Source organism: Marinomonas rhizomae (assembly GCF_003315485.1).
Lineage (GTDB): Bacteria > Pseudomonadota > Gammaproteobacteria > Pseudomonadales > Marinomonadaceae > Marinomonas > Marinomonas rhizomae.
This window is the reverse complement of the sequence record NZ_QNSE01000019.1, coordinates 1-54,384: the sequence shown is the minus strand read 5'-3', so window position 1 is coordinate 54,384 and position 54,384 is coordinate 1. Positions and strand designations below refer to the sequence as shown.

At 42.0% G+C, this 54,384-nt stretch carries 49 protein-coding genes, 1 rRNA gene and 1 other RNA gene; 33 read left to right on the top strand and 18 right to left on the bottom strand.

Annotated elements, in window-relative coordinates:
- Together DFP80_RS19290 and DFP80_RS19285 are read left to right on the top strand one after the other, a co-directional pair.
- Nucleotides 1-152: IS3 family transposase (locus DFP80_RS19290; protein WP_147243845.1), on the top strand; the 152-nt coding region annotated here is incomplete at its 5' end.
- A gap of 105 nt (nt 153-257) precedes the next feature.
- Nucleotides 258-1,028, top strand: coding sequence for a TSUP family transporter (locus tag DFP80_RS19285; RefSeq protein WP_113918420.1), 771 nt, complete (start codon nt 258-260; stop codon nt 1,026-1,028).
- Between the two features lie 16 nt (nt 1,029-1,044).
- Here DFP80_RS19285 and gcvA read toward each other — a convergent pair whose 3' ends face one another.
- The 4 genes from gcvA to DFP80_RS19265 all read right to left on the bottom strand — a co-directional run bounded on the left by gcvA (nt 1,045) and on the right by DFP80_RS19265 (nt 5,056).
- The gene (gcvA, locus tag DFP80_RS19280) at nt 1,045-1,974 is read right to left on the bottom strand and encodes a transcriptional regulator GcvA (protein ID WP_113918419.1); all 930 of its coding nucleotides are present in this window, start codon (nt 1,972-1,974) and stop codon (nt 1,045-1,047) included.
- Between the two features lie 522 nt (nt 1,975-2,496).
- Nucleotides 2,497-3,870: a glyceraldehyde-3-phosphate dehydrogenase gene (locus tag DFP80_RS19275; protein WP_113918418.1), complete on the bottom strand. Its 1,374-nt coding sequence runs from the start codon at nt 3,868-3,870 to the stop codon at nt 2,497-2,499.
- 262 nt (nt 3,871-4,132) lie between these two features.
- Nucleotides 4,133-4,462, bottom strand: a complete 330-nt coding sequence (locus DFP80_RS19270) for a DUF3392 domain-containing protein (RefSeq protein ID WP_113918417.1) — start codon at nt 4,460-4,462, stop codon at nt 4,133-4,135.
- A gap of 36 nt (nt 4,463-4,498) precedes the next feature.
- The gene (locus DFP80_RS19265) at nt 4,499-5,056 is read right to left on the bottom strand and encodes a uridine kinase (RefSeq protein WP_113918416.1); all 558 of its coding nucleotides are present in this window, start codon (nt 5,054-5,056) and stop codon (nt 4,499-4,501) included.
- 127 nt (nt 5,057-5,183) lie between these two features.
- Between DFP80_RS19265 and DFP80_RS19260 the strand changes: the two genes are divergently transcribed.
- On the top strand, nt 5,184-5,795 hold the full coding sequence (locus DFP80_RS19260; protein WP_113918415.1) for a uridine kinase family protein: 612 nt from the start codon (nt 5,184-5,186) through the stop codon (nt 5,793-5,795).
- A gap of 37 nt (nt 5,796-5,832) precedes the next feature.
- On the opposite strand, the gene dnaJ is transcribed toward DFP80_RS19260, so the two are convergent.
- The 3 genes from dnaJ to grpE all read right to left on the bottom strand — a co-directional run bounded on the left by dnaJ (nt 5,833) and on the right by grpE (nt 9,747).
- A complete protein-coding gene (gene dnaJ / locus DFP80_RS19255; protein ID WP_113918414.1) occupies nt 5,833-6,960 on the bottom strand; it encodes a molecular chaperone DnaJ in 1,128 nt (375 codons plus the stop codon).
- A 192-nt stretch (nt 6,961-7,152) separates the two neighbouring features.
- Complete coding sequence (dnaK, locus tag DFP80_RS19250) at nt 7,153-9,066, bottom strand: molecular chaperone DnaK (RefSeq protein ID WP_113918413.1); 1,914 nt, start codon at nt 9,064-9,066, stop codon at nt 7,153-7,155.
- A 102-nt stretch (nt 9,067-9,168) separates the two neighbouring features.
- Nucleotides 9,169-9,747 carry a nucleotide exchange factor GrpE gene (gene grpE, locus DFP80_RS19245; RefSeq protein ID WP_113918412.1) on the bottom strand — a complete coding sequence of 193 codons (579 nt, stop codon included), beginning with the start codon at nt 9,745-9,747 and terminating at the stop codon, nt 9,169-9,171.
- 303 nt (nt 9,748-10,050) lie between these two features.
- Between grpE and DFP80_RS19240 the strand changes: the two genes are divergently transcribed.
- The 8 genes from DFP80_RS19240 to recN all read left to right on the top strand — a co-directional run bounded on the left by DFP80_RS19240 (nt 10,051) and on the right by recN (nt 18,229).
- On the top strand, nt 10,051-10,737 hold the full coding sequence (locus DFP80_RS19240; RefSeq protein ID WP_113918411.1) for a flavin reductase family protein: 687 nt from the start codon (nt 10,051-10,053) through the stop codon (nt 10,735-10,737).
- 173 nt (nt 10,738-10,910) lie between these two features.
- Nucleotides 10,911-12,041: an ABC transporter substrate-binding protein gene (locus tag DFP80_RS19235; protein WP_206610627.1), complete on the top strand. Its 1,131-nt coding sequence runs from the start codon at nt 10,911-10,913 to the stop codon at nt 12,039-12,041.
- A gap of 14 nt (nt 12,042-12,055) precedes the next feature.
- On the top strand, nt 12,056-12,958 hold the full coding sequence (locus tag DFP80_RS19230; RefSeq protein WP_113918409.1) for an ABC transporter permease: 903 nt from the start codon (nt 12,056-12,058) through the stop codon (nt 12,956-12,958).
- Nucleotides 12,958-13,746: an ABC transporter permease gene (locus tag DFP80_RS19225; RefSeq protein WP_113918408.1), complete on the top strand. Its 789-nt coding sequence runs from the start codon at nt 12,958-12,960 to the stop codon at nt 13,744-13,746. Before DFP80_RS19230 ends, DFP80_RS19225 begins: the two co-directional genes overlap by 1 nt.
- A 24-nt stretch (nt 13,747-13,770) precedes the next feature.
- On the top strand, nt 13,771-14,841 hold the full coding sequence (locus DFP80_RS19220) for an ABC transporter ATP-binding protein (RefSeq protein WP_113918407.1): 1,071 nt from the start codon (nt 13,771-13,773) through the stop codon (nt 14,839-14,841).
- Between the two features lie 21 nt (nt 14,842-14,862).
- Nucleotides 14,863-15,366, top strand: coding sequence for a nucleoside deaminase (locus DFP80_RS19215; protein WP_113918406.1), 504 nt, complete (start codon nt 14,863-14,865; stop codon nt 15,364-15,366).
- Nucleotides 15,367-15,448: 82 nt separating this feature from the next.
- A complete protein-coding gene (locus tag DFP80_RS19210; protein ID WP_113918405.1) occupies nt 15,449-16,114 on the top strand; it encodes a GntR family transcriptional regulator in 666 nt (221 codons plus the stop codon).
- Nucleotides 16,115-16,558: 444 nt separating this feature from the next.
- Nucleotides 16,559-18,229 (top strand): DNA repair protein RecN, encoded by a 1,671-nt coding sequence (gene recN / locus DFP80_RS19205; RefSeq protein WP_113918404.1) that lies wholly within the window; start codon nt 16,559-16,561, stop codon nt 18,227-18,229.
- A gap of 121 nt (nt 18,230-18,350) precedes the next feature.
- On the opposite strand, the gene fur is transcribed toward recN, so the two are convergent.
- Nucleotides 18,351-18,761: a ferric iron uptake transcriptional regulator gene (gene fur, locus DFP80_RS19200; RefSeq protein ID WP_113918403.1), complete on the bottom strand. Its 411-nt coding sequence runs from the start codon at nt 18,759-18,761 to the stop codon at nt 18,351-18,353.
- A gap of 69 nt (nt 18,762-18,830) precedes the next feature.
- On the opposite strand from fur, the gene DFP80_RS19195 reads away from it, so the two are divergent.
- A complete protein-coding gene (locus DFP80_RS19195; protein ID WP_113918402.1) occupies nt 18,831-19,148 on the top strand; it encodes an outer membrane protein assembly factor BamE in 318 nt (105 codons plus the stop codon).
- On the opposite strand, the gene DFP80_RS19190 is transcribed toward DFP80_RS19195, so the two are convergent.
- The 3 genes from DFP80_RS19190 to DFP80_RS19180 are packed head-to-tail and all read right to left on the bottom strand — an operon-like array spanning nt 19,145 to nt 21,222.
- Entirely contained in the window at nt 19,145-19,429 is a 285-nt protein-coding gene (locus DFP80_RS19190; protein ID WP_113918401.1) for an RnfH family protein, read from the bottom strand. The two genes, DFP80_RS19195 and DFP80_RS19190, sit on opposite strands and share 4 nt — an antisense overlap.
- Before the next feature lies 1 nt (nt 19,430).
- Entirely contained in the window at nt 19,431-19,862 is a 432-nt protein-coding gene (locus DFP80_RS19185; protein ID WP_113918400.1) for a type II toxin-antitoxin system RatA family toxin, read from the bottom strand.
- Nucleotide 19,863: 1 nt separating this feature from the next.
- Nucleotides 19,864-21,222 carry a sodium-dependent transporter gene (locus tag DFP80_RS19180; protein WP_113918399.1) on the bottom strand — a complete coding sequence of 453 codons (1,359 nt, stop codon included), beginning with the start codon at nt 21,220-21,222 and terminating at the stop codon, nt 19,864-19,866.
- Nucleotides 21,223-21,403: 181 nt separating this feature from the next.
- Here DFP80_RS19180 and smpB point away from each other — a divergent pair, with 181 nt between their 5' ends.
- The 14 genes from smpB (at nt 21,404) to DFP80_RS19105 (ending at nt 33,806) form a co-directional block, all read left to right on the top strand.
- Complete coding sequence (gene smpB / locus DFP80_RS19175) at nt 21,404-21,883, top strand: SsrA-binding protein SmpB (protein WP_113918398.1); 480 nt, start codon at nt 21,404-21,406, stop codon at nt 21,881-21,883.
- A 113-nt stretch (nt 21,884-21,996) separates the two neighbouring features.
- Nucleotides 21,997-22,358: a transfer-messenger RNA gene (gene ssrA, locus DFP80_RS19170) on the top strand.
- Between the two features lie 388 nt (nt 22,359-22,746).
- Complete coding sequence (locus DFP80_RS19165; protein ID WP_113918397.1) at nt 22,747-23,427, top strand: hypothetical protein; 681 nt, start codon at nt 22,747-22,749, stop codon at nt 23,425-23,427.
- Between the two features lie 24 nt (nt 23,428-23,451).
- The gene (locus DFP80_RS19160) at nt 23,452-23,706 is read left to right on the top strand and encodes a hypothetical protein (RefSeq protein WP_113918396.1); all 255 of its coding nucleotides are present in this window, start codon (nt 23,452-23,454) and stop codon (nt 23,704-23,706) included.
- A 117-nt stretch (nt 23,707-23,823) separates the two neighbouring features.
- On the top strand, nt 23,824-24,333 hold the full coding sequence (locus DFP80_RS20830) for a PBECR2 nuclease fold domain-containing protein (protein ID WP_206610626.1): 510 nt from the start codon (nt 23,824-23,826) through the stop codon (nt 24,331-24,333).
- Between the two features lie 406 nt (nt 24,334-24,739).
- Nucleotides 24,740-25,387, top strand: coding sequence for a hypothetical protein (locus DFP80_RS19145; RefSeq protein ID WP_113918394.1), 648 nt, complete (start codon nt 24,740-24,742; stop codon nt 25,385-25,387).
- 290 nt (nt 25,388-25,677) lie between these two features.
- Entirely contained in the window at nt 25,678-26,289 is a 612-nt protein-coding gene (locus tag DFP80_RS19140; protein ID WP_113918393.1) for a Yip1 family protein, read from the top strand.
- A 226-nt stretch (nt 26,290-26,515) separates the two neighbouring features.
- The gene (locus DFP80_RS21020) at nt 26,516-27,604 is read left to right on the top strand and encodes a methyl-accepting chemotaxis protein (RefSeq protein WP_113918392.1); all 1,089 of its coding nucleotides are present in this window, start codon (nt 26,516-26,518) and stop codon (nt 27,602-27,604) included.
- A gap of 400 nt (nt 27,605-28,004) precedes the next feature.
- Nucleotides 28,005-30,803 carry a monovalent cation/H+ antiporter subunit A gene (locus DFP80_RS19130; protein WP_113918391.1) on the top strand — a complete coding sequence of 933 codons (2,799 nt, stop codon included), beginning with the start codon at nt 28,005-28,007 and terminating at the stop codon, nt 30,801-30,803.
- Entirely contained in the window at nt 30,803-31,168 is a 366-nt protein-coding gene (locus DFP80_RS19125) for a Na+/H+ antiporter subunit C (RefSeq protein WP_113918390.1), read from the top strand. The genes DFP80_RS19130 and DFP80_RS19125 overlap by 1 nt, the downstream gene beginning before the upstream one ends.
- Nucleotides 31,169-32,680, top strand: coding sequence for a monovalent cation/H+ antiporter subunit D (locus DFP80_RS19120; protein ID WP_113918389.1), 1,512 nt, complete (start codon nt 31,169-31,171; stop codon nt 32,678-32,680).
- A complete protein-coding gene (locus DFP80_RS19115) occupies nt 32,677-33,162 on the top strand; it encodes a Na+/H+ antiporter subunit E (protein ID WP_113918388.1) in 486 nt (161 codons plus the stop codon). Before DFP80_RS19120 ends, DFP80_RS19115 begins: the two co-directional genes overlap by 4 nt.
- Complete coding sequence (locus tag DFP80_RS19110) at nt 33,156-33,425, top strand: K+/H+ antiporter subunit F (RefSeq protein WP_113918387.1); 270 nt, start codon at nt 33,156-33,158, stop codon at nt 33,423-33,425. The genes DFP80_RS19115 and DFP80_RS19110 overlap by 7 nt, the downstream gene beginning before the upstream one ends.
- Before the next feature lie 9 nt (nt 33,426-33,434).
- Nucleotides 33,435-33,806, top strand: a complete 372-nt coding sequence (locus DFP80_RS19105) for a Na+/H+ antiporter subunit G (RefSeq protein WP_113918386.1) — start codon at nt 33,435-33,437, stop codon at nt 33,804-33,806.
- On the opposite strand, the gene amt is transcribed toward DFP80_RS19105, so the two are convergent.
- Nucleotides 33,787-36,849, bottom strand: a complete 3,063-nt coding sequence (gene amt, locus DFP80_RS19100; protein WP_113918385.1) for an ammonium transporter — start codon at nt 36,847-36,849, stop codon at nt 33,787-33,789. The genes DFP80_RS19105 and amt overlap by 20 nt on opposite strands.
- 246 nt (nt 36,850-37,095) lie before the next feature.
- Nucleotides 37,096-39,123: a hypothetical protein gene (locus tag DFP80_RS19095; RefSeq protein WP_113918384.1), complete on the bottom strand. Its 2,028-nt coding sequence runs from the start codon at nt 39,121-39,123 to the stop codon at nt 37,096-37,098.
- 294 nt (nt 39,124-39,417) lie between these two features.
- Between DFP80_RS19095 and DFP80_RS20595 the strand changes: the two genes are divergently transcribed.
- The gene (locus tag DFP80_RS20595; protein ID WP_147243858.1) at nt 39,418-39,711 is read left to right on the top strand and encodes a hypothetical protein; all 294 of its coding nucleotides are present in this window, start codon (nt 39,418-39,420) and stop codon (nt 39,709-39,711) included.
- Nucleotides 39,712-39,747: 36 nt separating this feature from the next.
- Here the strand turns inward: DFP80_RS20595 and ppx are convergent, their stop codons facing one another.
- Complete coding sequence (gene ppx / locus DFP80_RS19085; protein ID WP_113918382.1) at nt 39,748-41,265, bottom strand: exopolyphosphatase; 1,518 nt, start codon at nt 41,263-41,265, stop codon at nt 39,748-39,750.
- 529 nt (nt 41,266-41,794) lie between these two features.
- Here ppx and rho point away from each other — a divergent pair.
- Both rho and DFP80_RS19075 read left to right on the top strand, forming a co-directional pair.
- Complete coding sequence (gene rho, locus DFP80_RS19080) at nt 41,795-43,060, top strand: transcription termination factor Rho (RefSeq protein WP_113918381.1); 1,266 nt, start codon at nt 41,795-41,797, stop codon at nt 43,058-43,060.
- A 133-nt stretch (nt 43,061-43,193) separates the two neighbouring features.
- Nucleotides 43,194-43,922: an NAD(P)H-flavin reductase gene (locus DFP80_RS19075; protein ID WP_113918380.1), complete on the top strand. Its 729-nt coding sequence runs from the start codon at nt 43,194-43,196 to the stop codon at nt 43,920-43,922.
- Between the two features lie 111 nt (nt 43,923-44,033).
- Here the strand turns inward: DFP80_RS19075 and DFP80_RS19070 are convergent, their stop codons facing one another.
- Both DFP80_RS19070 and mqo read right to left on the bottom strand, forming a co-directional pair.
- Nucleotides 44,034-44,303 (bottom strand): YfcL family protein, encoded by a 270-nt coding sequence (locus DFP80_RS19070; protein ID WP_113918379.1) that lies wholly within the window; start codon nt 44,301-44,303, stop codon nt 44,034-44,036.
- Nucleotides 44,304-44,389: 86 nt separating this feature from the next.
- Nucleotides 44,390-45,934 carry a malate dehydrogenase (quinone) gene (gene mqo / locus DFP80_RS19065; RefSeq protein WP_373962367.1) on the bottom strand — a complete coding sequence of 515 codons (1,545 nt, stop codon included), beginning with the start codon at nt 45,932-45,934 and terminating at the stop codon, nt 44,390-44,392.
- A 347-nt stretch (nt 45,935-46,281) separates the two neighbouring features.
- Here mqo and DFP80_RS19060 point away from each other — a divergent pair, with 347 nt between their 5' ends.
- Complete coding sequence (locus DFP80_RS19060) at nt 46,282-46,683, top strand: CBS domain-containing protein (protein ID WP_113918378.1); 402 nt, start codon at nt 46,282-46,284, stop codon at nt 46,681-46,683.
- A 17-nt stretch (nt 46,684-46,700) separates the two neighbouring features.
- Here the strand turns inward: DFP80_RS19060 and hslO are convergent, their stop codons facing one another.
- Entirely contained in the window at nt 46,701-47,576 is an 876-nt protein-coding gene (gene hslO, locus DFP80_RS19055; protein WP_113918377.1) for an Hsp33 family molecular chaperone HslO, read from the bottom strand.
- Nucleotides 47,577-47,822: 246 nt separating this feature from the next.
- On the opposite strand from hslO, the gene DFP80_RS19050 reads away from it, so the two are divergent.
- The 3 genes from DFP80_RS19050 (at nt 47,823) to ppk1 (ending at nt 53,257) form a co-directional block, all read left to right on the top strand.
- Nucleotides 47,823-49,748, top strand: coding sequence for an ABC-F family ATP-binding cassette domain-containing protein (locus DFP80_RS19050; protein WP_113918376.1), 1,926 nt, complete (start codon nt 47,823-47,825; stop codon nt 49,746-49,748).
- Between the two features lie 149 nt (nt 49,749-49,897).
- Complete coding sequence (gene hemB / locus DFP80_RS19045; RefSeq protein WP_113918375.1) at nt 49,898-50,893, top strand: porphobilinogen synthase; 996 nt, start codon at nt 49,898-49,900, stop codon at nt 50,891-50,893.
- Between the two features lie 144 nt (nt 50,894-51,037).
- Nucleotides 51,038-53,257, top strand: a complete 2,220-nt coding sequence (gene ppk1 / locus DFP80_RS19040; protein ID WP_113918374.1) for a polyphosphate kinase 1 — start codon at nt 51,038-51,040, stop codon at nt 53,255-53,257.
- A gap of 1,036 nt (nt 53,258-54,293) precedes the next feature.
- Here ppk1 and rrf read toward each other — a convergent pair.
- Nucleotides 54,294-54,384 (bottom strand): 5S ribosomal RNA (gene rrf / locus DFP80_RS19035); the annotation flags it as partial.

Genomic DNA, 54,384 nt, shown 5'->3' with positions numbered 1-54,384 from the left:
AAATGTTCCATGGCGAAACCTTCGAGGACGAAGATGATCTGATCCAAGAACTTGAAGAGTATATTGATTACTACAATACGAAACGAATAAAAATGGGGTTAAATGGCCTGACTCCGGTAGAGTACCGAAATCAGGCATTGTTAGCCGGTTAATAAAGAGTCCAACTTTATGGGGTCACTTCATAAATTATTGTCTAGGTGGGCTTTTTTTGCTCTACTAAAAGCATCAACCCCCTCTTTAACAGGAATAAACATACAATGGACTTTGTCTTTTTCGATATATCTATTTGGGTCTATCTTGCTCTCTTTGGCGCTGCGTTTTTTGCAGGCGTTATCGATGCTATTGCAGGGGGAGGCGGTCTAATCACTGTACCGGTTTTATTAGCGGCAGGCCTTTCACCTGCAGAAGCTCTAGCAACCAATAAACTACAAGGCTGTGCAGGCACGGTATCTGCGTCTTACCACTTCATTAAAAAGGGCCAAGTAAAACTATCTGATATGTGGCTCCCTATTCTAATGACTGCCATCGGGGCGATATGCGGAACATTACTAGTATCCTACTTGGACAGCAGTCTACTGCTTAAGGCCGTTCCGCTTATTCTTATTGCTGTGGCTATTTTCTTTTTCTTCTTACCTAAGGTTCAACCTTATATCGCCAGTAAATTCTCTCTTACTCATGTCCAGTTTGCGCTCATTATAGGCACCAGCATCGGCTTTTATGATGGTTTGATTGGCCCTGGAACAGGCGCTTTCTTTTCTACCGCTTATTTATGCTTAATGGGGCTGACCGTGGTTTCAGCCACCGCCCACACAAAAGTACTCAATGCAACCAGCAACCTAGCCTCCTTAGCCATGTTCGCTTTTAGCGGCCATCTAATTTGGGCATTAGGTATCGTGATGGGAATTGGGCAATGGTTTGGAGCGCAAATTGGCTCAAGACTGGTTATTACCAAAGGCGCGAAGCTGATTCGCCCCATGGTAATTATTATGTGTTTAGCCATTTCAATTAAATTATTATTAGACAACTAGTAAGGCTTAGCTCAACTTACTCAGGCGCTGTCAAAGCATCCTCTGATGAATATTCGTAGCATTGCGCTACCAGCCAACTGAGTAACTGCTGGACAGGCTCTCGCTGACGCTGCATTTCAGGACAGACAAACAGGTAAGCATAACCTTCATCCAACGTTTCTGAAAATGGCATAACCAACCTTCCTTGCTGAATGTCATCCATAACCAAAGGTGTCCTACCCAAAGCAACGCCCTGCCCAGCAATAGCAGCTTGCACAGCAAGGTCACCACGATTAAAACTGATACCGCGAGATGGCTTAATACCTTTTGCGTTAGCCAATAGCAGCCACTTCTCCCATTCCGCATAAGGGCTGGAAAAACGCCATTCAGAATCATCATTTAATAAAGGCACTTGCGCTAATTGGCTCGCTTCCGTTAAAGCCCGCTGTTGTACAAACGCCGGACTACAAACCGGAAACACCTTATCCTTCATCAAGGGAACAATATGCCCTTTGGAGCTATGAACATGACTATGAACTATCGCCACATCAATTCTGTCACGCTGAAAGTTCACCTCTCTGTCATTAGCCTGAATACGAAGCTGTAAATCGGGGTAAGCTTCCTGCAAGTTACCCAATCGGGGGATCAACCATTTGGTTGCAAAAGATGGCATGACAGAAACCGTCAAAATATTAGACGTTTCTTCTTCTTGCAGCTCTAGCACCAAATCATTAATTTCAGTAAAACTATGGTTGAGCTGCACAGCCAAGCGCACCCCTGCCACAGTCAACTCTAAACGCCGATGGTAGCGAACAAATAAAGTCAGCTTCAAACGCTCTTCTAATTGGCGAATTTGCTGACTAACCGCTCCTTGCGTTAAATGCATTTCTTGCGCAGCTTTTGTAAAACTCAAATGACGAGCCGCGATAGCAAATGTGGCCAATCCTGCCAAAGGAATAGATTTCATAAAAACCCTCATTAGATGACTTCAGCTACTGCAAAATAAAAACGCCACCAAACTCAAAAGCCAATATAAAAAGCAGCAAAATAATTTAAATTTAACTTTATAATCAACAACTTAATTCTGTATTTTTGTTTTTCTTTAAATATTAAAACATAAAATAAAAAATAATTAATGTATTTTGCATTAATTTAACTAATCCAACAAATCAATTTATATCGTTTGTAAGACTTATTTAAATAGATAAAATTATTAGATCTCTTAGGTTGAACAGCGACCTAATATTTATCGATACAGCCCTAACTGTATTACTTCTAAAACGTGTCCCACAGTCATGTTTTAGATGAATATCACCATTCCCCACAGGATGATGCTATTCGCAACTGCTAGTTACTTTTGTTGAAGCCGGACCTTGTCCGGCTTTTTTTTTGCTTTAACTTTAACCTTACACTTAACGCTTGAAGCAAAAAAAACGGCAACCCGAAGGTTGCCGTTAAATAACACACATTAAATGTGTCCGGTCATTTCTTAAGCTGCTTTCTCTTCGAGTAATTCAGCTTTGGTAAAATTTGCCTGAGCTAACTTCTCCATTAAGCGCACAACCTGACAGCTGTAACCGTATTCGTTATCGTACCAAACATATAAAGTTGCTTGGTTACCACGAACTTTTGTCGACAAAGAGTCCAGAATACCCGCTTGCTGAGAACCGATAAAGTCAGAGCTTACTGCATCACATTCTTCACTGTAACCAATTTGGCCTGTCAATTCAGCACTGCTGGATGCCGCTTTCAAAAGCTGGTTAATCCCTTCAACAGACGTTGCAGATTTCAAGTTCAGACTTAACACAGCAATAGAAACATTGATAACAGGAACTCGTATCGCACTGCCACTCAGCTTACCTTCTAAAGAAGGGATCGCTTTTGATACCGCTTTTGCCGCACCGGTTTCAGTCATCACCATATTCATACCCGCAGCACGACCACGACGATCGCCTTTGTGGATATTATCAATTAAGTTCTGGTCATTCGTATAAGCATGAACTGTTTCTACATGACCGGACTCAATACCGTATTCTTTTTCCAATACAGACAAGATAGGCGTAATCGCATTTGTTGTGCAGGATGCAGCAGAAACAATACGGTCAGCGTCCGTTACATCGCTATCGTTTACACCGAAAACGATGTTTTTCATTTCTTTTCCTGGAGCGGTAAGCACAACGCGCTCAATACCTGGACGATTCAAGTGAACACTCAAACCATCATGATCACGCCAGCGACCTGTATTATCAACAAGTAAAGCGTTGTTAATACCATGGGCTTGGTAATCAACCTCCGCTGGATCAGAAGCATAAATAATTTTGACAGGCGAACCATTGATGATCAGAGCTTGATTCTCTTCATCCACTTTTACCAACCCATCATATACGCCATGAACAGAATCGTATTTAAGCAAACTGGCACGCTTAGAAAGGTCATTGTCACACGCTTTGCGTACAACAATCGCCGCTAATGCCATACCTGGTGTTGTATGACCAAGAGTACACATACGTCGAGCAAGCAAACGACCAATACGACCAAACCCATACAAAACAACAGGCGTTTCAGCTCCATCATTTGTTTGAGCGGCTAACACAGATTCCACATCTGCCTCAGCGATCAATGTCTCTAGCTCCACCACGCTGTTAGCGGTGTCACTTGCCAACACTTGCTCTAACACTTGATAAACTTGAGCAAGATCTAATTCAGGATGCTGATCAAACGCAGCCATCAAGCTCGTAACAGAATCAGCCATTAAGGTGTTTCCTGCCAACTGAACTTTTACCGCTTTCTCACGACCAAGTTTACCTAAAAGAGGAATCATAGATTCTGCTTGTGAAAGTGCTTGTAACCAAGTGCTTGTCATTTTCTGCCCCCGAAAAAAGACTCTGTTGTATCAATATGGGCGCAGTCTAACGGCAGATCAGGACAAAAACAAATTGTAAGAAGACAACAAAAAACCTTTAAAAACGGGTGTTTAGCGTGTTTTTTTATAGAAATAACGAAATAACAGAGAAGGTCTAGAAACTTTACTACATAATCGCGTTATTACACGGAAGATACCTGCTATTGGCACGATTATGTTGTAATTTGGCAACAAAGACTGACAGGAAATTTCATAAATTATTTTACAAATGACGCTTTCTTTCAGCCAAAACACCCAAAAGACAGAAACAAAATAGAATTAAAGCCGGACGATACATCAAATCGACACGTGTAATTCCCCAATAAACCAAGGGCTGACTCCATAAAGTGAGAAGCCCATACCCAAAAGTACACATCAAAATAAACGCCACTACCCGAGCAAAAAACACCCAAGAAGACACCAAGCTTTTGATAAATCCATTTACCTTGTCGCCGTAAACGACCAAACAAGTAGCAACCAACGCTAAAGAGATATCCTGAAGATAAGGCTGAAGAAAGTGTGCAAAACGAAGATTTAGATCAAGAATAAACATAGATAATTAACTACACGATAAACAAACTAAGGGTTATTAATTTTTACGAGACAAGGCTTCAACATCAATTTTCCCAGAACGAGTGGCAACTTTTGGACTTTCATCAACATACATAAGGGATACATCATAAGTCGTATTATGAAGTTCAATCATGGTGCCATCATTAAAAAACCACTTTGAGCGCCCAATACCATCATTAAGGACACCTTCATTAGGATCTCCGTACTTACGAATAAGCAATTCACCCAACGCCTTACGCTTCTCTTTACTTTCCACCACACCAGACAACAGAGCCTGACGAATATAACCCGATCTATTTGAATAAATCGTCACGCTAGTCACTCCCAAGATACCTTCAGGCCCTAAGCTATAACTCACCACACCATCTTTATAAGACGGATAACTACGCAGTCCCATGCTATTCAGCTGATTGTCTAATCGAGAAACGCTTAGGTCGTTTAATGGTAAACCAAACAGTTTAGCCTCGCTAAAAGGAGGAGAAACACCACTCACTTCAGCTTTGGCTAACGCAGAGAAGCCCATAAAAAAAGCAAATACAACCATAATAAACACTGGAGTGACTTTAGCTGGCATTAATTTTTCCTTTGAGGCGACGCACATCAGTTTGACTGGGCACAAAACATCAAACCTGATATATAATACAACACTATAAACTCCTTCAACTCAAGGAGCATCAAAACTTTATTTTCTGAGGTAAAAAATGGCTCTTGTTATTGGCATCACCGGTGTCTCTGGAAGCGGAAAAAGCCGACTTTGTTCTTTATTAGCGGAAGGTCAGGGTGACAAAATCACCGTCCTATGCCAGGACAGTTTCTATAATGGATGCGGTAGTATCGATCCGGACGTTTATAACTTTGATGATCTAAGCTCACTAGACCTTGAAAGCATCACTCTGGCGATTCATAACTGTAAAAACCGCCAGCAGCCAAATGAAATTCCAGTGTACGATCATTCTCAACACAAACGTACTGGCTATCGTAATCTAGACCCAACACACGTTGTTCTCGTGGAAGGTCACATGATGTTCCAAGACCCAGGTATTCGTGATGCTGTTGATTACCTTTTATATGTCGACACAGATATGGACATCGCCATTGTGCGACGTTTGAAACGAGATATTGCAGAACGCGGACGTGATGTAAACGAAGTAACAAGCCGCTACATGCGCCATGTACGTCAAGCCTCACTCAAGACCATCGACATTCGCAGTAAAGCGGATTTCATTATCCCAAACAACAAAAGCTTCACCAACGCCGCGAGTTTACTGCGAAATCACATAGACTACTTACTAAAAGAGAAAGGCGCCAAATAGGCGCCCTTCTTTTTTATATTACCGAAGCAGCAAAGCTTTATTTCTTTATGTCGTCAAAGAAACGTTTCACACCATCAAACCAGCTTTTTTGCTTAGGTGAATGGTCCGTCCCTTCACCCATACTTTCAGCCAATTCTGTAAACAGCTCTTTTTGACGAGCCGTTAAATTCACTGGTGTTTCCACAACAACCTTACAGATCAAATCACCCACTGGGCCGCCACGAACTGGCTTCACACCTTTATTGCGCAGGCGGAATAACTTGCCAGACTGACATTCAGCTGTGACTTTCAAACGCACACGACCATCTAATGTCGGCACATCAATTTCACCACCCAATGCCGCCGTTGTGAAGCTGATAGGCACTTCACAGTATAAGTTCGCACCATCACGCTCGAAAATGCTATGCGGTTTAACAGAGACCTGTACAAATAAATCACCCGCTGGACCACCATGAGTTCCCGCTTCGCCTTCACCAGACAAACGAATACGATCCCCCGTATCTACACCAGCAGGAATCTTAACATTAAGCGTTTTGTATTCTTGAACACGGCCTTGACCATGACAATCGTTACAAGGATCACTGATCACCTGACCGGCACCATGGCATTCTGGACAAGCTTGCTGAACAGAGAAGAAACCTTGTGACATGCGTACTTGACCAGCACCACCACAAGTTCCACAGGTCTTAGGCGTCGAACCTTTTTTAGCACCGGAACCATCACAAGTTTTACAATTCACTAAGGTCGGTATACGGATTTTTTCTTCACATCCCCAAACCGCCTGTTCAAGATCAAGCTCTAAGGTGTAACGTAAATCTGAGCCACGGCGAGTTCGGCTTTGACCGCCACCACCGCCGCCAAAAATATCACCGAACACATCACCAAAAATGTCACTAAAACCACCAGCTCCAGCGCCGCCGCCATAACCACCAGCCTGACCGTTTACGCCATCATGACCAAATCGGTCGTAAGCGGCACGCTTATCATCAGAAGATAATATTTCATAGGCTTCCGCCAGCTCTTTGAATTTATCGAGCGCTTCTGGGTTGTCTGGATTCTTATCTGGGTGGTACTTATTCGCTAAAGAACGATAAGCTTTTTTAATATCTTTCTTATCCGCGTCTTTGGCCACCCCAAGAACGTCGTAATAGTCTCTTTTGCTCATCGCAGGCATTCCTGAATTAAAAGTCTGAATGGAAAAATCTGAATTGAAAACTGGAATCGAAAAATTTAAGAATTTAAAAAAATTCAATTTTTAAAATCACCAACCTCATATTTTGCAAATAGCAAAGCACGGTCTAAAACCGTGCTCGCTATAAACAGCCCTATTAGTCAGGGCAACATAAGTGCTTAGCGCTTATTTTTTATCTTCTTTCACTTCTTCGAATTCCGCGTCAACCGCATCATCCTGAGACTTAGCCTGCTCGCCTTCAGCTGGCTGCTCACCAGCTTCTGCTTCTGCATACATCTTCTGCGCCAAAGTGCCAGATGCCTGAGTCAACGCGTTGGTTTTCTCTTCGATCTTCTCTTTGTCGTTAGACGTTAACGCTTCTTCAAGTTCAGTAATCGCGGTTTCAATCGCTTCTTTCTCTTCCGCTGTTGCTTTATCGCCAGCGTCAGTCAATGTTTTACGAGTAGCGTGAATCATACCGTCTGCTGTATTGCGAACTTGTACAAGCTCTTCGAACTTACGGTCTTCTTCAGCATTCGCTTCAGCATCTTGAACCATTTTTTCTACTTCTTCATCGCTCAAACCAGAAGACGATTTGATAACGATAGACTGTTCTTTACCAGTCGCTTTATCTTTCGCAGAAACACTCAAGATACCGTTAGCATCGATATCGAAGCTTACTTCGATTTGTGGCACACCACGTGGAGCAGGTGGGATGTCAGCCAAGTCGAAACGACCTAGAGATTTGTTCTGAGATGCTTGCTTGCGCTCACCTTGTAATGCGTGGATTGTTACCGCATTTTGGTTATCTTCTGCTGTAGAGAAAGTCTGAGATTTCTTAGTCGGAATCGTCGTGTTTTTCTCGATCAACGCCGTCATTACACCACCCATTGTCTCGATACCTAGAGACAGCGGCGTAACGTCTAGAAGAAGAACGTCTTTAACATCACCAGAAAGTACAGCACCTTGGATAGACGCACCAATTGCTACGGCTTCGTCTGGGTTCACATCTTTACGTGGCTCTTTACCAAAGAACTCAGTTACTTTCGCTTGCACTAGTGGCATACGAGTTTGACCACCAACCAAGATAACTTCATCGATATCAGAAGCAGAAAGGTCTGCGTCTTTCAATGCTTGGCGGCAAGGCTCAAGAGACTTCATTACAAGCTCTTCAACCAAAGACTCCAACTTAGAGCGTGTCAATTTCACGTTCAAGTGCTTAGGTCCTGTCGCGTCTGCTGTGATGTAAGGCAAGTTAACTTCAGTTTGAGAAGAAGAAGAAAGCTCAACTTTGGCTTTTTCACCCGCTTCTTTTAAACGTTGTAGTGCTAGTGGATCATTGTGTAGATCGATGCCTGTGTCTTTCTTGAATTCAGCCGCTAGGAATTCGATAACGCGCATATCGAAATCTTCACCACCTAGGAAAGTATCACCGTTTGTAGACAATACTTCGAATTGCTTCTCACCATCAACATCAGCAATCTCGATAATAGAGATATCAAATGTACCACCACCAAGGTCATAAACCGCGATAGTAGAGTCGCCGCTGCTCTTATCTAGGCCGTAAGCCAATGCCGCTGCAGTTGGCTCGTTAATAATACGCTTCACTTCTAGACCAGCAATTTTACCTGCGTCTTTCGTGGCTTGACGCTGAGAATCGTTGAAGTAAGCAGGCACAGTGATAACCGCTTCAGTTACTTTCTCGCCTAGATAGTCTTCTGCTGTCTTCTTCATTTTTTTAAGAACTTCAGCTGAGATTTGTGGTGGCGCTTTCTTATCGCCTTTCACTTCTACCCAAGCGTCGCCGTTATCGGCAGAAATAATTTTGTAAGGCACCATAGAGATGTCTTTTTGAACCACGTCGTCTTTAAATTTACGACCAATCAAACGCTTAACTGCGAACAATGTATTTGTTGGGTTTGTTACCGCTTGACGCTTAGCAGATTGACCTACTAGCACTTCACCGTCTTCAGCAAATGCGACGATGGAAGGTGTGGTACGATCGCCTTCTGCGTTTTCAATAACGCGAGCTTTTTCGCCGTCCAACACAGCAACACAAGAGTTCGTTGTACCTAAGTCAATACCAATGATTCTACCCATGGTTTGTATCTCCAATAAATTCGTTTATGACGATGATAATTCTGTATTTGGGTACGCTTAAAAGTATTTCAAGCGTCCAGTGTCAAAAAAATGACAGTATTTTTAAGCCGCGCTTGAAACCACTACCATTGCTGGACGCAATAAGCGGCCATTAATGGTGTAACCCTTCTGCACTACATCCATAACGGTGTTCGCATCTAGTTCAGGGTTTGGCACCATAGTGATAGCTTGATGCAGCTCAGGGTTAAACGGTTCGCCATGTGGATCAACCACTTTGACCTCAAAGCGAGCCAAAGTCTCAAGCAAATCTTTCAACGTCAATTCCACACCTTCACGAACAGGGTCAGACTCACCTGTATCTGGCGCAGAAGCCAAGGCTCGCTCAAGATTGTCTGCTACGTTCACAATGGATTTAGCAAACTTTTCTAAACCAAATTTGTGCGCTTTCTCGACATCTTGTTCAGCACGGCGACGTACGTTTTGTGCATCTGCATGAGCGCGAAGTGCCGCTTCTTTATACTGAGCGACTTCTTCTAATGCTTTTGCAAGCTCATCATTTACAGTAACTTCTTCTAAAGTCTCTACTTCAGGCTCTAAAAGCTCTTCTACTGTTTCGTTTTGCGTTTCGCTTTTCAAATCATGCTCCGCGTCTAGATTAGGATTTTTTTGCTGCTCACTCATTTTCAACTCCAAATAACAGAAACATTACTTTCTATGTGCAGGGTATATGGGGTCAGCTTTTAACCTTTCAACACTAAAGCCGCATTAATTTTATGGGAATTTTTAAGACTATTACTTCATAGAGAAAGTTCGTCTACTGACCATATACCACAGGCAATTTTTTACTCTTTTTAGAGAGAAGAAATAAAAATGGAAGCAAGACTAAATTCGTCCAACTGGACTTCCCAAACTATTACGAAAACCTAGAAAAAGAAAAGTTGGCACAAATATGGCTAGAAATTACATACAATAAAAGGAGAAATCATGAACACATCAACCCATTCTATTGACTTCAAAACAATTACAACAAAAGAAAGGTATAAAATTTTAGCCGGCAGTGTCGTCCCTAGACCTATAGCTCTAGTTACAAGCATCAATAACAAAGGCGAACTAAATGCTGCCCCTTTTAGTTTTTTCAACGCTCTCTCCGCAAACCCTCCACTAGTAGGGTTCGGAATACAGCGCATGCCAGATGGCCAACTAAAAGATACTTATAAAAACATTATTGAGAATCAAGAGTTCACCGTGAACATTGTATCTGACGCACTTGTAGAGGCTATGAATATTTGCGCAATTCAATTTGAAAGCAATGTTGATGAAGCATCTATGGCGGGCCTTTCAGCCATCCCAGGGACATTGATTAACACACCAAGGATAAAGGAGTCCATGATTTCTCTTGAATGCAAACTGTTTAGCAACATCTCAACAAGTGAATATGGAGACTTATTACTAGGTGAGGTGGTTATGGCTCATATAAATGAATCAATTATAGATACTAACAACCTTTATATTGACCAAATTGGCCTTGATGCAGTAGGTCGTATGGGCGGGCAGGGATACGTAAGAACAAGGGAATACTTTGATTTAAAGGCAATAAAAAAAGAAGAGTTTGACAGCATTAATCAATTACGTATTTGGGGAAAAAAATCCAAAAACAAAGAACAGTTATAGTGCAAAATAAAATTGTATGCACTTTTTTGGTGTTTTTGCATACGATTTTTCTCATAAAAAAAGCCTTATTAACCGAACTTAACTATATCTACCTGTTTAAAAAGGAGTTTTAAACATTGGCATGCATTATGCTCCAATAAAAAAGTCCTAAACTGTATACAATGGTGTTCACAATGAAAAATTCAAAGATGAATGGCTGGTCCCGTAGAGACTTTATTAAAGCAGGTGCAGCAATGGGGGCAACAGCTGCTGTCGCACCTTACTCAAATTTTGCTTATTCCGATTCACCTAGAGTTCTGAACTATTTAGCTTGGCCAGGTAATGCAGACCCCTACCTAATAGCCGAGTTTGAAAAAGCTCACAATGTAAAGGTTAGAATAAAAGAATACGTTGGTGGTGATCAGATGCTGGCACTATTACATCAAGCACCGCCTGGTTCTTTTGATGTCGTTATGGCAGATGCAGAATATATGCATCTACTAAAAGAAGCAGACTTCCTTCAAAAACTTAATCCAGATGATTATCCGCTAGATGATTACTGGCCTGAATTCCAAGAGTTCCCACTACATTGGTTTGATGGTGACTTATATTCTGTCATGACCGATTTTGGCTACCTAGGGCTCTCTTATAACACCGAAGTGTTCCGCCCTGAAGAGGTTGAATCCTATGATGTTATGTTGAGTGATAAAGCAAAAGGCAAAGTTGGCTTCTTCGACTTTTACTTACCTTCAATGGGGTGTGTCAGCCTAGCAGCAGGAAACAAAACACCATTCGACTTATCCTTAGCAGAGTTTGACTTGCTGTCTAATAAATTAATGTCTTTAAGAGGACAGGCTTCTGGTTTCTACACTATTGCAGACATTTTTTCTTCCTTCTCTAACCGCCAAGCGACTTTAATACCTGGCATTGGTGAATGGATTACTTTAGGACTAAGAGAAAGCGGTGTCCCCGTTGATACCATAATTCCAAATGAAGGTGGCTTACAGTGGACTGAGTCCATGTCCATTTTAAAGTCCTCGCCTAAGCAAGATCTTGCTCGTAAGTTTATTCAATGGACAACATCACCTAAAGGGCAAGCGTTGATGGCTACGAAGCCTGACAACAAGAAAAGCATACCAAGCAAAGCTGGCTGGGAGTTATTAAATAAGACCATGCCAGATGAAGCAGAACTACTTCGTATGCAGCTCAACGCGCCTAATGTGATCGATGAGTTTAGAACGAAAAAAATTGCATACCGACAGTTACCTTCTAATCAGTCTATAGAAACATGGAATGATTTATGGACTGACTTTAAAAGCGCGTAACAAATGAGGGGATTATGAATAATTATTCGGATAATTTAGTCCTATCAAAAAACATATCAACAAAACCCTCAATTAAAGTTAGGAAAGGCCGCTGGTTTCCAGCGGCCTTAGCCCTTCCTCCTTTATTGTGGCAATTTATGTTTTTTGTGTTGCCTATGTTTTTTCTACTGGCTTTAACCTTTTGGGAAGTAAAATCCTACAAACCAGTTCCAGCTTTTGTGATGGATAATTGGATAAGAATTTTAGGGTCTAGTTCCTTCCAGAAAGCATTGGCCTACACAATTCAGATGTCTACCCTCAGCTCGATCATTACAATTATTATCGCGTTGCCGGCCGCATGCATCTTGGCATTTAGAATAAACAAGAAACACCAACCCATTTTAATCGCTTTATTAGTGGTACCTGTTTTTACTAGCTATGTATTACGTACCTATGCCTGGCAAGTAGTATTGAGTCCTCAAGGGTTAATTAATTGGGTATTTAGTCATTTAGGTGTTACTTCTATCGATATGCTAGGAGGCGCTTTTGCCTTGCAAATAGGCTACTTAACTCTATGTTTGCCTGTCGTTGTGTTGATTCTGACTTTTTCATTACTTGGCGTTGATCGAAGCCAGCTAGAAGCCGCTTCAAATTTAGGCTGTCGCCCACACCAAGTATTTTGGCATGTGCTACTTCCTTCAATTCGAAATGGCATTTTATTGGCGGTAACAACCGTATTTATGCTGACTTTCTCGGACTACATAGCTCCTTTATTATTGTCCGGCAGCAATCCTCCAACATTGAGTATCTTGATCGTCGATACGATTAAATCTGGCGCTCAATGGCCAAGGGCTGCGGTAATTGGCATTGTAATGATGCTTTTTATTGGTCTCGTATTATGGCTATCTCAATTGTTATCAAGCAAGGAGAAAAGATAATGCAGGCACGCTGTATCTATTTTTTAGAACGATTATATCTTCTTATAATATTTGGATTTATCGCGACTCCAATTACGATGATTGTATTATTCTCATTTAACAAAGACCGCTTCCCTGGCTTTCCTTGGTCAGGTTTTAGCCTTCGTTGGTATGAAGCTATTTTAAACGAACCCATGGTTATTGAGAGCGCTATAAACAGCATAACTGTTGGACTCTCAACCGCACTTGGGGCCACTATCATCGGCTTCTTAGCAGCTTATGTTGACTATCGTTATAAGTTTCGAGGTAAGACAGCTCTTAACCTAATCGTTGCCATACCACCCGCTATACCTCCAACGGTTATGGGCATCGCCCTACTCGCTTTCTTTGCTCGTATTGGTCTATTCGGCGAATTAAAGGCCATTGCCATTGCACACATTGCTATTGCGTCATCCTTTGCTATGGCTTTAATCAGCTTACGCTTAAAAGAGCTAGACACCTCAATAGAGTCTGCAGCTTGGAATTTAGGCGCTAGTCGACTACAAGGAATCGTTTTTGTTATTCTGCCCCACTGTCGTACTGCAATACTTGCAGCCTTCTTTTTGTCTTTTGCTGTCTCCTTTGACGAGTTCATGATCGCATGGTTTGTCGGCGGACTGAATGAAACGCTTCCTGTGCGAATCTTGAACTTATTGCAAGGACAAGTCAGTCCCCGAATCAATGCAATTGGAACCTTAGTGTTCGCACTTACTTTTAGCTTAGTAGCCAGCACACTCTGGCTGATGAAAAAGAAACAACCAACCACATAAACTCATTCTACATTGGAGCCAGGCATGAACGCTGCATTATTAAGTTTGAAAAATATTTCTATGGAATACTCGAATTTTATTGCTGTAGACGACTTAAATTTAGACATTAAAAAAGGGGAGTTTATCTCTTTAATGGGACCCAGTGGATGTGGTAAATCTACAACACTAAGAATGATGGCAGGGTTGGACAACCCAACATCTGGGGCGCTTTATTTAGATGGTGAATCCCAATTAGAAGTCCCGACAGAAAAGCGGGGAATGCCTATGGTTTGGCAAAACTTCGCATTGTTTCCGTTTCTCAATGTACAAAAAAACATTGAATTCCCACTAAAAATGCAAGGAGTGCCAAGCGAAGCTCGTTCAAAAAAAGCAGCGGAATGGATTGAACGTATGGGCCTAACCGAATTTGCCAAACGGAATATATCTCAACTATCTGGAGGCCAACGACAGCGAGTTGCCCTTGCTCGCGCACTTGTCACAGAGCCCAGAATATTACTACTAGATGAGCCATTAAGTGCATTAGACTCACACCTTAGAATCAAGATGCAAACGGAGCTAGTGCGTTTGCATAAGGAGCTAGGCATTACTTTCATATATGTCACTCATTCACAGTCAGAAGCCTTTACTATGTCTGATCGTGTTGTGATCATGAACCAAGGCAAGGTTCAGCAGATAGGAACGCCAAAACAAATTTATCGTGCGCCTAATAATGCTTTTGTCGCGGAATTCATAGGTATGAACAACCTAATACCTGGTGCGGTTCTTCGACTCGAAGATAAAACAGCTGAAATCAGAACTGATCTGGGTATATTTAAAGCTAGGTCTTTTGTCGGGGCTCAAAAAGACACTCCATCAAAACTAGTCATTGCAGCAGACTGTATCCACCTAGATGGCAGTGGAGAACAAAAGATCAGTGGCAAAATTAGTGGCGAAGAGTTTGTTGGTTCAGTAATTACCCTCTTTATTGAACTCAAAAATGGTCAAGAATTTAAAGTTCAAAAGCAGCAACACGAAGTTGAATCATTAAATTTAAAATACGGCGCAGATCTCACATTATCATGGAATGCAGAAAACGCATTTCTTTTAGCTTCTTGAGCCTAGGAGGAGAACCTACTTATGTATAAACAAGAATTCATGCTTAAAGCATTAGCATTATCCCAAGAAAGTGTGCATCACAAGCATGGTCAGCCTTTTGGGGCCGTAGTGGTAAAAGAAGGAAAAGTTGTGGGGGAAGGATACAACCAGGTTATCAGTAAACTGGATCCTACAGCTCATGGAGAAATTGAAGCAATAAGAGACGCTTGCCAAAAGTTGGATACTGTCAATCTGTCTGGGTGTCAGCTTTATACTTCATGTGAACCCTGCTCTATCTGTGTCGCAACAATGTATGTGGTGGGAATTGAGGCAATTTATTACGCATCCGATCTCACTTCTTGCACTAAGCATTTTAAACCTCTTGAAAACACCATCTATGAAAATGTTGATACGGATGACTTAAGAGAACAAGTGGGTATGCGAATAGAAGAAAGGCGCATTACCTCTTCCCAGCACGAATCAGAAGAAGCCTTAGTCATTATCAAAAACTGGGCCGAAAAAGCCGCTTTAGAAGAGTCAAATTAAATGGCTCTACTACTAAAAATAAAAACACGGTACTAAGTACTTTTGTACGTATCTTTATGGAAACACAAGTAATGGAAAATAAATGTCTAGCGATGTAGAAATTTACCAAAAAATTCTGAGTGCAATTGTCGAACATCAACTTCCACCTGGCGTTCGATTGCCTGAAGATAAACTATCTGAAGCGTTTGGAGTTAGCCGCACAGGTATACGTAAAGTTCTTCAGCGATTGGCTTTAGAACGTTTTGTGACAATACAAACCAACAAAGGTGCTCATGTAAGCAAACCCAGTGAAAAAGAGGCAAAAGAAGTATTTGCAAGTCGTATTCTATTAGAACCTCAACTTATCCAAGATGTGGTTTTAAATTGGGATGAAAACCTATCAACTCAATTTCGAGAGAAAGTGGAACAAGAAAGAATTGCTGATAGAGACAAAGATCTCGCAAGAGGAATACAGCTAACAGCACAATTTCATTACGAGTTAGCCAAGTTAGCAGATAACACAGTATTGGCAGATTTTATTGAGCAGCTATGTTATCGATCTTCTCTGGTTGTCGCTGCATATGGCTCTAAAAATAGTATCAGTTGTGAGTGCGGAGATCATGAAGAGCTCTTAAACTTACTCGATAAAGGGCAAGCCAAGGAGGCTAAAATATGGATGACACATCACTTAGAACACATTAGGAACTCACTTAGCCTAAACGCGACCTCGGATACCTCGATTAATTTCAAAACGCTATTTTCAAAATAGGACTCTTTAATGAAATTGCATCTAATAAATCCCAATACCAGCTAATTAATAACGAAAAAGATGTCAGAACTAGTCCAAGCCATAACTTGCCGATACAAATGTTATTGCCGTTCCAGCTACACATGGCTCGGCTAGTATTGAAAGTGCCTTTGATGATGTCATCGCTGACGCGACTTTATTAGGTACAATTAGACAAGGAAAGCAACGAGGAATTCGAACCGTTCAATAAACGTTTAGCAAATACCACATAGCTTAATAACAACTCATTATCTGCTTCGGCACTCATTTTATTAGGCACCAGCCACTACAATCAAGCTCTCTAAAAAGCACAAAAGAAGAGAAATAATTTGTTTCAGCACTTGTCAAAAAACAACCAACTACTGTATAAACAACCAAGTACTGTATAAATAACCATATAAATATTTTCTCTCTTTGGAGCACTCTATGCTGACCAGCATCGCTATTTCCAACTTCGCCATTGTTGAATCCCTAGAATTGGAATTCAAAAAAGGCATGACCGTGATCTCAGGTGAAACAGGAGCAGGTAAATCCATCATGGTGGACGCCTTATCACTTTGCTTAGGAGATCGCACTGATGCTGCCGTCGTACGACATGGGCAAAAAAGAGCAGACATTAGCGCCAGTTTTGATATTCAGCACTACCCACACGTCCATAAATGGTTGGAAGAAAGAGATCTAGAACACGATCAACACTGTATATTACGCCGTGTAATAAGTAAGGAAGGTCGTTCTAAGGCTTACATCAATGGTCGCCCTTGCACCCTAAGTGACCTCAAAGAAGTCGGCAGCCAACTGGTTGATATACATGGACAACACGAACATCAATCACTACTTAAAAAGAACGCCCAAAGACAACAGCTCGATGAATATGGCCGACTAACAGACTTGAGTAAAAAAGTCAGCCAGCAATACGCAATATGGCGACAACTGAAAGAAGAATTATCTGCTCAACAGAACCGCTCATCAGAACAAGATGCAAAAATTCAGCTGCTGTCTTATCAAGCACAAGAGCTACAACAGCTTGATCTAAAAGAAGGCGAAATCGAAGAACTAGAAAACGAGCAAGCCTTCTTATCGAACATTGCCGATTCACAATTCAAAGCCTACCAAGCCAGCGGCATCTTGATCGACAGCGACGAAGGCAATGTGTGTTCTTTATTACATCAAGCCATTAATAGCGCTAGCCAAATTCGTCCGTCTACCAAGGAACTAGAAAACGCGCTAGAAATGATGAATGTTGCTCTGATTCAGGCACAAGAAGCAGCCGACAGCTTGCATCATTATCAAGACACCCTAGAACAAAACCCAGAACGTCTTATGGATATTGAGCAGCGCCTATCTGATATCTACGATACAGCTCGTAAACATAGAACCTTACCGGAAGGGCTATTAGCGTTGCGAGAAAGTGTCGAAGCAGAACTGGATAGTCTACAAGGCAGTGAAGAAAGCTTAGAGTCTCTCAAAGAGAAAGAAGAGCAAGCCTATGAAAAGCTCACCGCACTTGCGACGACATTGACGGAAAAACGCATTATCGCCAAAGACGAATTGGCAAAAAAAGTCGAAGAACAAATACATGGACTGGGCATGCCACATGCGCGTTTCTTTATTCAATGCCAGCCACTCAATCAAGTCTCGGCAAACGGTTTTGAAGACATCGAATACATGATCGCATCCAACCCAGGTCAGCCCGCTCAGCCATTACGTAAAGTAGCCTCAGGCGGTGAGCTGTCACGCATTAGTTTAGGCATTCAGGTAGTAACCGCCCACACCTCAATTATTCCAACCTTAGTCTTTGACGAAGTAGACGTTGGTATAAGTGGAGGTATCGCAGAGGTAGTTGGTCGCATGCTGCGCTCTGTAGGCAAACGTGGGCAAGTATTCTGCGTTACCCATTTAGCGCAAGTAGCCGCTCAAGGTAATCAGCACCTTCGAGTCAGTAAACTGGTTGAAGACGAAGCAACATCTTCTCAAGTCGAGCTGCTAAAGGATCAAAACCGCACACAAGAAATCGCACGTCTACTAGGGGGATTAGAACTGACTGAACAAACTCTGGCTCACGCACGTGAAATGCTTGGCAACGTTCAATTACAGTAACATCACAGCACTAACGTCATTGGAAGAATAGCGATGCAAAGGCATCGTCATTAGAAAAATAAAAAGGGCCCTCATTCTGCATTTAGGCCCTTTCACTCATCCACTCTAGATAGATGAACGCTTATTTCTTCTTTGGACGCACATAGATAATCAAGCTATGGTCTTCAATATCAAAACCATGTTCTTCCGCGATTTCATGCTGGCGCTTTTCAATGATTGGATCAACAAATTCAATAACCTTGCCTGTTTCTAGACAAATCATATGATCGTGATGATCACCCTTCGCCAACTCAAAAACAGCCGTTCCCGCTTCGAAATGGTGACGCTGCACCAAACCTGCAGTTTCAAACTGAGTTAGCACACGGTAAACTGTCGCCAAACCAACATCTTCGCCTTGATCAAGCAGAGTGCGATAAACATCATCAGCACTCATATGGCGGTCGCCCGCACTCTCAAGGATTTGTAAAATTTTCACTCGAGGTAGGGTTACCTTGAGTCCCGCTTTTTTTAGCTCTTGATTTTCGCTAGTCATGAGTCATTCTCTATTCGATCTTGTTGATAATTACTTTATCATTAGCACACCAGAGTAAGGATAATACAAATGAAAAAATCAGTTTTAATTTTATGCGCAGCGCTTTCACTCAGCGCATGCAGTTTATTTCCACCACCATACAAGGTTCCAGTAACACAAGGAAACCTTGTAACGCAGGAACAACTATCTCAGTTACAAATCGGTATGTCTGAATCTCAGGTAACTTACCTACTGGGTAACCCAATGCTAAGAGATACCTTCAAGCCAAACGAATGGCATTACCTATATACCACTTTGTACGCAACACCAGAAACTCAAAAAAGCGATGCAAACGACCTAGTGCTAATTTTTAATGACGGTGTGTTAACACAAATCAAAAACAACTAATCTTTGGTTGTTTTTGCTGCACGGTTGGCTCTAGCTTGCTTAGGGTCAACCTTCAGCTCACGATACAACTCAACTCGTTCACCTTCTTTTAACGCTTGCTCGTCTGCATTTCGTACTGCCTTACCAAAAATGCCTACTTTAACTGTTTCTACATCCACGTCAGGAAAAAAAACATGAATATTAGAACGACGCACAGCATCTCGCACGGTACAACCTTCTTCAACGTCTAAAGCAATAATTTTTTGCTTCTCAGGCAAGGCATAAGCTACTTCAACTCTCATACTATTCACCGTATACCACTTTTGCACGCTTGCTAAAAGAATCCACCATTGTATTAGCTATCTGGCTAAAAACACCACCAAAGGCAAACTTCAGCATCCCGCTTAGTTCAAATTCAATACTCAGCATGATCTTACAACTTGTTGGAGACAGTTCAACAAAAGTCCAAACGCCATGCAAACTCTTAAAAGGCCCTTTAACCAAGGTCATTTCTATACGACTAAACTCTTCCAAAAAATTTTTTGTCGTAAAAGATTGTCGTACTGGTCCTTTGCCGACCTCCAAAGACGCCACAATCTCCGTTGGCGTTTTCGAAATTAATGTTGAATTCAAACAGCCAGGTAAAAATTCAGGATAACCGTCGATATCATTAACCAAGGCAAACATTTGCTCGCAACTGTAATTAACGTGTGCAAAGCGTTCTATATGACTCAAACTACACCCCTATCCAGCCAGCAAGAGTAATCACAATCATTGCTGGAATACTTATGTATTTCAATGCCTTGTACCACCATTGAAAATGATTTGCCTGCTTTGTTATCATCTCATTTTGCAACATAGAGTGTGGGATAAACCAAGCCACCAACACTGACAGCAAAATTGCCCCCACCGGCAAAAGAATCAAAGACGTAACTTCATCTAGCAATTCAAAGAAATTCAGCCCGAATACAATTTTGCTGTCCCAATGATTAAAAGACAACAACACTGCAATACCCACAAACCAAACAGCAATCCCCATAAATAACGCCGCTTTTAATCGTGCGATATAAAATTTTTCATGCAACCAAGCAACAAACAATTCTAACATGGATATCGCCGATGTCAGAGCCGCTACCACCAACAATAAAAAGAACACACCCGCAAAAAATTGACCACCAAGCAAACCACCAAAAATGATAGGCAAGGAAACAAAGGTCAAACTCGGTCCAGCTTCAACATCAATATTAAACGAGAACACCAATGGGAAAATGACCAAACCGGCCAAAATAGCCACCAGCAAATCCACACCAACAACAATACTACAAGCTCGGGCAATCGACATTCGCTTACTCATATAAGCGCCATAGGCGAACATAGCGCCCATCCCGACACTCAAACTAAACAAAGCCAGCCCAACCGCGGACAAAACAACCTCAAAGGTTATATCCTGCCAAGACCAGCGAAACATAAAGCTCAGTGCTTCCTTCATATTTCCGATGGTCATTGAATAAAACGCCAACAACAGCAAGGTCACCACCAAAACAGGCAACAAAACCCGCACCACGGCAGACAAACCACGAGTAACCGACTGCCCAACCGTTAACACTACTAATGCCATAAAAACAGAATGCCATAAAAGCATTTCTGTTGGCGTGGCTAACAAAGTATCAAACATATTGGTCGCGCCAACTTGCGTAATACCTTTAAAATCGCCAGACACGGCACGATCTAAATAAGCAAGAGACCAACCAGCAATCACACTGTAAAAGGTCAGAATCAAAAAACCTGTCACACCCGCCAACCAAGGCACAAATACCCAAGCAGAATGAACAATACGACGTTCACTTAAATCATTTACCGTATCGATTGGGTTAGAACGAACCGTACGCCCCAAAGCTACTTCCGCCATTAAGACAGGCAAACCAACGAGCAACAAACACAAACAATACACAAACAAAAATGCACCGCCACCATTTTGCCCGAGCATATAAGGAAACTTCCAAATATTCCCCAATCCCACCGCCGATCCACTGGCCGCAAAAATAAATATCCACGGACTTGACCAGATACCTTGTAAACATCGACTTTCAGGCATAAATTTAGGCTCTAAATACACAAGATGTGTTTAAGGATAGGAATAAAACGCAAACGTGGCCAACACATCCGCGTAACCTAACCTGACAAATTAATTAACAAGTGCGAATTTTCTAACATTCAGGCGCATACCTCAAGAAAAGCATAGGTTTTTGCCACTATCGACCGTATAATTTCCAACTATGAGTAAAGTAAAGAAAAAATCCACCAGCACGGGCACCATCGCGCTTAATAAACGTGCCAAATACGACTACTTTGTCGACCAGAAGTTCGAAGCCGGTTTGGTTTTATCTGGTTGGGAAGTAAAAAGCCTGCGCGAAGGCAAAGCCCAATTAGTAGACTCCTTCGTCATCATTCACCAAAACGAAGCGTGGCTCGTCGGTGCGCGTATTACGCCACTGCTTAGCGCCTCAACGCATGTCGTTTGTGAACCGATGCGACAACGCAAATTGCTATTAAACCGCAAAGAGCTTGACCGGATCATCCAAGTCACCGAGCAAAAAGGCAAAACCTGTGCGGCCATGGCGCTGTACTGGAAAGGCAACAAGATAAAATGCGAAGTCGCCTTGGTAACCGGTAAAAAAGAACACGATAAACGTGATACCGAACGTGATCGTGACTGGTCAAGAGACAAAGAACGACTAATGAAACACAGTGCTTAGTCTTTAATATTCATAGGCTATACTTAATAGCGTATGAATATGAACACACTAAGCATTTCAGCGTTATCTCTAGCGTAAGCACATTGTTTGCGATAGACTAGCGTTACCTTTTTGGGGGCGACATGGTTTCGACGTCGGTTACAAACCCAAAGGTGCATGTCGAGAGTGATGCGTGATCTCGTAAATCCCCCGCATCAATTTTATAGTCGCAAACGACGAAAACTACGCTTTAGCAGCCTAAACCGCTGCTAGTGTGCTGCCCTCAGGTTGCTTGTAGCCAGAGATTCTGCAGTATCATAAATTACAAGATGCTAACTGATGCCCTGCCTAGGGATAAGGTTCTAAGATTAAGTAGGCTCGCCATTAACACCCTGTCCTTCGGGCGGTTCGTGGTCAAATAATAGAAGTGACTATGCATGTAGAGCCGATGGCAGAGGACTGACGGACGGGGGTTCGACCCCCCCCGCCTCCACCAATTAAAGGCTTGATTTTAAAAGGGTTTGCACTTTTTAAAATGAAGTCGACCCACAAACGACACACTGTTTGTGAGTCATATAAAAAACCACCTTCGGGTGGTTTTTTATTGCCTAAAATTCACCTGCGCTGATCCTCCTCATAAAAACCACCCAACTATCTCTAGCCACGCACTGAAAACAGCGACTCCTACAGAGAAAACCTTTACACTTTTCAAAATTGCTCATCAGCGACTGCAAAAACAGTTAGACGGCTTGGTTGCTATCACGTCCGACAACAAGAACTACCGAGACATGACAATCCCCGCTCAAGACTTGAGCAAAATTAAAATAATTGGCCGCGTTGTGTGATCAGGCCATCCGATGATTTAACCGGAAGAGAGAAAAATAATGAAATCAAAAATTAAAGAAAACTATAGAGATACATATACCGTCGCCTTGGCAACAGGGGCTTACCTTGCCGTAATATGCTTAACATTCGATAAACAGATTAGAAGTTTATCCGAAGAGAATGCGGCTGCAATAGGAAGCTTTTTAGGCGGGATCTTTGCACCTTTAGCATTCTTTATTCTTCTTGCTCAGTTCGCCACTTCTCAAGCAAACACAAGAAATGACATAAAAAAAGACAGGGAAAGGGAAGACGAAAAAAAACGCATAGCGCAGCCAATTTTCAAAATTAATAAAATAAAATACCGATATAAAGAAATACCATCTGATTCCTTTATACCTAGAAGTGAAGAACTTAAATGGAAAAAATCAAATAAAATCGAATTCGAATTTAAAAACATAGGAAAAAATGCAAGAAACATAAATATTGAATTAATATCTAAACCTGATTTAAATTACTTAATTGAACTCGAAGAAACATTAGATTATTCAGAAAAGAAAGAAATAATAAAAGAAATTCCTGAAATATTAATAAACACACAATACATTGAAGTAAAAATACATTATTTAGATATCAATAATGAAATTAATTTTCAAGCTTTTTCGGCAAGCCTTTGTATAAACACGTCAACAAAAACACTTGATAGCAAGGTCATCACAACATCAAATTCTTTCGAAAAATAAAATCACTCTGAAGGAGTTATTTCTATGTCAATCAAGAAAATAAACTCTGGCTACGAAGTCCGCTTTCGCGTCAATGGTCGCGGTAGTCGTGCACACAAAAAGGTGTTTCCCACTAAAGCCGAATGTGAGCGATTCCAGCGCTATATCATTGCTCAGTTTGAAACCCAAGCCGATGCAAAACTATTGTTAGAAAAGTCTAATACATGCACCACCTATCTGAACGAGTGGGTTTATAAAATGATACTACCGATTTTTAGAACGTCACTTCTTGTGGCCTAAACACCATTGTAGCCATATAAAAATGACCATGAGATACTAGTTTTTTTCGCTTAAATCTATTTTAAGGAAAAAGTAGATTCAAATCCTTCATCAGCCTACTAAGGAAAATGGTTTTTAATGTCCAAGCGTGACAAATCACAATCTCAATGGAATGAATTAGGGCTAGATGACCTTAGATCATTAGAACCCGAGCAACGCCTTCCTTGCCCAGGGCTGGTAAATGCCGCTCATGATTTTGATTCCGCATTCCAAATTTTACTGGAAGCATTCAGCCTAGAAAGCGACTTAGACTCAATTAAGTTAGAAGCACAACATATTGGCTTAATTGATATAAAAGGAAATGATCTAAAGCACATAGTCGAAAAAAGAAGTGATGCAAGAGAGCGCTTCGTTTACTACGCCCTAACAACAATACAAGATCCCTTCGAGATCTGGTTGTCAGATTATGAAGATAGAACGCAAAGGTTTCAACTTATCGGCACTTTTGAATCTAGAGCTCAAATGCTTGTGGTAATTGCTAAGTATGAAAATCAGACTCTGTGGAACTTTATGCACACCGAAGCTAAAAAACTAAACAAACACCGATGTGGCAAACTGATTTTCCAAAGAAAAAGGGTAATAGCATAAACTATTACCCTTTCAAAATTTAAGCCCTAATTATCCATGGGCAATGGAGAAAGGTCGCACCCTGACACAGACACTTACTTATCTATGGGGTTCTTCCACAAGTTATAGGCAGTAAGGCCAACTTGCTTCTCGCTTCCAACACTTATACTACTGACTGGCCCGTCAACATTGAAATAGATTCTTCCTACTAAAGACCTTAAAGACATTCTAAGACACTATGAGATGCTTAGTGAGCACTAAAATAGAATATCCAAAACCTCCCTCAATGCCATCACTTAACTCCCACTTTAAAGTAAGGTTTTTGAAAAACACGTGGAAAATAGAGAGCAAATCTCGGCTTTGTTCGCTATCTGTGTTTTTATGCTTGTTGGATAATTGTTTTTGATACGCAATGGAGAACGCGACCATGAGGCTTTTCACTTTTTTTGTGCTGTTTTCGGCTCTTCTTTCAGGCTGTTCGTCGAATGTGAAGTTGGCAGGGCAAAATGTCAGTAATGTTGACGCCAGTGTAGACATCGATAAATCGGCTGCGATTGTAGTGGTCTCCAGTAAAGATGGCGATCAACTGACCAATAAGCGTTATATTTCCGATATTATCAGCGCCTTGAAAGAGCGTGGCTTTACTGATGTTTCCGACTCGCAAAGCAACCCAGCTTATCAGTTGGCAATAAATTTTACGTCAGAAGAGACGATCGAAACGAAGCAAGTTCCTGTGTTTAATAACGACAGAAATATTCCTTATACTGTTTGTCGCAGAAACCCTATCACAAACGCTCGAACCTGTGTCACACGCTATCGTCAATTTATGGAACCCATCGTTAGCGGTTACGATAAGGTAGAAACACCTACGAAGGTTTATACTTTTCAGTACAAGTTGACGGATAAGAAAAACAATCTGATTTTAGACTCTAGCAATACTGTGGTTCATCCGGATTGCTCCAAGTGGAAAATGTTTGAGTTCTTGGCAAAAAATTCGATTGCCCAAGCCAATTTCAATGACCCAGTCGACAAACCTTACGCGGTGGAAATGAAAGAAGACTATAACTGCCAATAAAGTTTTCAAATTAAGATTTAAAACAATTAAAAACAACGAGTTATATAAATTCCATCAAGCTCGTTGTTTTTCCAACAATTATTATGTTCTTTCTATTCCAATGTCTAAGATGTTCTATTTACTCCCAAATAATCTTAGCAACCGCTCATTTATAAGAAAACGTTATCATCTTTTCAGCCTCTTTCTGCGTATCCATCTATACTGTGTATAAGCCACTTTTGTTTGGGCGTGGCTGTATCAGGACTTTTTCCAAATTCATTATGCTCACACTGTGAGGCAAGGGGGAATCCATGATCAATCATGTTTGGGGTCTTATTCATCATCCAGATAAAGAATGGCGCGAAATAAATAAGGAGCATGAATCGGTAAGTCATCTGTATTTACACCATGTTCTTTGGATGGCCGCTATTCCAGTTATTAGTACTTTTATTGGCACAACGCAATTTGGTTGGACGTTCGGAGGAGAAGAAGCAATCAAGGTATCTTTTATGGATGGCCTTGGTTTAGGTGCGTTGTTTTACGCGCTGATTTTGGTCGCTGTGGCGATGGTAGGTAGTTTGATTCATTGGATGGCACGAAACTTCCCTAATCGCCCTTCACGCCATGAATGCATTGTTTTTGCCGGTTACATAGCCACTCCGATGTTTTTGAGTGGTATTTTTGCTATTTATCCGGTCATTTGGCTATGTTTGCTCGCTTGTGTGGCTGGCGTTGTTTATACGGGTTATTTGTTGTATCGCGGCACACCAAGCTTCTTAGGCATCAGTCATAAGCAAGGCTTCATTCTTTCCAGCACAACACTTGGTGTGGGCGTTTTAGTATTAGAAGCTTTATTGGCTGCGGTAGTACTACTTTGGAGCTTAGGTTCTGAGCACAGTATTGTGTGGCAATTCTTCCAGTAAGCAAAACATTCCAGCCATTTAGTTATGGGCTTAAAGTGCACCACCTACTTATTCTAGGTGGTGCACTAGTCCAAACTTAGCAACCTAAACACTACGCAGTTTACAATTCTCCAACAAACTTCCCGCCTTTTATTGATAACTCTCACAAACTAAAGATTTCTTGTTAGATACACTACCAATTCAACATCAATACTTTTTACCTATGCTTGGATCGGGTCTCTTTTTTATGCTTTTCAATTCTGAATTAAAACAACAAACAAAAACACTGACACAACAACTCGAAATAGAGCGGGCATCCCACAAACTCAGTTTAGAAACAATACAAGCTGAGCTTGATTCAGTAAAAGCAAAGTTACACCAATTCAAAAGCCACTCGATAGACAATGTAGAACTCATTCGCTATCAACTGCGTGGTGGAGAAATGCTTAATTCTATTCGCTTTGGATTAGCAGATAGCGCCCAAAACTTAATTGAAGAGCGTGTTGCCTTATCAAAGTTAGACGATGTATTCAGTGAAACGAGAGTTGCGTTAAATCACTTAAGCGAGCGCGCAAGCCGAATCAATGAACAAGCTTCTGACAGCATGGAAGCGGCCAACGTGCTTGATAAAACCGCAAATGGCATTAGCCAACTGGTTTCAAGCATTCAAGAAATATCCTCTCAAACGAACCTACTTGCACTGAACGCCGCGATTGAAGCCGCTAGAGCCGGATCGGCTGGCCGTGGTTTTGCGGTAGTCGCCGATGAAGTTAGAAATTTAGCAGGAAAGACTCATGGCGCAAGTGAGCAGGTAGAGGCATTAGTGAAACAGGTTATCGTTCAAACCGAGCAAATTAAAAATATGGTTAAGCAAAACCAAATCAGTGCGGTGGATATTTCTTCATCATCGGTGCAAATCGATAAAGTCGTTGATGATGTTATTGCTCGTTCAAATCATATGCAGGGAGTCATTAGTGTGGCCGCAACACATTCATTCTTAAATACGGTGAAATTAGATCATGCGGTCTGGAAAAATGATGTCTATAACCGTATTGATAAAAAGCAATTCAATGAAGAGGTCAACCTGCACACGGAATGTAGATTAGGAAAATGGTATTACGAGGGTTACGGCAGCCGACACTTCCAGCAATCGCCAAATTTCAAAGCCATTGAAACACCACATAGGACAGTGCATGAGTCCGGCAGAATGGCACTAAAAGCAGCCCAAGCAGAGAATACGAAAGAAATGCTAGTTCAACTAGATAAAATGGAAATAGCTAGCCTAGAAGTCGTCGTACACATAGAAAGTCTGATGGAAGAAGTAAAGCATACTTAATCTTTTCCAAATCCATTATATAGAGCTCATCGAAAAGTTTTTTATTCATGAGCTCTATATAATACAACTCGTTACTTTCAAGTTCCTTCGCGGTAACTTAACCGCCACTGACTAAACTCAAATAACCAATAAAACCTGTTTCAAAGGAACTTTTCTGGGGTTTAGCGCTCTTATTGCTCGGCTCTATGAAAACAAATCGATACTATTTTTTTGCTGTAAAAACAGTTTTAGCCTATTGATTAGATTGGTAAAAGGCTATGCTTACAGGGCAGCTACTCTGTCAGTTTGAAGAGTAAACAATGTTGAACAACCACACTTAGAGAACGATTGTTAGGATAACAACCATGCTCGCACAGCACATTCATATTATATTATGGCTTACTAGAAAGGAGTTTTGCCTTTGAGTTCACTTATCTGGCTACCTTTTCTTCCTTTATTAGGTACGTTAATCCCACTTGTTACCGCTCGCTTTAGTCGCACAGCTTGTGCGTTCATGACAGCAGCATTACCAGCCCTAACTCTCTTTTTAGTTCTTTCCCATGCTGGTGATATTTTCCAAGGGGAGCGTTTTTTCGCGGCCATTCCTTGGATACCAGCCATAGGCTTAGAACTTGCCTTCCGTTTAGATGGTTTGGCATTGCTGTTCTCTATTTTGATTCTGGGCATAGGCTTACTGGTTATTCTGTATGCCCGCTACTATTTATCAGCGAAAGATTCGATTGGTAAGTTTTACGCTTACCTGATCCTCTTCATGTTTGCCATGCTCGGCGTAGTGCTGTCTGATAACTTGATTCAGCTTTGGTTTTTTTGGGAATTGACCAGTATTAGCTCCTTCTTATTGATCAGTTTCTGGGGGCACAAAACGGAAGCGCGGAAAGGCGCAAGAATGGCACTAACGGTTACTGGTGCTGGCGGTTTGGCCTTGTTAGCCGGTTTGCTAATTTTAGGTAATACAGTTGGCAGCTTTAGCCTTCAAGATGTTTTAGACAGTGGCGAGTTAATCAAAGCCAGTGTGAATTATCCGATTATTGTTGTGTTAGTTCTACTGGGTGCTTTTACAAAATCAGCGCAGTTTCCTTTTCATTTTTGGCTGCCTAATGCCATGGCGGCACCGACTCCCGTAAGCGCGTATCTACATTCTGCGACTATGGTAAAAGCCGGTATTTTCTTAATGGCACGTTTTTATCCCGCGCTTGCTGATACAGATCTTTGGTTCTTGATTGTTAGCCTGACAGGTTTAGCAACCTTTCTTGTCGGTGCTTACATCGCCATTTTCCAACATGACTTAAAAGGGTTATTGGCGAACTCAACCATCAGTCATTTGGGCTTGATTACCTTATTGCTCGGTATGGGAACGGACTTAGCGGCAGTCGCTGCCATCTTCCATATCATCAACCACGCAATATTCAAAGCGTCTTTATTTATGGCGGCCGGCATCATTGATCATGAGTCAGGCTCACGAGATATGCGTCAGTTAAACGGTCTCTGGAAATACATGCCTTATACGGCAACATTGGCTATGGTGGCTTCCGCTTCTATGGCGGGCGTTCCTTTGATGAATGGTTTCTTGTCGAAAGAGATGTTCTTCACCGAAACCTTACATCAGGCATCCCTTGGTTCATTGTCTTGGTTCATCCCAGTATTAGCCACCTTAGGCGGCGTGTTTGCTGTGGCTTACTCTATGCGCTTTATCCATGACGTGTTCTTTAATGGTGAGCCTATCAACTTACCTAAAACGCCCCATGAGCCGCCTCGTTACATGCGGGTACCAGTAGAGATTTTAGTTGCTCTTTGTCTAGTGGTCGGCATATTCCCAAGTTTAGTGGTTGGCGACCTGCTGCTTGCTGCGGCAAACGCGACCTTAAATGCTCCTGCGCCAAACTATAGCCTTGCGATTTGGCATGGTTTTAATTTCCCACTACTAATGAGTGTGATCGCTTTAGTTGGCGGCTTATACATGTATCACAACCGATCTCACATGTTTAAGTTTCAGGCTCAGTTTCCAACCAGCGACCCTAAATTGGTATTTGAGGGCGTTATCCAATACCTAACGAATAAGGCAAGCCGCATCATTGCTTTCACTGAAAATGGTTCGCTACAACGCTACATTTTCTTTGTATTAGCTTTTGCCATTGTGATGACCGCCTCTACTTTAATGAAGCTAAACACCACAGCAGGGCATCGTCCTGAGATTCCTCTTGATGCATTATCTATTACTTGTGCAGTGTTATTATGTGTTTCAGCCTTAGCCACTGTACTGTGGCACAGAAGACGAGTTATCGCCTTGTTAACTCTGTCTGTTGTGGGTTTGATTGTCTCTTTGGCATTCGCTCAGTTTTCAGCACCAGATTTGGCGCTTACTCAATTATCTGTTGAAGTGGTCACCGTAATCTTGTTGATATTGGCGCTGTTCTTTTTGCCACAAAATACGCCGAAAGAATCGTCGCCTCGTCGCGTGGTTCGAGACTTAAGTCTCGCATCCTTAATTGGTGGCGTCGTTGGCACAATCTCTTATGCCTTAATGACTCGCCCTCTTGATACTATTTCGACCTTTTTTACCGAAAATAGTAAAACCGGTGGTGGCGGGACCAATATTGTTAATGTGATTTTGGTGGATTTCCGGGGGTTCGATACGCTTGGTGAAATCACTGTGCTAGGTATTGCCGCATTAGGAATTTATAAATTGATCGCTAGAATGCGCCTATTTATGCCATCCAGCGATGGTAATGGCTTAGCTTGGTCAGAAGACAGGCACCCTATTCTGTTAGCGGTCATCTCTCAGAGTTTATTGCCATTAGCACTTTTGGTTTCTGCCTATATTTTCTTACGTGGACACAATATGCCAGGCGGTGGTTTTATCGCAGGTTTGATTACATCCGTCGCTATTATCCAGCAGTATGTGGCGCACGGTGTTGACTGGATTAAGACTCGTATCAAATTGGATTATCAAATCATGATTGGTTCAGGTATTGGTATTGCGACACTAAGTGGTTTAGGTAGTTGGGTCTTTGGTCACACCTTTTTATCATCTTGGTTTGATTATTTTTATTTACCCGTCATTGGCAAATTCGAGTTAGCGAGTGCCATGATTTTTGATCTTGGTGTTTTCCTCACGGTAGTTGGTGCAACTATGTTGATTCTGGCCAATCTAGGTCAATTGACCACCAGTGAGCGTCCTATTCAAAAGGAGCATGATTAATGGAAGGTTTGTACGCGTTTTGCGTTGGTTTATTAACCGCCTGCGGAATTTTTCTTGCGTTACGAGGCCGCACTTTCTCGGTGGTGATCGGTTTAACTTTATTGTCCTACGCAGTGAACTTGTTTTTGTTTGCTAGCGGTAGACTCAAACTCAATGCGGCAGCAGTGCTGGGGGAGTCAGAGCAATATAGTGACCCGCTTCCTCAAGCCTTGGTATTAACAGCCATTGTTATTGGATTTGCTATGACAGCATTCGCCGTGATTTTAGCGATGCGAGCACGTGCTGACTTGGGTAACGATCACGTTGATGGTACTTTGCCAGTGCAACCGAGCGATGCTTCACAGAAATCAGGAGGGAGCCAATAAATGCAGCACCTAAGCATTTTTCCCATTCTGATTCCTTTATTATTTGGCGCCATTATGCTGTTGCCACCGATATCTCGTGATATCAATTCGCAGCGCATTACGTCCATTGTTGGCACCTTATTTTTACTGATTTCGTCAGCCATTCTGTTGTACAAAATAAATGCTGAAGGCGTTCAACTTTATGCCTTAGGCGGCTGGCAAGCACCTTTTGGCATTGCATTAGTGGCGGATAAAGTATCTAGCCTTCTGGTGCTATTAACGGCCTTTTTAGCATTCTGCGTAATGCTCTATGCTGTCGCAGGGCAAGACAAAGGTGGCGCGTATTTCCACCCTTTGTTTATGTTCCAAATTATGGGCATTAATGGTGCTTTTTTAACAGGCGACATTTTTAACTTATTCGTCTTTTTCGAAGTCTTGTTGATCGCGTCCTATGCACTGTTAATCCATGCCGGCGGTAAGCAGAAAACACAGGCCACCTTGCACTATGTCATTCTTAACCTTGTAGGCTCTAGCCTCTTCTTATTCGGCCTTGGCATTTTGTATGGCACGCTTGGCACGCTGAATATGGCAGACATGGCAATTAAAGTTGGTCAACTACAAGGTGAAACAGCGACACTAGCCAAAACTGGCGCCTTGTTATTATTGGTTGTATTTGGCTTAAAAGCGGCCATGCTACCTATGCACTTTTGGTTGCCGAAAACCTACGCCAGTGCCAGTGCACCGGTCGCGGCGCTATTTGCCATTATGACCAAGGTGGGAATTTACAGTATTTTCCGTGTTTATACGGTTATTTTCGGTGAACATGCTGGCGAACTAGCAAATATTGCCACTCCTTGGTTATGGCCAATGGCTTTGTTAACCATCACAATTGGGAGCATCGGAGTATTCGCTAGCCCTGGAATCAAAACGCTCAGCGCGAATTTAGTCATTATATCCAGTGGTAGCTTACTCGCTTGTGCAGCAATCAATTCAGAAGCGGCCACCTCCGCAGCTCTGTATTATATGCTACATAGTACTTTGGCATCAGCAGGATTATTTTTGCTCGCTGATGTTATGACTCGTCAGCGCGGCAAAGCAGAGGATCGTTTTGTGCGTTCACGTCCTTTTGTTCAACCTAGATTACTTGGTTTTGCATTTGCTATTTCGGCACTAGCATTAATCGGCATGCCGCCATTATCAGGTTTTGTTGGCAAGATCATGATTTTGCAAGCAACGCAGTCTTCTGCACAAACTATGTGGGTTTGGCCGCTAATTCTCATCGGCAGTTTAGCGGCACTAATCACCTTCTCAAGAGCGGGGACTACGCTGTTCTGGCGCCACAATGGCAGTACGGCAGCGGAAGCCGAACCGGCTAAGAAAGCTGAAATAATGAGTATTGCGCTCCTGTTGCTCGCCTCGCCCATTTTAGTATTGTTCGGTGGTGTTATCAGTGAATTTACATTACAAGCCGCACAACACCTTCATGATATTCAAGCTTCTGCTTATGCATTATTACCAGGAGTAGCCCAATGAAGTTATTCCCTATGCCATTTCACAGCCTATTGCTGTTTGTAGTTTGGTTATTGTTGAACAATTCAGTGAGTGCTGGCCATATAGTGTTAGCCGCGTTTTTTGCTATCACCATTCCTTTGCTGGTGAACGGCATGCGTGATGAGCATCCGAAGATTCTTAAACCTTGGTTAGCAATACGTTACGTTCTTATGGTGTTAAAAGATATTTTGACTGCCAATGTGGAAGTGGCCTTGCTGATTATTGGCCCAATCAAGAAGCTAACACCAGGCTTTGTCGCGATTCCAATCAATATAGACTCTGACTTAGGAATCACGATTCTAGCCAGTACTGTATCGCTGACGCCTGGAACAGTCAGCGCTGAAGTATCGAAAGACAAAGCGTGGTTATATGTTCATTCACTTCACCTAGATGACGAAGCCGAACTAATTAAATCGGTTAAACAACGTTATGAGAAGCCGATCAAGGAGATTTTTGGATGCTAAAGGTAACCATCACCATAGTGGCGGTGTGTATTTGCATCGCGCTGATTTTGAACTTATGGCGTCTCTTAAAAGGCCCAACTATCTCAGACCGAATCCTGGCGTTAGATACCATGTATATCAACGCCATCGCACTGATTTTGCTATACGGCATTTATGTGGAAAGCGCATTGTATTTTGAAGCGGCGCTATTAATTGCCATGCTCGGCTTTGTTAGCACTGCTGCTCTGTGTAAGTATTTACTTCGCGGCGACATCATAGAATAAGGATCAGTTATGCCTTTTTATCTCGAAATTATTATCTGCGTGTCTTTGCTTATTGGCGGCATTTTTCTATTGATAGGCTCTTATGGCCTTGCTCGCTTGCCTGATATTTATATGCGTTTGCACAGCCCAACTAAGGCCTCAACATTAGGAATCACTGGTGTCTTGGTCGCCTCCATGATATTCCAAAGCCATTTAAAAGGATTTCTTTCCATTCAAGAGTTTTTGATCACCTTGTTCCTGTTGATTACGGCACCAGTTGCCGCAAATATGATTGCTAAGACAGCCCTGCACTATCGCACAAAGCCTTTAGAAAAAACGCAGAATCAAGAGCTGATGGAAGCAATCCGTGATAGAGAAACACCTAAGCAATCACAGGACTGACAGTAAGCAACTTGGCGATATCGGCACCTTCCATAGGCTTATGAAAATAGTAACCTTGGAAGACTTCACAACCTAGCGACTTTAACATATCCGCCTGCGGAGCGGTTTCTACGCCCTCCGCGACAATTCTAAGCTCCAAGCTACGTGCCAAATGAATAATGGTTTCACAGATTTTGGTGTCTTCGATGTGGCTATCACACTCTTCAACAAACGATTGGTCAATCTTCAAGACATCCAATGGAAGCCGTTTCAAATAACTTAATGAAGAATAACCTGTTCCAAAATCATCCACAGATATCTTAATATCCAATGCCTTCAATTCGGCCATCACTTCAATACAGCGTTGAATATCTTGCAAGAGAACCCCTTCTGTAATCTCAATCTCCAGTAAATACCCTTCCACATTGTAAACCTCCAGCTTCTGCGAGATGTAAGATACCAAAGAATCCGATACCAAATGCCGTCCTGAAAGATTCACCGCAATAGGCACCATACGCAATCCCTGATCACGCCATGCTTTTTGTTGTTGCAAAGCCTGATCAATAACCCATTCATCAATTTTAATAATTAAGTTTGATTCTTCTGCAATAGATATAAAGTCAGCAGGAGAAATACGCCCTTTGGTCGGGTGATTCCAACGGATTAACGCTTCCAAACCAAGGATATTCGCTTTCTCCATAAGAACTTTTGGTTGGTAAACTAACGAGAATTGCGCTAATGCCAGGGCATCATTAATTTCTTTCTCAAAACCGAATTTTTTCGTAACAATATTAGCCATTTCTGAGGTGAAAAATTGCGCATTATCACGACCCTTCTCTTTTGCCCAATACATGGCAATATCAGCCTGCTGAATCAACTTGTCTGCATCCAAGTTCTGCTCATTCTCAGTGGTATGAGCAACCCCTATACTGGTTGGTATGGTGAAATACTGTTCATTAAGATGGACTGGCGCTCGCATCGCCTCTAAAATTTGCTGAGCACGCCGAGCTAAACGACTTTCAGTGACATTCTCTGTCATCATGAAAACAAACTCATCACCGCCCCAGCGAGCAATAACATCACACTGCTCGGACACTCCGATTAACCGTCTTGCCACTTCACAAAGCAATTCATCACCCGCTTTATGGCCTAAGGTGTCATTAATAATTTTAAAATTATCCAAATCCAAAAACAGTAACCCAACAGACGTTTTTTGCTTCGTCGCAAAGAGCAAAGCGCTTACCAAAGAATCCATTAAATAAGTACGATTATACAAGCTAGTGAGTGGATCGCTGTAGGCTAAAAACTTTAAACGCTCCTGCAACTTCACATGACGCGTCATATCTCTGATATGTAGTGTGTACTCACTTTCTTGTACAGAGTCGGCATTTGCTTTAGTGATCGCTATTTCAGCCGGAAAATCATTATTAGGACTGCGTTGCAGACGAAAAGGATTGCGTCGATTCAGTATCAAACCATTTGATGTTGAAAACCCCGAGTTCAAACTTTCGAACATTTTCCTTCTGTCTTCTTCACGAATAAAAAGGCCAATAAAGCTTTTACCTTCAACTTGTTTCTTTAAGCAACCAAATGTTCGCTCCGCTGCAGGATTAAATTCTATGACAGAGCCAAAACGGTTAATGGTTACAATACAATCCATTGAAGAGTTCAATATCGCAGACTTACGCATTTCACTTTCTTGAAAACGCATTAGAGCGTTATCTCGTTGCGCAATTTCCGTGCTCACACGATCAATAACTTGATTGTATTTTCGCGCAATCTGTCCGACTTCTGTAAAGGGTTCTTCAGGTACCGACTTGGAAAAGTCGGCATTGTTTTGCTGATATTGCATAGAGGTTAGCAAATCAAATAGTTCAGTCGTCGCTCTATGTTCTGCAACATTGAGACCCTGCTCCTCTTGCTCTTTACTTGCTCGTAATGGCATCAAGCGATTTAGCAACCACATACCGACATATCCCACTACAAAACAATAGAAACCAATAACCACAATACCTAATGCTTGCACTCCAAGCTGTTCTACAAACCCTAATCCATTATTAATTTTGTCTGTTTGACCAAACAAAGCGACACTCAAAGTGCCCCATATACCCGCAAACAAATGAGCAGGAACAACATCAAGAGCATCGTCTAAGCGCCAACGCTCCATCAATAAACTCCCAAAGTAAACCACCACACCAGACACCGCACCAATAATAACGGAGGCACCTGGCGACACCACATGACAAGAGGCCGTGATCCCAACTAAACCCGCAATAGTGCCATTTAAAACAAAACCAACTTCAATATAGCCATCACGGAAATAATTAATAGCGGCGGCGATGAGTGCCCCCCAAGCAGCAGAGATGAAGGTATTCAGTATGATCATTGGCACGGCGTCGGTTAGCGCTAATGTGCTACCACCATTAAAACCAATCCAACCAAACCAAATTAATAATGTCCCTAACGCAGATAAAGGAAGGTTATTACCGGGTGGTAGCCGTATACCTTCTTCAAAACGCCCAAGACGAGGTCCTATAATGATAATGGCAGCCAATGCAACCCAACCGCCCACAGAATGCACTACTGTGGAACCCGCAAAATCAATAAAACCAAGTTTTGCAAGCCAACCATCAGGCCCTTCTGAAGGGTAAATACTTGACCAAACCCAATGCCCAACAATGGGGTAAATAAACGCACTCAGGATGACTGTGATCGCCACATAACCAATAAATGTCATGCGCTCTGCAACAGCTCCCGAAGTGAGCGTTGCCGCGGTACCACAAAACATCATTTGAAAAAGGAAAAAACTTACTTCCCAAGCTGTGTGTTGATCATCAAAAAAGAAATCACTCGCTCCAAATAAGCCAGCAACAGAGTCTCCAAACATGATGCCAAAACCAAACAACCAAAATAACGTCGTTGAAATAATAAAATCGGAGATATTTTTTGCTGCGACGTTGATGCTGTTTTTACTACGAATACGACCACTCTCTAAACACAAAAAGCCGGCCTGCATCATAAATACAAGCGTAGAGGCCACTAACAACCAATAGTATTCTGCCATATACATCCTAAACAGTTAGAACCGCACCAAAAAAGATCATGAAAAATAAAACAGGGCAAACAACACGCACCACCAAAGAGCTAAAACACAAACACAAGCCGCAGTGATAACTTAATCATTCAATAGTTAAGCCAACTATTGAAATTCTCCAATTTTAAAAAACAGGGCAAACAAAAAAGGCCACTCAAACCTAATTGAGCAGCCTTTTCCAAACAACCGTCATGTTGCAAACTAGCCTAGATGAAATTAGCCATTCAGTGTAAGAACATTGGTTTTACTGATGCGATGTCGATAAATTTCACGAAGATACTTAATCGCATTTTTAACGTTGTTTATATCCAAACGAATATCATTAATAGAAACGAAACGCTGATTGCTATCAATCAACTCTCGGTACTTTTTCTCATACATTGGCTTGATTGCATACCAGTTTGTGTCTAGGATTTTCGCGGGGTTTTCATAAGTCGTAAAGTACTTATCAACCAAAGCGTCATCAAAATCATCATCTTGGATCATTTTAATGATCGCCTTATCAATTTCATCCGTGTATCGGTAATCATCACGAGCAAAACAGCGTTTCATGTAAGCGACCATTAGAGTCAAAAAGTCATCACTCAAACATGGGCTTTTGGCGATTAACGTCGTTAATGATAAGTTCGCCGATGCTCCAATAACAAGCGCATAGCGCTTTAATGTTGTATTAGGGCACAAGCGGTTCAAATGCATTTTCAAGCGGTTCAGTGCAGTGAAAGACAGCTTATAATCTCTAGGCAACGAAATGATAGAAACGATAGATGAGCAGTTTTTAAAGAAATGCAAATGATTCAAGGCCGTCGCATCGTAACCACTTTTACGATAGTCCTTAATCGCTTCTCGATATCGATCCGACTCGACAGGCAACACGCTCACGCCTTCAATTGCTGATGTATCATTGTTGAAGTGTGGCAGCTCAATTGAGCGACAGAACAGGTCATCAATATCAACGCTGTCTTGACGTGTTCCTTCGTTGACCACACTTTCTGCGTAAGCCACTGCAACAGGGCCTGCTAAACTCATAAATAAATCATTGGCGTCCAAGCGAATGGTTTCAGCAATATCGATACCTGCACGACGGAAGTAATCTTCGTCATAATCGGTTGTTACTGCTTGAGCCGTCAAGATGTTAAAAATTTGTTGGGAAATATACTGGTTAGCGTATTTTTCCATGGTGTTCACATCGATATTATCAGAATCACCACCGTTTTCTTCTTCTGCATAACGCATAATATCATTAGATATCAGCATCATAGAGTTCCATGGGCGAATGCGCTCCATCACATCTGCTGGCACTTCGTCTTCTTCACGTTCTTCGTTATAAGAAAAGTTCCATTCTTCCGAAATATACTTAGTCAGCAGGCGGCCTGCGTTAATATGCAAGGCCTCGGAAATCTCAACATTTTTTCCAGAAATATTAGGTAGAATGCAAATGCCTGAAGTGAAAATTGGCTCAAACACAAAACTGTGGCGTTTATCCGCCATTTGACTCTGATCTGAGCGATAGTCGAAAGTTTTGCTCAAATAAGAAAACTGTTGAGCCAAACCAAATTCTGATGCCATCCCCGACCCCGTTCCACCGCCAGCACTAAAGATGTAAAAGTACAGACGTGACTGGTTGGCTTTAATACCGCAGGAGTCAACTAAATACGAGTGCATCTGTTTCCAGTTTTCATTACGGAATGTCGTTGCATCTTTATTTAAAATAATCTTCGCAAGATATTGTCCTAGAATAGGAGCATTACCTGCGCCACCAGCATGAACTTCAGATAAATCCATGATTTGTAATTTGGTGTATTCTTCTAAAAACTTGGTTCTTCCTTCTTGATTAGAAAAACGTATTCTTCCTTCGATGTCTTTATCCAAATCACCCAATAAAACAATAGGCTCAATCAAAAAAACCGGCTTTAAACCATCTTTACTTTCAAGAGGCAAATGCTTGCGAATCCAGCGCATAGGCCTGAACTCACTCTCATTATTTAATATTTCTTGGTTTTCAACTTCGCGCATGTAGTTTGCTCTCGCATCATATACTAACGATGCAACATCCAAGGCGATATTAGAACCACAGCGCCCCAAACCAATTAGGCAAACAGAGGGAAAAAACTGTTCATTTACGCCTTCTTCGTCTATCACTTGTGGATGAATTCGATTACGAACTACGTCCAAATTTTCTAAGATCTGTTCTAGGTTTGTCTCAGTAAAATAGAGATGTTCTATTGGGAGATTTTCTTGACTCATGCGGCATCCTTTTTGAAGCAAATAACTTACAACAGATAATCACTCACATTACTAATGAATCAACATGACACAAAGCGGACTGCTCATCTGTTAAATGCACTATTTAATTGGCTGTCTTACTAATAGACATTAGCGCAAACAATATCATCCTTACATAACAATGACACTAATATGGTGAATACGTGCACAAAATAAATAATTATAATAATTTTTTATAATTAAACAAAAAGCAACCTTAGTCTATTGTTTGTACTATTATATGAAGTACCTAAACAACTTTGTAAGGTGGCTGTTTTGTCGATCTCATCGCTATCCAGCAATCCTTTGTATCTGCCTAGCTTAACGGTGCCGGCGGATACTTCTGCGCGCCAAGACTCGCAACGGCAACAGCACGACTCCGTTCAATTGTCTGATCGAGCGAAACAACTGCTAACCACACAACTTGAACCCAAAGAATCAAAAGAGAAGGGCGAGGAAGGAAAGGAATCTGTACAAATTTCGTCCAGCATAGGACGGCTCTCACGAGTAACTGGACTTCAACGAGAAGAAGTCGCCGCCTTATATAGATCAATTGATAAACTGACTTAGAGCAAAGCAACGACTTTTTATCCACTTGAATCTTAATCAACTAAAAGTAAGAGTGTATCCATCGGATACAAGGGACTCCGCTTCACGCTGAAGGTTGGCTAAGGTTAGAGGCCTGCTATCTAACCATCCAGGTAAGAACTCAGCATGGAGATTTTTGTTATCTGCTTTTAACGTAAAAATAGGCATGTCGCCTTCTTTTCTATCGTGATGCAGTAAAATAGACAGCCGCAATAAGATCGATAAACGGTCTAAGTCTTGCTGGTCACTTTTTGTAAAACGGTAATCCAAAGACTGAGTAAACTTACGACGATGTCGAAGAATTAAGTTTGCTAAAGCTTGCTGCTCTTGCTGAGAAAAGCCAGGCATATCCGATTCACGAATTATATACGCCCCATGTTTATGATAACGGCTATGCGAAATCCCAGCACCAACTTCATGAAGAAGGCCTGCCCAACGTAATAAATCTTCACTGGAAATGCTGTTTAAGTCCCAACCGTCTTTCACTTGAGCTAATGCTGATAAAGCAGTATGCGTAACAAGTTTGGCCTGCTCTGTATCGATGTGATACTGGTTCAACATATAGTTAACCGTACGCTCACGAATATCCGTTTCAGCATAACGCCCCATAATGTCGTACAGCACACCTTCTCTTAGTGCACCATTCGAGAAATCCATTTGTTTGATATCAAAACACTCAAACACTGCCGTTAATATTGCAATACCAGCGGCAAAGGTACTTTTTCGTTCAGGCTTAAGACCAGGCAAATCAATATTATCAGCGTGCCCTGCAGCAAATAAAGCCTTTTGAATTTGTTTCAGTGTCTTTTGCGTAATACCTTTTTTGCTCCAATTGTTTTCCTTAACAATATTAAAAGCAGCTTTCACAGTACCAGACGACCCAATCGCCACATCCCAAGTTTCATCAAGGTAATCATCTTGAATACTAAGGAGTTCTAAACGTGCAGCCGTGACGGCTTTCTGAAAGTTAGATTTATTAATCACGCCATCATCAAAAAAGCGTTGCTTAAAACTTACACATCCCATGTGAAGACTTTCTGTGAGTATCGGCTCAAGCTGTTTACCAATAATAAATTCAGTGCTGCCACCACCAATATCAACAACTAAACGCTTAGCATCACCATGGTCCATGGTTCTGGCTACGCCCATATAAATAAGACGGGCTTCTTCTCGACCCGCTATAATTTCGACGGGATGGCTCATGATATCCATCGCCTTACCAATAAAGTCATAGCGATTTTTAGCCACTCGCAAAGCATTGGTACCGACCACACGAACAGAACCTTGCGGCATGTCTTCAATCACTTGAGCAAATTGCGCTAAGCAATCTAATCCTCGCTGCTGGGAAGCATCATCCAAATGGCCATTAACCAAACCTGCAGCCAACTGAACCTTTTCCCCAAATTCCCCAGTAATTCGTAACTGCCCATGCGTAACTTGAGCGACCACCATATGGAAGCTGTTTGACCCTAAGTCAATAGCAGCAATTTTTTCAAATGGAAAGTCATGAGATTGTTGCAAAAAGAGTGATTGCATTCAGAAAACCTTATGATGCCGAAGTCTTAATAAGGACAAGAGTATATCAGTTACTAGACGATGTCATTGGCAACAAAACACCAAAAACAACGGAGTATTTGATGAATTTTTTATAAAAATTAACGCGTTTTAATGAAAATCAAGGCATTTTAACGACTGGACTTCAAAAAAATACAGAGCGAAAGCCGCGAAAATCGGGGGTTTGATCAAAAAATTACCAGAAAGTGTTTTTTTCCTGAGTTTCACTATAGACCTCGCCTTTAAGTCGAACTATAGTATGGATGGTCTTGATAGTGATAAATCAGCAATCAGATCACATTTAGATCCCAATCAAATTGTTTCGCGCTGTATTGGCTTTGCCCTATCCGGGCTTGTCTAAACTAGAACAACATCTAACCGTCTTGTTCTTTGTTTTTAATGCCGAGTAGCTGATACATTGTAAAATACTTCCAGACACAAATTATTGTTACTAGTTGATTAACTCTAATTCCGTCAATTTTCCTCAAATGAGCTAATACAAAACCCGTTTATGAACCTTACCGACTTAAAACAGAAATCAGTACACGAACTTTTAGAAATCGCAGCAGAAATGGGCCTAGACAATATGGCTCGTTCCCGCAAGCAAGATGTTATTTTCTCAATCCTAAAGCGTCATGCAAAAGGTGGGGAAGACATTTATGGCGACGGTATCTTAGAGATTCTTCAAGATGGCTTTGGCTTCCTTCGTTCACCTGACTGCTCATACTTAGCAGGCCCGGACGACATTTATGTATCACCAAGCCAAATCAGACGCTTCAATCTACGAACTGGCGATACTATTGCCGGAAAAATTCGTCCACCTAAAGATGGCGAGCGTTACTTTGCTCTACTAAAAGTAAACGAAATCAACTTTGATAAGCCAGAAAGTGTTCGTAATAAAATTCTTTTTGAAAACTTAACGCCTTTATTTCCTGATGAACGTTTATTGATGGAAGCTGGCAACGGCTCTACCGAAGACGTTACATCTCGCATTATTGATCTTGTTGCCCCAATGGGTAAAGGTCAGCGTGCATTGGTCGTTTCTCCGCCAAAAGCGGGTAAAACCTTCATGTTGCAGAACATTGCCAATGCCATCACTCGTAACAACCCTGAATGTCATTTAATCGTGTTGCTGATTGACGAGCGCCCTGAAGAAGTAACCGAAATGTCTCGTACCGTTCGCGGAGAAGTGGTTGCCTCTACGTTTGATGAGCCACCAGCTCGCCACGTGCAAGTGGCAGAAATGGTGATCGAAAAAGCAAAACGCTTAGTTGAACACAAACGTGACGTTGTAATCCTATTGGATTCCATCACACGTTTAGCTCGTGCCTACAACACAGTTATTCCTTCATCAGGCAAAGTATTAACTGGTGGTGTGGATGCAAACGCACTAGAACGTCCAAAACGCTTCTTTGGTGCTGCACGTAATATCGAGGAAGGCGGTAGCTTAACTATTATTGCAACAGCGCTTGTTGATACTGGCTCAAAAATGGATGAAGTTATCTTTGAAGAATTCAAAGGTACTGGTAACTCAGAATTACATCTAGACCGTAAAATTGCAGAGAAACGAACCTTCCCTGCGATCAACATTCGCCGTTCAGGTACTCGTCGTGAAGACTTGCTTACATCTGAAGATGAGCTACAACGCATGTGGATTCTTCGCAAGCTATTGAACCCTATGGAAGACGTAGCGGCGACAGAATTCTTGATTGACCGTCTAAAAGTGACTCAGACCAATGATGAGTTCTTTGAGTCAATGAAAGGCAAAAATAAATAAGTAGATATTTCTGCAGCAAGAAGTCTGCGGTAAAAAAGCCACTTCCTGAAGTGGCTTTTTTTTACTTGAATGAGCAACTTAATTCCACCGCCACTACACTAAAGTGAGCGCGATATATATTGGAGTAGTTTAAATGAAAGAGATTACCGCGACGGTAAATGCTGTTGAGCTCCTCAACGAAAATGTCTATCAAATTACCCTAAAGGTAGACGATCTAATATTTGAAGCAGGTCAATATCTAATGGTAGCACTACCAACTGGAGAACAGGTTCCTTACTCCATCGGAAGCGCACCACATGAACTACCTTATTTGACGTTGTATGTGCTCGTTTCAGATTCTACATCTCTTGCGAGCAAAGTGGTTGAGCACATTAAATCCAACCATAGTATTACAATCAAAGCTCCTGGCGGCGACTGTCATATTGCAAATGGCGTTCTAGACTCAAATCCAGAAAACATCTTATTGATTGCTGGTGGAACGGGGTTTGCTCAAATAAAAAGTCTGTATAGCCATTTAGTTGAACATAATTTTACTGGCCATGTTTCATTTTACTGGGGATTAAGAACACCAGAAGATGTCTTTGCTCAAGACTGGTTAGCAGAAGCTCACAAATACACATCTTTTACATTAGACGTTATAGTGAACGAAAAAGGCGACGGGTGGCATGGGCGAAGCGGATGGTTATACGAAGCGGTGCTAGCAGATCACCCAGATCTGAGTAAAAGCGCTGCCTTTATCAGCGGTTCAGTTGGCATGGTATATGGCACACTTGATCAATTGGAGCTAAAAGGCCTTAGCAAAGAAAACTGCTTTTCTGACGTTTTTGCTTATGCTCCGCATCCAGATAAACCTGCCCTCTAATATCAATAATGAAGATGAATCAGGCTGTAATTACCTAGACGTGATTGCTAAAAAGGGAGCTCCAAGTATGCACTGCGCTCCCTTTTTTATTTAGTTGTGTTCAATTAAAAGTTAAGCAGCTAAACGGACTGACTCCCACAACACTTTAATACTCTCTTGGTCACCATCTGTGACACCTTCCGCTTCCAGAGTGTCTTGCAATATTTCTGTGAAAGCATGATCGAATTCATCTCGCCCTTCTCCTTCCACACTACTATGTAAGCCCAAAAGCCCTAACAGATAAGCACAGTAAAATAACTGATCGCCCTCTTCTGCATGATGCTCCATGTCTCGTAATCTGTCACACAACTGATCGGCGCGCTCAGCAAAGGTTATTGCCATATTCAATCTCACAATATATGAATTTAATATACAAAAAAGCTGGGGAGCGCCCAGCTTTTAAAACTTATTCCATCACGCAAATGGCGTTATGGCTTTAATTTTAGAGTCTCTAACGTGTTCGCTCGAATAGAAAGAAGTAAGTCGGTATTCTTCACCAGCGATTCACCGTAAGAAGGTACCATTTCTTTCATTTTAGCTTGCCACTCTGGCGATGCTACACGTTCATGGAAACAACGCTCAAGAATACCAATCATGGTATTCACTGTGGTTGAAGCACCAGGAGAAGCGCCCAATAAAGCAGCCAAAGAGCCATCTTCGGTAGTAATTGCTTCGGTTCCGAATTCTAGCTTACCGCCCAACTTATCATCTTTCTTAATGATCTGAACACGTTGCCCAGCGTATGCAAGTTCCCAATCTGCATCTTTAGCATCAGGGAAAAACTGGCGTAAAGAATTACAACGGTCTTTATGAGACTGCATAACTTCACTGATTAAATAACGAGTTAGATCCATGTTATTTTTACCAACACTTAGCATTGGTTTGATGTTGCTAAAACGAACGCTCTTCGGCAAATCAAAAAATGAACCTGTTTTTAGAAACTTCGTCGTAAAACCAGCAAATGGACCAAACAAAATGGCTTTTTTACCGTCGATGATTCGCGTATCTAAGTGGGGAACAGACATAGGTGGCGCACCAATCGGTGCAGCACCATACACTTTAGCGAAATGTTGCTCCACCAACTCTGGCTTTTCACATACTAGCCATTGACCGCTAACAGGGAAGCCTCCAAAGCCTTTACCTTCTTCTACTTCTGCCTTCTGTAATAAAGGCAAAGCACCGCCACCAGCGCCCAAAAAGACAAATTTAGCATCAATGGTTTTACGCGCGCCATTTTGCTCAACCTCAACGTCCCAGCGGCCATCAGATCGTTTTTGTAAATCTTTAACTTCGCAATTTAGACTTAACTCGAAGTTATCCAAGCCTTCTAAATGTTTGCTCATATTACGAGCAATAGCACCAAAATTCACATCGGTACCATGTTCTATTCGTGTGGCAGCAAGCGGTTCACTGTCATCACGGTTGTTCATAATAAGAGGCATCCATTCTCTCATTTTTTCACGATCTTCCGTGAATTGCATTTCTTTAAAGGCAGGATGTGCACTCATTGCTGCATGACGTGCTTTTAACATGTCAACGTTACGCTGTCCCCATACAAAACTTTGATGCGGTACGCGATGAATAAACTCTTGAGGCGCTGGCATCAAACCCTGTTTTACAAGGTAGGACCAAAACTGAAGACTGATTTCAAAGGCAGCATTAATAGTGACCGCTTTATCTATATTGACAGAGCCGTCCGTATTTTCAGAGGTATAGTTAAGTTCGCAGTATGCCGCATGGCCTGTACCAGCATTATTCCAGCCATCGGTACTTTCCTTTGCAACACTCCCTAAACGCTCAACCATCAACATGGTCATGCTAGGATCCAATTGCTTTAGTAACACTCCTAGGGTAGTGCTCATAGCACCGCCCCCGACTAGTAAAACGTCTACAGAATTTGAGGTCATATGATTTCGCCGTGTCATAGCCAATTGTGAATTTGAGAGTGATGCAGAAAAGGAGCTTTTGGCCAGCCGCGATATATCAGAATACACGGCTTTACTTTCTCCACCCTCTCTTCAGAACGCCTTTGCTCGTATGCCGAAAGTACATAGAAAATCAGCTTAATAAGGGATTCTGAGCAGGTGTAAGTCAATTATACGGATTTTAAAAGTAATGTCTTGAGACCTTAGTATAAGAATGTAGATATATTCACAATTCAAATTTCACGATATCAGTCATTTAATTGACTTTAGCGGCAAGAAAGACGATGTTAGCAACATTAAGAAAAAACATGCTTCGATTTTGCTGCTATATTTAAAAAATAATGTTCAGTATAAATATACTAAATTCTATATTTTATGTACTGGGGAGTATGGCTATGAAAGCACAAGATATTATGGTGAAGAATGTCATCTGTGTCGCAATGGATGAACGATTACCTGTTGTCAAAAAAATGATGGAAGACAATGGCTTCCATCATTTACCTGTTATTGAAAAAGATAAACTAGTTGGCATCATTTCAGATAGGGATCTGCTACGCCTAATCAGTCCTTTTATAGATAGCGCTTCTGAACAACCTAGAGACTTAGATACGCTAAATCGAGCAGCTCATCAAGTAATGACCCGACAACCGATTGCCGTTAAAGCAGAAACCCCTATAGAAGATATTGTCGCCTGGTTAAAACGAGTCGATATTTCTTGTCTGCCCGTAACCGACGACGAAGACCATGTCATTGGTATTATTTCGTGGCGCGACCTTGTAAATCACGCCACATTTTAACCTTTGAGCATTTTACATTAATGCGTTTTCGCTTGATCTCCCAATAGATCCGCCAAATCGTCTTCGGTAAATTCATACTTCTCGGCGCAGAACTGGCAATCGACTCTCACACTACCTTGTTCAATTAGAGTCTCACGTATCTCTTCAGTACCTAGTGACATAACAGCATCTAGAGTACGCTGCCGCGAGCATGAACAACCAAATTGCATTGCCTTAATATCGTAAAGACGAACCTCTTCTTCATGGTATAAGCGATGGAGCAATTCTCCTGTTTCAAGACTAAGTAATTCATCTTCTTTAACCGTTGAAGCAAGATGAGTCAAACGCTCCCAAGCATCTTTATCGCCTTCTTTCGCTTGCTCTTCTGGCAAACGCTGTAAAAACAGCCCACCACACTGTGCACCATTAGCAGCTAACCAAACTCGGCTTGGTAACTGCTCTGACTGAGAAAAGTACTGTTCAAGGCATTCTGACAAAGTATCGCCAATGATTTCGACAACCCCTTGGTAACGTTGCCCATTACGAGGCTGAATAGTAATGGCCAAATAACCACCTTTCAGTGCCTCTTTTAAAGAGATAACTTCCGGCACTTCTTGACTATCATCCCATTGAGCAATTCCGCGAAGATTTTGCTGCTCATCACACTCGGTCATCAAGGTAGACAAAAAGCCATTACCCTTTGCTTGAATCGATAAGACTCCATCAATTTTGATAATGTCTCTTAACAACGCAATGGCTGCGACAAACTCACCAAGGAGTTTTTCTAGTGCTAGCGGATAATCCTTACGTTTAATAATTTCTTGGTAAGCGTCATTCAACAACACTCGTTCACCACGAACGTTACTATTATCAAAGGAAAAACGCTGGATTTCATTGATGGTTACATTATTCACAAAGCACACCTTGTCCAGGCTAAAAAGCCTAACTAAAAAAGTTCAAATAAATATTGTCGCCATTTTACCCTTGAGCGGATCAATCATCCACTTTAAAACCGTCATTAACTGGGGATATGTATTGGGAATATGCACGCTGGCTATTTCGTTTAAGCTAGCAGCACTCTAAAATGCTTTACATTGTACTTCTATTGAAACGACCAACATCACTTCTCATTAAATAGAGATAAGAGATTCCTAGTTTTTATGATCCAATTTACTGAAGTTAGTTTACAACGCGGCACTCAGTTTCTACTTGAAGAAACCGACCTCACCATTTTCGAAGGTCAAAAAGTCGGTCTCATTGGTGCCAATGGTGCAGGCAAATCCTCTTTATTCGCCATGATCAAAGGCGAACTACACGCAGACACTGGCGAAGTTATACTTCCGGGGCAACGCCGTATTGCGTTTATGGCGCAGGAAGTGGAGGAAACACAGCGCAGCGCTTTAGACTATTGCCTAGATGGCGACGATAGGCTCAGAGAGATAGAGAACAATATTGCCAAAGCACAAGCCAACGGCGACGATCACGCCCATGCCAACTGGTTAGGTGAGTATGAAAATGCTCATGGCTATACAGCACAATCAAGAGGCGAAACACTTCTCCAGGGACTCGGCTTCAAAATGACAGACATGCAAAGACCTGTGTCTGATTTCTCTGGCGGCTGGCGAATTCGCCTCAACCTTGCCAAAGCCCTAATGTGCCCTTCTGACGTACTCTTGCTTGACGAACCAACCAACCACTTGGATTTAGATGCTGTCATGTGGCTGGAAAACTGGCTACGCCAATATCCCGGCACCTTATTATTAATTTCTCATGATAGGGACTTCTTAGATGGCATTTGTAGCCATATTGTTCATCTCTATCAGAAAAAGTTAGTGCTTTATAAAGGCAACTACTCAGATTACGAACGTCAGCGCGCCGAACACTTGGCACAACAGCAAGCTAATTACGAAAAACAACAAGAGAAACGCGCTCACCTGCAACAATATGTAGATCGCTTCCGTTATAAAGCAGACAAAGCTAAACAAGCACAGAGCCGTCTGAAAATGCTCGAAAAAATGGAAGTCATCGGGCCTGCGCATATCGATTCCCAATTTGAATTTTCGATCCCTGTTGCTGAGAAAACATCACAACTCTTGGTTAATTTATCTCAAGCTGATTTGGGCTACACATCTGAATCTGGCGAAAAAATCGTTCAGCTTGGCAATACCAACTTCGCCCTTCGAGATGGACAACGTATTGGTTTACTTGGCCCTAATGGCGCAGGGAAGTCGACTCTAATAAAATCCATTGTTGGCGAAATTGGCATTCTAGCAGGCGATCGTATCTTGGGAGAAAACCTACAAATTGGCTATTTCTCACAACATCAACTTAGCGCTCTCGACTTAGAAGCCTCTCCGCTACTGCATATTCAACGGCTCACCCCAAAAGTACTTGAAAGCGATATTCGTCGTTACCTAGGTGGCTTTGGGTTTATTGGAGATGATGCACTACGTGCGGTAAAAGGCTTTTCAGGCGGTGAAAAAGCACGTTTGGCTTTATCCTTAATTTCTTGGACCAAACCAAACTTATTAGTACTCGATGAGCCGACTAACCATCTGGACATCGAAATGCGCCAAGCATTAACAGAAGCCTTACAGGAGTTTCCAGGCTCCATCCTGCTGGTATCCCACGATCGGCACCTTCTTAATAGTACCGTCGATGAGTTCTATCTCGTTGCAGACCATCAAATCAACGCATTTGATGGTGATTTACCAACTTATCATGCATGGTTACAAGCTAGACAAGCAAACGCTACTCAACTTGAAAAAAGCGATCTAGCAGGAGATAAAATAGACAAAATAGACCGCAAAGAAGAACGACGTAAAGCCGCTGAAATGCGCGTAAAACTACGCCCGCTTCATAAGAAAATCGAGAAGTATGAAAAGGCCGTTCAAGCGGCACAAGAACAGCTTGATCGCATTGCTGAGGCAATGGCCGACTCTAGCCTTTATGAAGCCGCTCAAAAAGACAAATTACAAAGCTTACTAAGTGACGAGGCGAAATGGAAAAAAGCTCAAACGGAAAGTGAAGAGGCTTGGTTCGAAGCGCAAGAAGAGCTTGAAGAAGCGGAAGCGCAGATTAGCTAAGTTCAAACAAAAAAAGAACGGATAAACAAAGACTAAGTGCTAGAAATCCGTAAAGTTTTGCCTTAACACAAAGCTTTTCTTCTAGCACTGACTTATTATTGTAACAATACTAAAGTACATTCATACACAGCGAAAAGGAGAGATATTGGATGACATTTCCATACACTCGTATGCGTCGCATGCGTAAAAATGATTTTTCTCGCCGCCTGATGCGCGAACATAACCTTACTGCAGATGATTTAATCTACCCGATGTTTGTTCTTGAAGGCGATAATGTGCGTGAAGCCATTTCCTCCATGCCAAATATTAATCGTGTTTCCATCGACATACTGTTAAAAGAAGCTGAAGAATTAGTTGAGCTGGGCATTCCTACCATTGCTTTGTTTCCCTACATCGAAGCTGACAAAAAATCACTTCACGCCGAAGAAGCCTATAATCCAAATGGCTTAATCCAACGAGCCGTTCGCGCCTTAAAAGAAGCGTTCCCGGAGCTTGGCGTATTAACAGATGTCGCGCTAGATCCTTATACCACACACGGTCAAGATGGCATCATTGATGATTCAGGCTACGTTCTGAATGACATTACTGTCGATACTCTCGTAAAACAAGCCCTATCACATGCCCAAGCAGGAGCGGATATTGTTGCACCATCCGACATGATGGATGGCAGAATTGGTGAAATTCGTGACGAACTTGAAGCTGAAGGTTTCATTAACACTTTAATCATGGCCTATGCAGCCAAATACGCATCGGCTTATTACGGTCCGTTCCGTGACGCAATTGGCTCAAGCGGCAACCTTGGTAAAGGTAACAAATTCACCTACCAAATAGATCCAGCTAACTCTAACGAAGCCATCCGCGAAGTGATGCTAGATATAGAGGAAGGGGCTGATATGGTCATGGTAAAACCAGGCATGCCTTATTTAGACATTGTACGTAGAGTAAAAACAGAACTTGAAGTACCAACGTTTGCCTACCAAGTAAGCGGAGAGTACGCAATGCACATGGCCGCCTTTCAAAATGGCTGGCTAGATAAAGATACGGTAATAATGGAATCTCTCCTAGTGTTCAAACGCGCTGGTGCAGATGGCATCCTGACTTACTTTGCAAAAGATGCAGCACGCCTGCTGAAATCTAAAAGCTAACGATTTTTAGTACAAATAAACACACAGAATCGGTGACCAGCAGGCTGCGTTGGTGTAATTTGTTAGTATATTCCTACAAATGTAGGTAAAGGAACAATGATACCAACAACACTATAAAACGGTATTTAGAGAGAATCAAAGCGCATGTCTGAGCAGTCGGTGAACGAAATAAATAAAAAAGAGCCAATTCCTAGCCCTCCGTTAGAATTGGATGCAGAGCTTGTTTTAGAGCCCATTCCGGAACAGCCACAAGATCCTAATAAGGTAGCCATTGAAGAACGCTTACCTGAAGAGATCGATCTGGCTGATCCTGAGCTTTACTTCAACCGTGAGTTAAGCCACTTACAATTTAACGCACGCGTTCTTGAACAAGCCATGGATGAAAACCATCCGATCTTCAATAGATTGATGTTTCTATGCATCTTTAGCTCAAACATGGACGAATTTTTCGAAATCCGCGTTGCTGGTCTTAAAAGCCAACTCGAGTATAGCCGTGAGAAAAATGGCCCTGATGGTATGCACCCTAAAAAAGTGCTTGGCTTAATTAGCGAACACGCTCATAAGCTAGTACGCCGTCAGTACCGTATTCTTAACGATATTATTTTGCCTAAACTGGCAAATGAGAATGTTAAATTTATTCGTCGCACTGTGTGGAATGAAAAACAAGCCGCTTGGGTAAAACGCTATTTTCGTGACAATGTACTGCCTATCATCAGTCCAATTGGTCTCGATCCAGCTCATCCATTTCCAAGACTAGCAAACAAAACATTTAACTTTGTTGTTGAGTTGGAAGGTCGTGATGCTTTTGGGCGTGAGAATGGCCTTGCCATTGTTCCAGCACCAAGCTCACTACCTCGCTTGGTTAAACTACCAGATGAAGTGTGTGAAGGCGGGGATAACCTTGTCTTCCTTTCCTCTATCATTCATGCGCATGCAGATCAGTTATTTCCCGGCATGACCGTCAAAGGTTGTTTCCAATTCCGTCTTACTCGTAATGCGGATTTAGAAGTAGACTCCGATGATATTGGAGTCGATTTGGCTGGTGCATTACGCACAGAATTACAAAGCCGTCATTACGGCAGTTCGGTTCGATTAGAAATTGCCGAAAACTGCCCTCTTCATATCGTTGATTCTTTACTCAAACAATTTGACCTAGAACAACAAGATTTGTATCGCATTGATGGTCCGGTGAATCTTAGCCGACTCATGGCTGTACTAGAGCTGGTTGACCGCCCAGACTTAATGTACCCTCCTTTCTCACCAGGCTTACCTAGAAAACTGGCAAGCTCTGGAGGGTTATTCGAAGCTATTCGTCAGCGCGATTATCTGCTGATGCATCCATTTGAAAGCTTTTCGCCTGTTATCGATTTATTAAGCGAGGCTGCAAAAGATCCCAGTGTTGTCGCTATTCGTCAAACACTTTACAGAACAGGTTCACGCTCACCGATTGCAAACGCATTAGTTGAAGCAGCTCGGAATGGCAAAGAAGTCACTGTCGTTATCGAGCTACGTGCGCGTTTCGATGAAGCAGAAAACTTGGCCTTGGCAAGCCGCTTGCAGGACGCAGGTGCCATTGTTGTTTATGGTGTGGTTCGTCACAAAACCCACGCAAAAATGATTCTAATCGTGCGTAGAGAAGGTGCTAACCTGACTCGCTATGTTCACCTCGGTACAGGTAACTACCACGCTGGTAATGCTCGACTTTACACTGATTATAGCTTTATGACCTGCAATAAAGAGATTGGTGATGATGTCCATCGCGTTTTCCAACAACTTACAGGTATGAGCAAAGAGTTAAAGGTGAAAAAGCTGCTACATGCTCCATTCACCCTTCGTGACCGCTTACTGGACATGATCAATCGAGAAGCCGAAAACGCGCTAAAAGGCGACCCTTCTCGTATCATCATTAAAGTGAACTCATTAACAGAGCAAAGGCTCGTTCAATCACTCTATAAGGCATCTCAAGCCGGAGTAAAAATAGACTTAATTGTTCGCGGTATCTGTACATTGCGTCCGGGCATAAAAGGCATATCATCTAACATTCGAGTACGAAGTGTAATTGGTAGATTCCTCGAGCATACTCGTGTGTATTACTTCTATAACAACCGTAACCCACAAGTTTACCTTTCAAGCGCTGATGGAATGGACAGGAACTTAAATAATCGTATTGAAGTAGCCTTCCCTCTTCAAGACTATAAACAAACTCGCCGGGTAAAAAAGGAACTTGAGTATTATCTGACAGATAACACTCAAAGCTGGATACTTCAAAGTGATGGTTCGTATCAATTGTCCAAGCCTCGAAAAGGCGAATATCGCAGTGCCCAGCGCGCACTACTTAGCGAACTCGCTGACAACACACGTTAAAGAAACAGCAACTAGACACAAGAGCCCAGCTTCAAACTGGGCTTTTTGAGGACAATCTAACGCGGATCTCATCGTGGAGCGGGGCGAAGCCTAATAACGACTCCGAATACATTAGCGCAAATCAACCTCTTTATCGAAAATATCATTGGCAATAACGAGGCAGACCATACATTTTTGTGTATAAAAACAGAGCTTATCCACACAATTTTTTAACACATCTTGTCACTTTCTATTAACAAAGCTTCACATACAACAACCAAGCCAGCGACAAATCTATTGAGAAAACATCTTTTATCATCTTTTCAAAAGCAAGAATCCATCGAGACCCGACTCGATACAGGAGATGAATTTTAGAAAGCTTTGCCGAATAAATACGATGCAAACTATTGGGCGCTATTTCCATGAGCTTGTTTAAAATGTCAGGCTCCGTGGTTAGCTAATCAACTACTGCTTATATTTGAGTTGGGTTTAGTTTTAAAGTATTTATAGCCCCTCTTTTGTTTATTTCGTTTGCTTTTTGATTGGAACAAAATAAATTAAACGAAAGAGGGTCGCTTATTGAAGCACCAGCTAGACACACTTCTTGGGACGGTATGATCCTAAGCAGCGTCAGCCGCAGACGACATCAGTGACGCAAGGCGTCGCTGGTTGGGATCGTGTTGTGTGTGGGGATTTCTGAGGATGTGATTTAACAGCTTTCATTTTCTACCGACGTAAGAAAGCCCTGACAGGATAACCTATCAGGGCTCTTATATTTAAAGCTTGACGACGACCTATGCTTATCCCCTTGCGTCACTCTCACATACGTGTCTTTGATAAAGAGCCCCACACGTGGGAAGGATTGTTAGCTCTCTTAAACGAAAAAAACCCACATGACATTGTCATGTGGGGTTTCTCTTAATGTAAAGCTTGATAACAACGTCACTCTCACATGCGTGTCTTTGATAAAGAGCCCCACACGAGGGAAGGGTAGTTAGCTCTCTTAGACGAAAAAACCCCACCCTACTCAGTAGGGTGGGGTTTCTCTTAATATAAAGCTTGACGACGACCTACTCTCACATGGGATCTCCCACACTACCATCGGCGATGGCGCTTTTCACTTCTGAGTTCGGGATGGGATCAGGTGG

Coding starts and splice junctions, on each gene's coding strand:
- DFP80_RS19285 (WP_113918420.1), top strand. CDS start 258: ATGGACTTTGTCTTTTTCGATATATCTATTTGGGTCTATCTTGCTCTC.
- gcvA (WP_113918419.1), bottom strand. CDS start 1,974: ATGAAATCTATTCCTTTGGCAGGATTGGCCACATTTGCTATCGCGGCT.
- DFP80_RS19275 (WP_113918418.1), bottom strand. CDS start 3,870: ATGACAAGCACTTGGTTACAAGCACTTTCACAAGCAGAATCTATGATT.
- DFP80_RS19270 (WP_113918417.1), bottom strand. CDS start 4,462: ATGTTTATTCTTGATCTAAATCTTCGTTTTGCACACTTTCTTCAGCCT.
- DFP80_RS19265 (WP_113918416.1), bottom strand. CDS start 5,056: ATGCCAGCTAAAGTCACTCCAGTGTTTATTATGGTTGTATTTGCTTTT.
- DFP80_RS19260 (WP_113918415.1), top strand. CDS start 5,184: ATGGCTCTTGTTATTGGCATCACCGGTGTCTCTGGAAGCGGAAAAAGC.
- dnaJ (WP_113918414.1), bottom strand. CDS start 6,960: ATGAGCAAAAGAGACTATTACGACGTTCTTGGGGTGGCCAAAGACGCG.
- dnaK (WP_113918413.1), bottom strand. CDS start 9,066: ATGGGTAGAATCATTGGTATTGACTTAGGTACAACGAACTCTTGTGTT.
- grpE (WP_113918412.1), bottom strand. CDS start 9,747: ATGAGTGAGCAGCAAAAAAATCCTAATCTAGACGCGGAGCATGATTTG.
- DFP80_RS19240 (WP_113918411.1), top strand. CDS start 10,051: ATGAACACATCAACCCATTCTATTGACTTCAAAACAATTACAACAAAA.
- DFP80_RS19235 (WP_206610627.1), top strand. CDS start 10,911: ATGAAAAATTCAAAGATGAATGGCTGGTCCCGTAGAGACTTTATTAAA.
- DFP80_RS19230 (WP_113918409.1), top strand. CDS start 12,056: ATGAATAATTATTCGGATAATTTAGTCCTATCAAAAAACATATCAACA.
- DFP80_RS19225 (WP_113918408.1), top strand. CDS start 12,958: ATGCAGGCACGCTGTATCTATTTTTTAGAACGATTATATCTTCTTATA.
- DFP80_RS19220 (WP_113918407.1), top strand. CDS start 13,771: ATGAACGCTGCATTATTAAGTTTGAAAAATATTTCTATGGAATACTCG.
- DFP80_RS19215 (WP_113918406.1), top strand. CDS start 14,863: ATGTATAAACAAGAATTCATGCTTAAAGCATTAGCATTATCCCAAGAA.
- DFP80_RS19210 (WP_113918405.1), top strand. CDS start 15,449: ATGTCTAGCGATGTAGAAATTTACCAAAAAATTCTGAGTGCAATTGTC.
- recN (WP_113918404.1), top strand. CDS start 16,559: ATGCTGACCAGCATCGCTATTTCCAACTTCGCCATTGTTGAATCCCTA.
- fur (WP_113918403.1), bottom strand. CDS start 18,761: ATGACTAGCGAAAATCAAGAGCTAAAAAAAGCGGGACTCAAGGTAACC.
- DFP80_RS19195 (WP_113918402.1), top strand. CDS start 18,831: ATGAAAAAATCAGTTTTAATTTTATGCGCAGCGCTTTCACTCAGCGCA.
- DFP80_RS19190 (WP_113918401.1), bottom strand. CDS start 19,429: ATGAGAGTTGAAGTAGCTTATGCCTTGCCTGAGAAGCAAAAAATTATT.
- DFP80_RS19180 (WP_113918399.1), bottom strand. CDS start 21,222: ATGCCTGAAAGTCGATGTTTACAAGGTATCTGGTCAAGTCCGTGGATA.
- smpB (WP_113918398.1), top strand. CDS start 21,404: ATGAGTAAAGTAAAGAAAAAATCCACCAGCACGGGCACCATCGCGCTT.
- DFP80_RS19165 (WP_113918397.1), top strand. CDS start 22,747: ATGAAATCAAAAATTAAAGAAAACTATAGAGATACATATACCGTCGCC.
- DFP80_RS19160 (WP_113918396.1), top strand. CDS start 23,452: ATGTCAATCAAGAAAATAAACTCTGGCTACGAAGTCCGCTTTCGCGTC.
- DFP80_RS20830 (WP_206610626.1), top strand. CDS start 23,824: ATGTCCAAGCGTGACAAATCACAATCTCAATGGAATGAATTAGGGCTA.
- DFP80_RS19145 (WP_113918394.1), top strand. CDS start 24,740: ATGAGGCTTTTCACTTTTTTTGTGCTGTTTTCGGCTCTTCTTTCAGGC.
- DFP80_RS19140 (WP_113918393.1), top strand. CDS start 25,678: ATGATCAATCATGTTTGGGGTCTTATTCATCATCCAGATAAAGAATGG.
- DFP80_RS21020 (WP_113918392.1), top strand. CDS start 26,516: ATGCTTTTCAATTCTGAATTAAAACAACAAACAAAAACACTGACACAA.
- DFP80_RS19125 (WP_113918390.1), top strand. CDS start 30,803: ATGGAAGGTTTGTACGCGTTTTGCGTTGGTTTATTAACCGCCTGCGGA.
- DFP80_RS19120 (WP_113918389.1), top strand. CDS start 31,169: ATGCAGCACCTAAGCATTTTTCCCATTCTGATTCCTTTATTATTTGGC.
- DFP80_RS19115 (WP_113918388.1), top strand. CDS start 32,677: ATGAAGTTATTCCCTATGCCATTTCACAGCCTATTGCTGTTTGTAGTT.
- DFP80_RS19110 (WP_113918387.1), top strand. CDS start 33,156: ATGCTAAAGGTAACCATCACCATAGTGGCGGTGTGTATTTGCATCGCG.
- DFP80_RS19105 (WP_113918386.1), top strand. CDS start 33,435: ATGCCTTTTTATCTCGAAATTATTATCTGCGTGTCTTTGCTTATTGGC.
- amt (WP_113918385.1), bottom strand. CDS start 36,849: ATGGCAGAATACTATTGGTTGTTAGTGGCCTCTACGCTTGTATTTATG.
- DFP80_RS19095 (WP_113918384.1), bottom strand. CDS start 39,123: ATGAGTCAAGAAAATCTCCCAATAGAACATCTCTATTTTACTGAGACA.
- ppx (WP_113918382.1), bottom strand. CDS start 41,265: ATGCAATCACTCTTTTTGCAACAATCTCATGACTTTCCATTTGAAAAA.
- rho (WP_113918381.1), top strand. CDS start 41,795: ATGAACCTTACCGACTTAAAACAGAAATCAGTACACGAACTTTTAGAA.
- DFP80_RS19075 (WP_113918380.1), top strand. CDS start 43,194: ATGAAAGAGATTACCGCGACGGTAAATGCTGTTGAGCTCCTCAACGAA.
- DFP80_RS19070 (WP_113918379.1), bottom strand. CDS start 44,303: ATGGCAATAACCTTTGCTGAGCGCGCCGATCAGTTGTGTGACAGATTA.
- DFP80_RS19060 (WP_113918378.1), top strand. CDS start 46,282: ATGAAAGCACAAGATATTATGGTGAAGAATGTCATCTGTGTCGCAATG.
- DFP80_RS19050 (WP_113918376.1), top strand. CDS start 47,823: ATGATCCAATTTACTGAAGTTAGTTTACAACGCGGCACTCAGTTTCTA.
- hemB (WP_113918375.1), top strand. CDS start 49,898: ATGACATTTCCATACACTCGTATGCGTCGCATGCGTAAAAATGATTTT.
- ppk1 (WP_113918374.1), top strand. CDS start 51,038: ATGTCTGAGCAGTCGGTGAACGAAATAAATAAAAAAGAGCCAATTCCT.